Source organism: Microbacterium pullorum, from assembly GCF_014836535.1.
Taxonomy (GTDB): Bacteria; Actinomycetota; Actinomycetes; order Actinomycetales; family Microbacteriaceae; genus Microbacterium; species Microbacterium pullorum.
Genome location: NZ_JACSQP010000006.1, coordinates 115,344 through 173,014 on the forward strand (window position 1 = coordinate 115,344; position 57,671 = coordinate 173,014).

45 protein-coding genes (2 of these 45 cut by a window edge) are annotated in these 57,671 nt (G+C 71.0%); 25 read left to right on the forward strand and 20 right to left on the reverse strand.

Going from position 1 to position 57,671, the window contains the following annotated elements:
* Positions 1–1,504: the start of an ATP-dependent helicase gene (locus tag H9651_RS11230; protein WP_191719413.1), read on the reverse strand. Its footprint begins 3,311 nt before the window's first position; 1,504 of the gene's 4,815 nt are visible here — the first part of the coding sequence; the start codon lies at positions 1,502–1,504; its stop codon lies off the left edge, out of view.
* Positions 1,505–1,647: 143 nt separating this feature from the next.
* Here H9651_RS11230 and H9651_RS11235 point away from each other — a divergent pair, with 143 nt between their 5' ends.
* Positions 1,648–2,061 (forward strand): GreA/GreB family elongation factor, encoded by a 414-nt coding sequence (locus H9651_RS11235; protein ID WP_191719414.1) that lies wholly within the window; start codon positions 1,648–1,650, stop codon positions 2,059–2,061.
* On the opposite strand, the gene H9651_RS11240 is transcribed toward H9651_RS11235, so the two are convergent.
* Together H9651_RS11240 and H9651_RS11245 are read right to left on the reverse strand one after the other, a co-directional pair.
* Positions 2,030–3,751, reverse strand: coding sequence for an ABC-F family ATP-binding cassette domain-containing protein (locus tag H9651_RS11240; protein ID WP_191719415.1), 1,722 nt, complete (start codon positions 3,749–3,751; stop codon positions 2,030–2,032). The two genes, H9651_RS11235 and H9651_RS11240, sit on opposite strands and share 32 nt — an antisense overlap.
* 249 nt (positions 3,752–4,000) lie before the next feature.
* A complete protein-coding gene (locus tag H9651_RS11245; protein ID WP_191719416.1) occupies positions 4,001–4,672 on the reverse strand; it encodes an alpha/beta hydrolase in 672 nt (223 codons plus the stop codon).
* Between the two features lie 50 nt (positions 4,673–4,722).
* Here H9651_RS11245 and H9651_RS11250 point away from each other — a divergent pair, with 50 nt between their 5' ends.
* The 11 genes from H9651_RS11250 (at position 4,723) to H9651_RS11300 (ending at position 15,697) form a co-directional block, all read left to right on the forward strand.
* The gene (locus tag H9651_RS11250; RefSeq protein ID WP_191719417.1) at positions 4,723–5,340 is read left to right on the forward strand and encodes an NUDIX hydrolase family protein; all 618 of its coding nucleotides are present in this window, start codon (positions 4,723–4,725) and stop codon (positions 5,338–5,340) included.
* An 83-nt stretch (positions 5,341–5,423) separates the two neighbouring features.
* Positions 5,424–7,151, forward strand: a complete 1,728-nt coding sequence (locus tag H9651_RS11255; RefSeq protein WP_191719418.1) for a dihydroxyacetone kinase family protein — start codon at positions 5,424–5,426, stop codon at positions 7,149–7,151.
* A 1-nt stretch (position 7,152) separates the two neighbouring features.
* A complete protein-coding gene (locus tag H9651_RS11260) occupies positions 7,153–7,608 on the forward strand; it encodes a ribose-5-phosphate isomerase (RefSeq protein WP_191719419.1) in 456 nt (151 codons plus the stop codon).
* A 28-nt stretch (positions 7,609–7,636) separates the two neighbouring features.
* Entirely contained in the window at positions 7,637–8,407 is a 771-nt protein-coding gene (locus H9651_RS11265; RefSeq protein WP_191719420.1) for a triose-phosphate isomerase family protein, read from the forward strand.
* Complete coding sequence (locus H9651_RS11270) at positions 8,404–9,132, forward strand: GntR family transcriptional regulator (RefSeq protein ID WP_225216673.1); 729 nt, start codon at positions 8,404–8,406, stop codon at positions 9,130–9,132. The genes H9651_RS11265 and H9651_RS11270 overlap by 4 nt, the downstream gene beginning before the upstream one ends.
* Positions 9,133–9,215: 83 nt before the next feature.
* On the forward strand, positions 9,216–10,169 hold the full coding sequence (locus tag H9651_RS11275; protein ID WP_191719421.1) for a sugar phosphate isomerase/epimerase family protein: 954 nt from the start codon (positions 9,216–9,218) through the stop codon (positions 10,167–10,169).
* A gap of 51 nt (positions 10,170–10,220) precedes the next feature.
* Positions 10,221–11,201, forward strand: a complete 981-nt coding sequence (locus H9651_RS11280; RefSeq protein WP_191719422.1) for a 3-hydroxyacyl-CoA dehydrogenase family protein — start codon at positions 10,221–10,223, stop codon at positions 11,199–11,201.
* 10 nt (positions 11,202–11,211) lie between these two features.
* Positions 11,212–11,982, forward strand: coding sequence for an SDR family NAD(P)-dependent oxidoreductase (locus H9651_RS11285; protein WP_191719423.1), 771 nt, complete (start codon positions 11,212–11,214; stop codon positions 11,980–11,982).
* 148 nt (positions 11,983–12,130) lie between these two features.
* Positions 12,131–13,513, forward strand: coding sequence for an MFS transporter (locus tag H9651_RS11290; protein WP_318244853.1), 1,383 nt, complete (start codon positions 12,131–12,133; stop codon positions 13,511–13,513).
* Between the two features lie 61 nt (positions 13,514–13,574).
* Positions 13,575–14,459: an NAD(P)-dependent oxidoreductase gene (locus tag H9651_RS11295; protein WP_191719424.1), complete on the forward strand. Its 885-nt coding sequence runs from the start codon at positions 13,575–13,577 to the stop codon at positions 14,457–14,459.
* Positions 14,456–15,697 carry a four-carbon acid sugar kinase family protein gene (locus H9651_RS11300; RefSeq protein ID WP_191719425.1) on the forward strand — a complete coding sequence of 414 codons (1,242 nt, stop codon included), beginning with the start codon at positions 14,456–14,458 and terminating at the stop codon, positions 15,695–15,697. The genes H9651_RS11295 and H9651_RS11300 overlap by 4 nt, the downstream gene beginning before the upstream one ends.
* A gap of 202 nt (positions 15,698–15,899) precedes the next feature.
* Here H9651_RS11300 and H9651_RS11305 read toward each other — a convergent pair whose 3' ends face one another.
* Positions 15,900–16,967, reverse strand: a complete 1,068-nt coding sequence (locus tag H9651_RS11305; RefSeq protein ID WP_191719426.1) for a threonine aldolase family protein — start codon at positions 16,965–16,967, stop codon at positions 15,900–15,902.
* A gap of 303 nt (positions 16,968–17,270) precedes the next feature.
* Here H9651_RS11305 and H9651_RS11310 point away from each other — a divergent pair, with 303 nt between their 5' ends.
* Complete coding sequence (locus tag H9651_RS11310; protein ID WP_191719491.1) at positions 17,271–18,617, forward strand: MFS transporter; 1,347 nt, start codon at positions 17,271–17,273, stop codon at positions 18,615–18,617.
* A gap of 106 nt (positions 18,618–18,723) precedes the next feature.
* Here the strand turns inward: H9651_RS11310 and H9651_RS11315 are convergent, their stop codons facing one another.
* A complete protein-coding gene (locus tag H9651_RS11315; RefSeq protein WP_191719427.1) occupies positions 18,724–20,157 on the reverse strand; it encodes a DUF6421 family protein in 1,434 nt (477 codons plus the stop codon).
* A 125-nt stretch (positions 20,158–20,282) separates the two neighbouring features.
* Between H9651_RS11315 and H9651_RS11320 the strand changes: the two genes are divergently transcribed.
* Positions 20,283–21,233 carry a diacylglycerol/lipid kinase family protein gene (locus tag H9651_RS11320; protein WP_191719428.1) on the forward strand — a complete coding sequence of 317 codons (951 nt, stop codon included), beginning with the start codon at positions 20,283–20,285 and terminating at the stop codon, positions 21,231–21,233.
* Between the two features lie 94 nt (positions 21,234–21,327).
* Here H9651_RS11320 and H9651_RS11325 read toward each other — a convergent pair whose 3' ends face one another.
* Genes H9651_RS11325 through H9651_RS11365 form a run of 9 tightly spaced genes read right to left on the reverse strand, consistent with a single transcriptional unit; the run spans position 21,328 to position 31,354 of the window.
* The gene (locus H9651_RS11325) at positions 21,328–22,860 is read right to left on the reverse strand and encodes a CoA-acylating methylmalonate-semialdehyde dehydrogenase (RefSeq protein WP_191719429.1); all 1,533 of its coding nucleotides are present in this window, start codon (positions 22,858–22,860) and stop codon (positions 21,328–21,330) included.
* A 14-nt stretch (positions 22,861–22,874) separates the two neighbouring features.
* Entirely contained in the window at positions 22,875–24,179 is a 1,305-nt protein-coding gene (locus H9651_RS11330; RefSeq protein ID WP_191719430.1) for an aspartate aminotransferase family protein, read from the reverse strand.
* Between the two features lie 58 nt (positions 24,180–24,237).
* The gene (locus H9651_RS11335) at positions 24,238–25,416 is read right to left on the reverse strand and encodes an ABC transporter substrate-binding protein (RefSeq protein WP_191719431.1); all 1,179 of its coding nucleotides are present in this window, start codon (positions 25,414–25,416) and stop codon (positions 24,238–24,240) included.
* 35 nt (positions 25,417–25,451) lie between these two features.
* A complete protein-coding gene (locus H9651_RS11340) occupies positions 25,452–26,303 on the reverse strand; it encodes an ABC transporter permease (protein WP_225216674.1) in 852 nt (283 codons plus the stop codon).
* Positions 26,300–27,133 (reverse strand): ABC transporter ATP-binding protein, encoded by an 834-nt coding sequence (locus tag H9651_RS11345; RefSeq protein WP_191719432.1) that lies wholly within the window; start codon positions 27,131–27,133, stop codon positions 26,300–26,302. Before H9651_RS11345 ends, H9651_RS11340 begins: the two co-directional genes overlap by 4 nt.
* Positions 27,130–28,023 carry an ABC transporter permease gene (locus H9651_RS11350; protein ID WP_191719433.1) on the reverse strand — a complete coding sequence of 298 codons (894 nt, stop codon included), beginning with the start codon at positions 28,021–28,023 and terminating at the stop codon, positions 27,130–27,132. Before H9651_RS11350 ends, H9651_RS11345 begins: the two co-directional genes overlap by 4 nt.
* A complete protein-coding gene (locus H9651_RS11355) occupies positions 28,020–29,036 on the reverse strand; it encodes a TIGR03842 family LLM class F420-dependent oxidoreductase (RefSeq protein WP_191719434.1) in 1,017 nt (338 codons plus the stop codon). Before H9651_RS11355 ends, H9651_RS11350 begins: the two co-directional genes overlap by 4 nt.
* Positions 29,037–29,044: 8 nt before the next feature.
* Entirely contained in the window at positions 29,045–30,481 is a 1,437-nt protein-coding gene (gene hydA / locus H9651_RS11360; RefSeq protein ID WP_191719435.1) for a dihydropyrimidinase, read from the reverse strand.
* A gap of 24 nt (positions 30,482–30,505) precedes the next feature.
* Positions 30,506–31,354, reverse strand: coding sequence for a nitrilase-related carbon-nitrogen hydrolase (locus H9651_RS11365; RefSeq protein WP_191719436.1), 849 nt, complete (start codon positions 31,352–31,354; stop codon positions 30,506–30,508).
* Positions 31,355–31,519: 165 nt separating this feature from the next.
* Between H9651_RS11365 and H9651_RS11370 the strand changes: the two genes are divergently transcribed.
* The 5 genes from H9651_RS11370 to H9651_RS11390 all read left to right on the forward strand — a co-directional run bounded on the left by H9651_RS11370 (position 31,520) and on the right by H9651_RS11390 (position 37,622).
* The gene (locus H9651_RS11370) at positions 31,520–32,851 is read left to right on the forward strand and encodes an aminotransferase class I/II-fold pyridoxal phosphate-dependent enzyme (protein WP_191719437.1); all 1,332 of its coding nucleotides are present in this window, start codon (positions 31,520–31,522) and stop codon (positions 32,849–32,851) included.
* Positions 32,852–33,430: 579 nt separating this feature from the next.
* Positions 33,431–34,585 (forward strand): sensor histidine kinase, encoded by a 1,155-nt coding sequence (locus H9651_RS11375; RefSeq protein ID WP_191719438.1) that lies wholly within the window; start codon positions 33,431–33,433, stop codon positions 34,583–34,585.
* Positions 34,582–35,238 (forward strand): response regulator, encoded by a 657-nt coding sequence (locus H9651_RS11380; protein ID WP_191719439.1) that lies wholly within the window; start codon positions 34,582–34,584, stop codon positions 35,236–35,238. Before H9651_RS11375 ends, H9651_RS11380 begins: the two co-directional genes overlap by 4 nt.
* 102 nt (positions 35,239–35,340) lie before the next feature.
* The gene (locus H9651_RS11385) at positions 35,341–36,153 is read left to right on the forward strand and encodes an ABC transporter ATP-binding protein (protein ID WP_191719440.1); all 813 of its coding nucleotides are present in this window, start codon (positions 35,341–35,343) and stop codon (positions 36,151–36,153) included.
* Positions 36,150–37,622, forward strand: a complete 1,473-nt coding sequence (locus H9651_RS11390; protein ID WP_404803015.1) for an ABC transporter permease — start codon at positions 36,150–36,152, stop codon at positions 37,620–37,622. The genes H9651_RS11385 and H9651_RS11390 overlap by 4 nt, the downstream gene beginning before the upstream one ends.
* 3 nt (positions 37,623–37,625) lie before the next feature.
* Here H9651_RS11390 and H9651_RS11395 read toward each other — a convergent pair whose 3' ends face one another.
* The gene (locus H9651_RS11395; RefSeq protein ID WP_191719441.1) at positions 37,626–38,171 is read right to left on the reverse strand and encodes a hypothetical protein; all 546 of its coding nucleotides are present in this window, start codon (positions 38,169–38,171) and stop codon (positions 37,626–37,628) included.
* 38 nt (positions 38,172–38,209) lie between these two features.
* Between H9651_RS11395 and H9651_RS11400 the strand changes: the two genes are divergently transcribed.
* The gene (locus tag H9651_RS11400; protein ID WP_191719442.1) at positions 38,210–38,848 is read left to right on the forward strand and encodes a 2-phosphosulfolactate phosphatase; all 639 of its coding nucleotides are present in this window, start codon (positions 38,210–38,212) and stop codon (positions 38,846–38,848) included.
* A gap of 17 nt (positions 38,849–38,865) precedes the next feature.
* Here the strand turns inward: H9651_RS11400 and H9651_RS11405 are convergent, their stop codons facing one another.
* From H9651_RS11405 to H9651_RS11415, 3 genes are all read right to left on the reverse strand, one after another.
* Positions 38,866–39,354 carry a SprT-like domain-containing protein gene (locus H9651_RS11405; RefSeq protein ID WP_191719443.1) on the reverse strand — a complete coding sequence of 163 codons (489 nt, stop codon included), beginning with the start codon at positions 39,352–39,354 and terminating at the stop codon, positions 38,866–38,868.
* Positions 39,355–39,383: 29 nt separating this feature from the next.
* A complete protein-coding gene (locus H9651_RS11410) occupies positions 39,384–39,908 on the reverse strand; it encodes a hypothetical protein (protein ID WP_191719444.1) in 525 nt (174 codons plus the stop codon).
* A 619-nt stretch (positions 39,909–40,527) separates the two neighbouring features.
* The gene (locus H9651_RS11415) at positions 40,528–41,391 is read right to left on the reverse strand and encodes a spermidine synthase (protein ID WP_191719445.1); all 864 of its coding nucleotides are present in this window, start codon (positions 41,389–41,391) and stop codon (positions 40,528–40,530) included.
* A 151-nt stretch (positions 41,392–41,542) separates the two neighbouring features.
* Between H9651_RS11415 and H9651_RS11420 the strand changes: the two genes are divergently transcribed.
* The 3 genes from H9651_RS11420 to H9651_RS11430 all read left to right on the forward strand — a co-directional run bounded on the left by H9651_RS11420 (position 41,543) and on the right by H9651_RS11430 (position 45,272).
* Positions 41,543–43,219, forward strand: coding sequence for an ABC transporter substrate-binding protein (locus tag H9651_RS11420; protein ID WP_191719446.1), 1,677 nt, complete (start codon positions 41,543–41,545; stop codon positions 43,217–43,219).
* Positions 43,220–43,311: 92 nt separating this feature from the next.
* Complete coding sequence (locus tag H9651_RS11425) at positions 43,312–44,316, forward strand: ABC transporter permease (RefSeq protein WP_191719447.1); 1,005 nt, start codon at positions 43,312–43,314, stop codon at positions 44,314–44,316.
* A complete protein-coding gene (locus H9651_RS11430) occupies positions 44,313–45,272 on the forward strand; it encodes an ABC transporter permease (RefSeq protein WP_191719448.1) in 960 nt (319 codons plus the stop codon). Before H9651_RS11425 ends, H9651_RS11430 begins: the two co-directional genes overlap by 4 nt.
* A gap of 39 nt (positions 45,273–45,311) precedes the next feature.
* Here the strand turns inward: H9651_RS11430 and H9651_RS11435 are convergent, their stop codons facing one another.
* Positions 45,312–47,060 (reverse strand): dipeptide ABC transporter ATP-binding protein, encoded by a 1,749-nt coding sequence (locus tag H9651_RS11435; RefSeq protein ID WP_225216675.1) that lies wholly within the window; start codon positions 47,058–47,060, stop codon positions 45,312–45,314.
* A 344-nt stretch (positions 47,061–47,404) separates the two neighbouring features.
* Complete coding sequence (locus H9651_RS11440; protein WP_191719450.1) at positions 47,405–50,011, reverse strand: DUF4062 domain-containing protein; 2,607 nt, start codon at positions 50,009–50,011, stop codon at positions 47,405–47,407.
* 297 nt (positions 50,012–50,308) lie between these two features.
* Between H9651_RS11440 and rpoB the strand changes: the two genes are divergently transcribed.
* Entirely contained in the window at positions 50,309–53,815 is a 3,507-nt protein-coding gene (rpoB, locus tag H9651_RS11445; RefSeq protein ID WP_191719451.1) for a DNA-directed RNA polymerase subunit beta, read from the forward strand.
* Between the two features lie 47 nt (positions 53,816–53,862).
* Positions 53,863–57,671, forward strand: the 5' portion of a protein-coding gene (locus tag H9651_RS11450; protein WP_191719452.1) for a DNA-directed RNA polymerase subunit beta'. It continues 67 nt past the right edge of the window; the window shows 3,809 of its 3,876 coding nt (coding positions 1–3,809); the start codon lies at positions 53,863–53,865; its stop codon lies off the right edge, out of view.

Below are 57,671 nucleotides of genomic sequence, written 5' to 3' on the forward strand. Positions count from 1 at the left end.
TCTGCGGCACCGCGATCGCCTCGATCTGACCCGCCAGCATGCGCTCGGTCACGACCGCGGTGTGCAGCACATCGCCGCGGTGCTTCGGGAACAGCGCCGCGCGGCTCACCTCGCCCACCTGGTGTCCGGCACGGCCGACGCGCTGCAGGCCGGAGGCCGCCGACGGCGGGGCCTCGACCTGGATGACGAGGTCGACCGCGCCCATGTCGATGCCGAGCTCGAGCGAGCTGGTCGCCACGACGCAGCGCAGCGCCCCCGACTTCAGCTCGTCTTCGACGAGCGCCCGCTGCTCCTTCGACACCGATCCGTGGTGCGCCTTCGCGAGCACGGGTTCGGCGCCCGCGGTGGCGCCGGCCTGCGCCATCATCGCGGCGGGGATCGCCGGGTCGGGAAGATCGAGCCCGAGCCGCTCGGCGTAGATCTCGTTGAGCCGACCGGTCAGGCGCTCCGCCAGGCGGCGGGAGTTGGAGAAGACGATCGTGGAACGGTGCGCGAGGATGCGATCGACGATCGCCTCCTCCACGTGCGGCCACACCGAGCCGGTCGCCTCGGGTGAGGAGTCGGCACCGCGCCGGCCACCGCCGGCCGGTGCGAACCAGTCGCCGTCGTCGCCGCCGCCGCCGTCGGACGCGGCGTCGGACTCGGCGTCGGACTCGTCGGCATCGGCCTCGGCCTCGGGCGTACCCGGGGGCGGCGGCGGGTTGAGCATGTCGTCGACGGGGACCACGACCGACAGGTCGAACGCCTTCGTCGCCCGCGGCGCGACGATCTCCACGGGGGCCGACCCGCCGAGGAAGCGGGCCACCTCGTCGATGGGACGGACGGTGGCCGACAGGCCGATGCGCTGCGCGGGAGCGAGGGCCGCGGCATCGTCGGCGTGCTCCTGCCGCAGCGCCTCGAGCCGTTCGAGACTCACGGCCAGGTGCGCGCCGCGCTTGGTGGCGGCGACCGCGTGCACCTCGTCGACGATCACGGTGTGCACATTGCGCAGAGTCTCGCCGGCCTGGCTCGTGAGCATGAGGTACAGCGACTCGGGGGTCGTGATGAGGATGTCGGGCGGGTCGGCGACCAGCTTGCGGCGGTCGGCGGAGGGGGTGTCTCCCGAGCGCACGCCCACCGTGACCTCGGGGACGGCGATGCCCAGACGCCGCGCCGACTGGCCGATGCCCACGAGCGGCGAGCGGAGGTTGCGCTCCACGTCGACGCCCAGCGCCTTCAGCGGCGACACGTAGAGCACGCTCGTGCCCGGGTTCGGTTCGCGACGGCGGCGACCGCGGGCCGGCGGGGGCGCGGCATCCGCCGGGCGCTTCTCGTGGAAGATGCGGTCGATGGCCCAGAGGAACGCCGAGAGCGTCTTGCCGGAGCCGGTCGGGGCCACCACGAGGGCGTGCTTGCCGTGGGAGATGGCATCCCATGCGCCGACCTGCGCGGTCGTGGGGGCGGGGAAGGCGCCACGGAACCAGTCCTGCGTGGCAGGACCGAAACGTTCGAGCACGTCGGCCATCCCTTCATCTTCGTCCCCACCGCCGACAATCGGGTGGCTCTTGACCTGCCGGGCGCGCGACGTCGGGTGCGTGCGGCGGCTCGCACTGGCCTTCCTGCCCGGGGAGGGATAGCCTGGGAGATCGTCTGCCAAGTGAGGGAATCATGTCGAACCAGAGGGACACCGTGTGGATGACGGCGGGCGCGCTCGCCGCACTGCAGGCCGAGCTCGATGAGCTGAACGCTCGAGCCGAGGGCGACGTCCCGCAGGGACGCCAGGTGGAGCTGCGGGATCTGATCCGCCGCGCCGAGGTGGGCACCAAGCCCGACGACGGTCTCGTCGAACCCGGCATGACCGTGACCGTGCGCTTCACCCGCGACGGCTCCGAAGAGACCTTCCTGCTCGGCAGCCGCGAACTCGTGCGCCAGGGCACCGAGGTCGAGCTCGACGTGTACTCGCCGTCGTCGCCGCTGGGCGTGGCGATCACGGGCCGCTCGGTGGGCGACACCGTGACCTATGACGCCCCCAACGGCGCGACGATCGAGGTCACCGTGGTCGCGGCGGTGCCGTTCGGCTGAGCCCGCGCTCGGCCAGTGCGCCCCCACCCGACAGCTCGAGCACGAGGTCGGGCTCGAGACGCTGCAGGAACACATCATCGTGGCTGACCACGAGCACGGCGCCGCGGTAGGCGGCGATCGCGTCGACCAGTTCGTCGACCGTGTCGAGGTCGAGGTTGTTGGTCGGCTCGTCGAGGATGAGCAGCTGCGGCGGCGGGTCCGCCAGCAGCAGCCGCGCCAGCGCGACGCGGAACCGCTCGCCGCCTGACAGGCTCGCCACCGGGCGGTCGACCGTCGCACCCCGGATGAGGAAGCGCGCGAGCCGGTTGCGCAGCTCGGCGGGCGGCATGCCCGGCGCCGCGGTGCGCACGGTGTCGAACACCGACGCCGCCTCGTCGAGGCCGTCGATGCGCTGCGGCAGGTAGCCGACGCGGTCGGTGTGCGCCTCGGCCCGCGCACAACGTCGCTGATCCGCGCCGTCGCGGCCCGAATCGGCCTGTTCCGGGGAGATCCGCCCCGGATTGGCGACATTGTGCGCGCCGGCCCCGGCGCCGGAGTCGGCGGCGGACGCGACGAGCCGCTCGAGCAGCGTCGTCTTGCCCGCGCCGTTCACACCGACGAGGGCGACCCGCTCGGGTCCCTGCACGATCCACGAGCGCTCGCCGTCGCCGATCGTCGCGATGCGGCGGCCCGCCGGCACCCCGGGGTCGGGCAGGTCGATGTGCAGCCGGGCGTCGCCGCGGACGCGGCGGCCGGCGGCATCCCACGCCTCCCGTGCCGCCGACTCGCGGTCGGCGACCATGCCTCGCAGCTTTCCCGCCGACACCTGCGCCGCCCCTTTGCGGTTGCCGGCGATGATCCCGGGCACGCGCTTGTCGTGCTCGGCCTTGCGGCCCATCGCCGCGCGGGTGGCGAGCGTCGACTCCGCCGCGATGCGGTCGCGCTTCTCGCGGCGCACGACCTGGGCGGCCGTGCGCTCGGCCTGGCGTGCGGCATCCTGCTCGCGGGCCATCGCCTCCCGCCACGACGAGTACGGGCCGCCGAACGTCGACAGCGCGCTGCCGTACAGCTCGGCGGTCTCGTCCATGAGTTCCAGTAGCGCCACGTCGTGGCTCACCACGATGAGCGCGCCGGGCCAGTCGTGCACGAGATACGCGAGCCGCGCGCGGGCATCGCGGTCGAGGTTGTTGGTCGGTTCGTCCAGCAGCGTGACCTCGGCACGGCGCAGGCGGATGCCGGCGACGGCGGCCAGCACCGCCTCACCGCCCGACAGCTCGCCGACCCGGCGGTCGAGGGCGGCGGGTGGGAGCCCCGCGTCGGCGAGCGCCGCTGCGGCCCGCGCCTCGACGTCCCAGTCGTCGCCGACGGCATCGAAGCGGGCGGGGTCGACGTCACCCGCCTCGATGGCGCGCAGCGCCCGCAGCGTCTCGCCGACCCCGAGGAGGTCGGCGACGGGACGCTCCACCCCGAGGGTGAGGGTCTGCGGCAGCAGGGCGACCTCACCGGTGACCGAGAGGTGCCCCGACGCCGGGGCGAGCTGCCCCGCGATGAGGCGCAGCAGGGTCGATTTACCGGACCCGTTGCGGCCGACGAGGCCGGTGCGGGCGGCGGCGAACGCGCCCGTCACCTCGGCGAGGGCGGGCGTGCCGTCGGGCCACGCGAACGACACCCGGTCGAGCACGACGGCGGGGGAGGGGGAGAGGGTGGGCATGCGGTTCCTTCGTCGTCAGCCCCGAGATGCTCGGGGGCGCGCTGACACGAAGGGTCGCGGCGTCGGCCGACGTGAGGACGTCCGGGCCGGAAGGCGACGGGATCGACGGGTCAGCGCAGGGATGCGCTTCCGCGTCGAAGGATCGACGGTCAGCGCGCTTACTGCGCGGCCGCGACGATCTCCGTCATTTCATTCCTCACGTGGGGGTCAAGGACGCAGGTCACCATACCCGACGCCCCCGCGCTCTGGCTAGGGAGCCGGCGGGGTGGGTGCGGCGTCGTCGAGCCGCTTGCGCAGGAACACCACGACGTCGTCGAGTTCGGGCTGCGAGACGCTGTGGGTGAGGCCGGTGTAGACCCGGCCGCTGAGGTCGACGTGGTCGGGCAACCACTGCACCGTGTGGTCGACGAGCGCGGTGGGGATGACGTCGTCGTGCGTGCCGCGCCCCCAGAACACCGGCGGGCGGCGCTCGGCCAGGCGTTCATCGCCGGGCAGGATGCCCGGGGTGACGTAGCCGCTGAGGTTCACCGCGAACGCGAAGGCGTCGGGGCGCAGGCGCAGCGCCTGCAGCGCGACGGCCGCGCCCTGCGAGAAGCCGAGGAGACCGACTGATGCCGCCCCGCTCGCGGCATCCACCCACGCCACCAGCTGCGTCGCGGCGGCCGTGACGTCGTCGGGCCGGCGCTCGTCGAGTCCCTCGATCGGGTACCAGGAGTAGCCGGGGGTCGGCCACGGCGGCGACAGCGGCGCGCGGACGGCGGCGACCACGTACTCGGGCGGCAGCAGCGGCGCGAGGGCGAACAGGTCGTTCTCGTCCGATCCGTAGCCGTGCAGCACCACCAGCAGGGGGCGTCCGGCGCGTTCGGCCGGAGGCACCGACCAGCGCACGACGTCGGGATCGAGGGCGGGAACGGCGACCATGCCTCCATCCTGACAGGACGCACCGACGCCGGGTTGGTATACATAGGAGCATGGCCGTCCGCACCCCCGACCCCGACCCAGCAGACCGCGACGACGACGGCACGCCGCCTGACCCGCTGGGCTTCGGCTCACCCTCGGCCCGCTCGTCGCAGAACCCGGGCTGGCTCAGCGAGGTCGAACTCGCCGAGGCACGCCGGCGCCTGCCGATTCTGTACGTCGAGGCGATCCCGGTGCGCACCGACGGGGTGGGAGCGGTGACCGAGGTCGGTATTCTGCTGCGGGCGACGCCGCTGGGGGAGATGACCCGCACGATCGTGTCGGGCCGGGTGCGCTACGGCGAGACGGTGCGCGATGCGCTGTTCCGGCACGTCGAGAACGACCTCGGCCCCATGGCCTTCCCGCTGCTGCCGCCGCAGCCGGTGCCGTTCACCGTGGCGGAGTACTTCCCGATCCCGGGAGTGAGCGCCTTCCATGACGACCGGCAGCACGCCGTGTCGCTCGCGTTCGTGGTGCCGGTCACCGGCACGTGCGAACCGCGTCAGGACGCGCTGGAAGTGACATGGATGACGCCGGCGGAAGCAGCCACCGACGCCCTGTCGGCCGAGATGGAGGGCGGCCGGGGCACGCTCGTGCGACTCGCCCTGGCATCGGTGGGCGCCCTGCGCTGACCGTCGGGGGAAGTTCCGGTGGTCTCGCGATCCAATTTCCAATAGGATTATGAGACCACCCCTTCCTTCCAGAGGAGAACGCAATGACGCGGCTGTTCAACGACCCCGACGATTTCGCCGAGGAGATGATCGAAGGCTTCGCGGCAGCGTCCGCGCGCTGGGTGCGGCCGGTCACCGGGGGTGTCGTGCGCGCCACGCGTGGCGCTGAGCCCACCGTGGCCGTCGTCATCGGCGGCGGCAGCGGTCACTACCCCGCCTTCGGTGGACTGGTGGGGCCAGGGCTCGCCCACGGCGCCGCCATGGGGAATCTCTTCGCGTCGCCCTCCGCGCACCAGGTGCACACGGTCGCGACGGCCGCGCACGAAGGTCGCGGCGTGCTGCTGAGCTTCGGCAACTACGCCGGCGACGTGCTGCACTTCGGTCAGGCGCAGGAGCGCATGCGGGCCGCCGGCATCGACTGCCGCACGGTGCTGGTGACCGACGACGTCTGGAGCGCCCCGAAGGACGAGCTCGAGCGCCGTCGCGGCATCGCCGGCGACCTCGTCGTGTTCAAGATCGCCGGTGCCGCCGCCGAAGCCGGCCACGACCTCGACGACGTCGAGCGCCTCGCCCGCCTCGCCAATGACCGCACCCGCTCGTCCGGAGTCGCCTTCGGTGGCTGCACGCTCCCCGGCGCCGACGAGCCGCTGTTCGACGTACCCGCCGGCCGTATGGCGGTGGGGCTCGGCATCCACGGCGAGCCGGGTATCGACGAGGTCGACATCCCGACCGCCGCGGGCCTCGCAGAGATGTTCGTCACGAAGCTGCTCGACGAGCGCCCCGCGGGCGTGGACCTCGCCGGCGCGCGGGTCGTCCCCATCCTCAACGGCCTCGGAAACGTCAAATACGAGGAGCTGTTCGTCGTGTACCGCACGATCCACACCCTCCTCACGGACGCCGGCGTCGAGATCGTCTCGCCCGAGGTGGGCGAATTCTGCACGAGCTTCGACATGGCCGGCGCCTCGCTGACCCTCCTGTGGCTCGACGATGAGCTCGAGCAGCTGTGGCTCGCCCCCTGCGACACCCCGGCGTTCCGCCGCGGCGAGGTATCGGGGCGCCGTGCCGTGGAGGATGCCGAGCTCACCGCCCTGGACGACGCGCACGAGATCGGCGCCGCCTCCGATGCCTCCCGCGCGGCCGCCGCGGTGATCTCGCGGGCGTTCGCCGCGGTCGCGGCCATGCTCGATGCGCATGCCGACGAGCTCGGCCGCATCGACCGCATCGCCGGTGACGGCGACCACGGCATCGGGATGCAGCGCGGCAGCCGCGCCGCCGACCAGGCCGCCGCCGGTGCCGCCGGCTCCGCCGCCGGGGCGCAGACGACGCTGCAGCACGCCGGCGACGCGTGGGCCGACAAGGGCGGCGGCACGTCGGGCGCCATCTGGGGCGAGATGCTCGTCGCGCTCGGCGCGGCCGTGGGCGATGAAGACGCGGTGACCGCGGATGCCGTGGGCGCGGGGGTGGCGGCCATGAAGGACGCCGTCATGTCGTTCGGCAAGGCCAAGCCAGGCGACAAGACCATGATCGACGCGATCGTGCCGTTCTCGGACGACCTCACCGAGCGGCTCGCCGGCGGCGACACCCTGATCGATGCCTGGTCGCACGCCGCCGGCGTCGCCACCGCCGCGGCGGAGGCGACGTCGAATCTCACCGCCCGCCTCGGCCGCGCCCGGTCGCACGGCGACCGGAGTCTGGGCACCCCCGACCCGGGCGCGGTGTCGTTCGCGCTGGTCGCACATACCGTTCTGGACGTTCTGAAGAAGGAAGACTGACATGGCACTTCGACTGGTGATCGGCTCCGACGAGGCGGGCTTCGAGTACAAGGAACGCATCAAGGCCGACCTGCTCGCGAACGACCTCGTCGCCGACGTCGTGGATGTGGGCGTGGATGCCGATGGCAACACGAACTACCCGACGATTGCCATCGCGGCCGCCGAGCGGGTGGCCGCCGGCACCGCCGACCGGGCGATCCTCATCTGCGGCACGGGTCTCGGGGTCGCGATCGCGGCGAACAAGGTCAGCGGCATCCGCGCCGTCACCGCGCACGACTCGTTCAGCGTCGAGCGCTCGGTGCTCTCCAACGACGCCCAGGTGCTCTGCATGGGTCAGCGGGTCGTCGGCATCGAGCTCGCCCGCCGCCTCGCGCGCGAATGGTTGACCTACACGTTCGACCCGCAGAGCGCCTCGGCCGACAAGGTGCAGGAGATCTGCGCTTACGAAGGCTCTTGAGTCACCTGCCGACACGGAAGGGCGCGAGATGCTCATCGGCTCCAGCCTGAAGATGTATTTCTCGCACGCGCGCACCCTCGCGTGGACGCGGGAGGTCGCGGACATCCTGGCGACGCACTCCGCGCCCGCGGCGGGGGTGACGGCGTTCGTGATCCCGCAGTACCCCGCCATTCCGGCGTGCGTCGAAATCGGCTCGCCAGTCGGGCTCGCCGTCGGCGCGCAGGACCTCGCGACCCATGACGAAGGGCCCTACACGGGCGAAGTCAGCGGCGCCGTGCTGGCCGAACTCGGATGCCGCTTCGTCGAGGTGGGGCACGCCGAGCGTCGCCGCCTGTACGGCGAGACCGACGACGTCGTGGCGGCGAAGGTGTTCGCCGCAGAGCGCAACGGCCTCGTCCCCCTCGTGTGTGTCGGTGAGGCGGAGCGCGGCGACCGGGCAGCGGCCGTCGCCGAGTGCGTACGCCAGATCGAGTCGGCTTTGGCGGCGGCGCGGGCCGCGGGCAGGTACGGCGAGATCGTCGTCGCCTATGAACCGCTGTGGGCGATCGGGGCCCCCGAGCCCGCCGGCGTCGACCACATCGACGCGGTGTGCCGGGCGCTGCGCGCGCACCTGGCATCCGCACCCGAGCAGACCCGGGTGATCTACGGCGGCAGCGCCGGTCCGGGGCTGCTCACCGAGATCGCCGATGCCGTCGACGGCATCTTCCTCGGCCGGTTCGCCCACGACCCGCGCGCCTTCGGCGCCATTCTCGACGAAGCGGCCGAGATCCTCGCCGCACGCCAGGAGGAGACACGATGATGTCGGACGGCGAGACGCGGGGCCTCGGCGCTCTGCAGGGATCGATCGAGCGCCGCGGACTGCGAGATCACGTCTACGACCGCATTCTGCAGCTACTGCTGAGCGGCGAGGTCGCACCCGGCGCACGGCTGTCGATCGACACCATCGCCCGGCAGCTGGAGGTCTCGCCCACCCCGGTGCGCGAGGCGATGGTGCAGCTGGAGCGCACCGGCCTCGTCACCCGCGAAGCGTTGAAGGGCTACCGGGTGGCGCCGCCGCTGCGTCCCTCGCAGCTGGCGGAGCTGTTCGATGCGCGCCTCATGCTCGAATCCACCGCGACGCGGCTGGCGACCCCCGCCACGCCGGCGCTGCTGAGTGAGCTGCGGGCCGCTCAGGATCAGCACCGTATCGCCGGCGAGCGCGTCATCGCGACCCTCTCGGGCGGAACGCCCGACGTCGCCCTCACGACGGCGTACTTCGCGGCGGATGCCGCCTTCCACCGGGTCGTCTTCGATCACTGCGGCAACCGCTACCTCACCGACATGTCCGAGACACTCGGCGCGCAGCTTCACCGCATGCGCCAGGCGGCCTTGCATGGCATCACCGATGTGCGCGAGGCCATGGCCGAGCACGAGGCCATCGTCGAGGCGTTCGCGGCCGACGATGCGCGGGCTCCCGAGCAGGCGATGCGACGTCACATCGAACTCGTCCGGTCGCGGTCGCTCGACATCGAACGCGCCGGCTGACGCTCCGAGCGGGGACCACACTTCCCTGCTCATCGTCGATCCTGTAGGATCGACGAAACGCATCACACGCCAATGGAGCCGTCATGACCGATACGTCACTTGCCGCACCCCTCGACAGCCAGACCTGGCCGATCGCCGTCTGCATGCACGGGTTCCCGCCCGTCGGCCGTGACGGCACGGCTCTGCACGACGCGGCCCCCGAAGTCTGGGACGACGTCTTCGGTCAGGTCGCGCGCCTCGGGTTCACCGCGATCGAACTCGCCGACAGCCACATCCGTCCCGCCGACCTCGATGCCTCCCGTCGCGAGGAGCTGCTCAGCATCGCCCGCGCACACGGTGTGACTCCCATCTCGGTGCACGTGCAGCGGCAGAGCGTCATCCAGCCCGGCCGCGGCGAACAGAACCTCGCCTACGCCCACCGCACGATCGACGCCGCCGCGGAGCTCGGCCTGCAGGTCTTCTCCACGGGCCTGCACCAGCCGTTCTCCGACGCCCAGCGCCGCGCGCTGTGGTTCTGGACCGCGACCGGTGCGGTCGACCCCGACGACGCCGACACCCGTGCGCTCGCGGTCAAGCGCCTGCGCGAACTGGGCGAGCACGCGGCATCCGTGGGGCTGCCGATGTCGCTGGAGATGTACGAGGACACCTACCTCGGCACCGCTGACAGCGCCGTGCGCCTCATCGAGGAGATCGGCCTGGACAACGTCGGCCTCAACCCCGACATCGGCAACCTCGTGCGCCTGCACCGTCCCATCGAGGACTGGCGCGAGATGCACGAGAAGACCCTGCCGTACGCGAACTACTGGCACGTGAAGAACTACACCCGTGACGAAGCGCCGGACGGCACCTGGTACACCTCCACCCCCACGAGCATGGAGCTCGGTCTCATCAACTACCGCGCCATGGTCGCCCGCGCGATCGAGCTCGGATTCGCCGGGCCGTTCCTGATGGAGCAGTACGGCGGCGACAGCCTGGGGGTCTGCGCCACCAACCGCACCTACCTGCAGTCCCTGCTTCCCGAGCCCGCCGGGGCCTGAGCGGCCCGATCGATTCGACGCACCGCCGCGTCGAACCAGAAGGAGACGAACATGACCGACAACACCCGACCCGTCTACGCCGTCATCGGCAGCGGCTACATGGGCGGCGGCATCGCCCAGGTGCTGGCGCTTTCGGGCGCCGACGTCCGCATCGCCGACGTGGAGCTCGCCATCGCCGAGGGCAACCGCGAGCGCCTCATCACCGAGGCCGCGCAGTTCGCCGCCGACGGGCTCTTCCCCGCCGACGCAGCCCAGACCATCGCCGAGCGCATCACCGCCGCCACGATCGAGGATGCCGTGGCCGGCGCCACCTTCATCGAGGAGGCCGTCCCCGAGAAGATCGAGATCAAGCATGCGACGCTCCGCCGCATCAGCGAGGCGGCCGCGCCCGACGCGATCATCGGCAGCAACACCTCCACGATCCTCATCGGCCGCCTCGCGGAGGCGGTCGTGAACCCCGAGCGCTTCCTCGGTGTGCACTTCTCCAACCCGGCGCCCTTCATCCCGGGTGTCGAACTCATCCCGCACGCCACGACGGATGCCGCGATCCTCCCGACCGTCGAACAGATCGTCGCCGCCACCGGCAAGCAGACCGCACGGGTCAAGGACGCCACCGGGTTCGTACTCAACCGGCTCCAGTACGCGCTGTTCCACGAGGCGACCCAGCTGGTGGAAGAGGGCGTGGCGACGCCCGAGGACATCGACACGATCGTGCGCACCACGTTCGGGTTCCGCCTGCCGTTCTTCGGACCGTTCGCGATCGCCGACATGGCCGGGCTCGACGTCTACGCGTTCTGCTACGCGTCGCTGCAGACCGAGTTCCCCGAGCGCTTCGCGACGCCGCCGATCCTCGAGGACCTCGTCGCCGCAGGCAAGCTCGGCACGAAGTCCGGCGCGGGGTTCCTCGATGTCCCCGCCGAGCGCACCCCCGAGCTCATCGCTTACCGCAACAAGGCGTACGTCGCGATGCAGAAGCTCATCGACGAGCTCGGCCCCGCCCCGATCCACCCGGCCGCCGCCGACGAGAACTGAAGGAACCGATATGGCCACCGCATTCCCCACTGAGCGCACCGTCATCCTCACCGGAGCCGCGAGCCCCCGCGGCATCGGACGGGTCACCGCCTACCACCTGGCCGAACTCGGCTGGAACGTCGGCATCATCGACGTCGACGGCGAGGCCGCCGCCGCGACCGCCGCCGACGTCGCCCGCACGCACGGCGTCAAGGCCGTGGGCGTCGGGGCGAACCTCGCCGACCGCGAGCAGGCGATCGCCGCCGTCGACGCGATCGAGGCCGACCTGCCGCAGGTCGTCGCGCTCGTGAACTTCGCCGGTGTCTCCTCGCCCGTGCCCTACCTCGAGGTCACCCCCGAGGAATGGCACCGGGTGCTGGGCGTCAACCTCGAAGGCGTGCACTGGGTCACCCAGCGCGTCGCGGCATCCCTCGCCGACGCCGGCGTCGGACGCATCGTGGGGATCTCCTCGGTGTCGGCCCAGCGCGGCGGCGGGACGTTCTCGAAGACCCCGTACTCCGCATCCAAGGCCGGGGTCATCGGCCTCATGCGCTCCATCGCCCGCGAGCTCGGTCCGCGGGGCATCACGGCGAACGTGATCTCCCCCGGACCCATCGACACCGACATCATGGGCGGCACGCTCAGCGAGGAGCGGAAGCAGGCCATGGCCGCCGACGGCGTGCTGCCGCGCATCGGCACCCCCCGTGACATCGCAGCCGCGGTGGCGTATCTCATCAGCGAAGACGCCGGATTCGTGACGGGCCAGACCCTGAACGTCGACGGCGGCCTCTACATGCACTGAGGATCCTCATGTCCCGTTCCTGGTCCAAGGGCCGCATCGCCTACCTCGTCATCGGCGTGGTGTGCGTGGTGGTCGCCCTCATCCTGATCATCCCCAATCTCGGCGCCTGAGCCGAAAACCTGCAGTCACCCACTCGAAGGAGAGTTCCGTGTCCGTACCGACCCACACCGCCACAGCGCGCACACTGCTGGCGAATCCGCACCTGGAGAGCGGCATCAAGAAGGCGACGTATCGCCTCATGCCGATGCTGATCATCCTGTATTTCGTCGCGTTCCTCGACCGCACCAACGTGGGCTTCGCCGAAGAAGCCCTCTCGGTCGACCGCGGCATCACCGCCGGCGCCTACGCCCTCGGTGCCGGCATCTTCTTCATCGGCTACGCGATCTTCGAGATCCCCTCGAACCTGCTGCTGGACAAGTTCGGCGCCCGCTTCTGGCTGGCCCGCATCGCCATCACGTGGGGCATCGTGGCCTCGGCTTTCGCCTTCGTCACCAACGACACGATGTTCATCGTGCTGCGGTTCCTGCTCGGCGTCACCGAGGCGGGGCTCTTCCCCGGTGTCATCATGTTCCTGGCGCAGTGGTTCCCCAACAAGCGCCGCGTGCAGATGTTCGCGCTGTTCTACCTCGCCCAGCCGTTCTCGCAGATGCTCGGCGCCCCGCTGTCGGGTGGCCTCATCAGCTTCGGCGAGCAGTTCACGCCCTGGGCAGGCTGGCAGGTCATGTTCTTCGTCGAGGGCATGATGGCCGTCGCCGCCGGTATCGCCGCGTTCTTCTTCCTCGTCGACTCGCCGCAGAAGGCGAAGTTCCTCAGCGACGACGAGAAGGGCGCCCTCAAGGCGGTGATGGAGCACGAGAACTCCGTCAAGCACGAGGACGGTCCGAAGGGCATCGGCGCCGCGATGGTCAGCTGGAAGGTGTGGTACTTCACCATCATCTACTTCTGCCTGCAGATCGCCGTGTACGGCACCACCTTCTACCTGCCGCAGCAGGTGGCCGGCCTCATCGGCAAGGCCGTCGGCTGGGAGGTGGGACTGATCACCGCCATCCCGTGGGCCGTGGGTCTGTTCGCCTGCTACTACTTCGGCAAGCACGCCAACACGATCCGTCGCCGCCGCAACTGGGGCACGATCTTCTTCCTCCTCACCGGTGTCGCGATCCTCGTCTCGGCGTGGGCCGGAGCCAACGGGCAGCCGCTGCTGGGCATCGCCGCGATCACGGTCGCCGTGGCATCCTTCCTCTCCGCCGGTCCCATCACGTGGTCGTTCCCCACGGCGTTCCTCACCGGCGCCGCGGCGGCAGCGGGCATCGGCCTGATCAACTCGCTCGGCAACCTCGGCGGGTTCGTCGCGCCCATCATGCGCACCGGCATCAACGAGGCCGTCCCCACCGACAGCGGCGCCTGGGGTGTCGTCTCGCTCGGGGTGTTCGCCTTCCTCGCCGCGGTGATGATGGCCTGCACGCGCTTCTTCCGCTCGAAGGGTGACGAACTGCTCGACGAAGACGTTCCGGCCGCGGTGCCGGGCCACTGACACGACCCGCGGGGTGCGCACGCTCGTGCGCATCCCGCGGTGCTTTCCGAAAGGAACGATGATGAGCACATCCCCGCAGGTCGCCTTCGTCGGGCTCGGGGCCATCGGGCTCCCGATGGCCGCCGCCATCGCCCGTGGCGGCATCCCGGTGATCGGTGTCGAACCTGCCCCCGCCGGTCGGGAGCGCGCCGCCGAGGCCGGCATCGACTCCATCGCCGGCATCGACGGCATCGGCGACGCCGCGGTGGTCGTCGTGATGGTGGCCACCTCCGCCCAGCTGTCGGCGGTGGTCGATGCGGCCCTCGCCGCAGGCGTCGCCGATCGCGCCTGGCTCCTCTCGTCCACCGTCGGCCCCGACGCCGTGCGCGAGACCGCCCGGCGCCTCGAGACCGCCGGCGGCACCGTGGTCGACGCGCCCGTCAGCGGCGGCATCGCCCGGGCCTCGCGCGGCGACCTCGTCCTGTTCGTCTCCGGCGCGGATGCCGCGATCGCCGCTGTCCGCCCCGTGCTCGAGGCCCTGGGCACCGTGCGCATCGTCGGCGCGCACCCCGGCGACGGCCAGGCGGTGAAGGTGGTCAACCAGCATCTGTGCGCCGTGCACATCGTCGCCGCCGCCGAAGCGCTCGCCCTCGCGGAGCGCCTCGACCTCGATCCCGCCTTCGTGCTCGACGCCGTGGGTGGGGGAGCGGCGGCATCCTTCATGCTCGGCGACCGAGGCCCGCGCATGCTCGAAGCCGACGCCCCGGTGCTCAGCCAGATAGGCATCTTCGTCAAGGACACCGGTCTGGTCGCCGATGCGGCCGAGGCCGCGGGGATCGACCTTCCCGTCTTGCAGGCGGCGCGGGAGCGTTTCCTCGCCGCCGCCGACGCCGGACTCACCACCCGCGACGACTCGAGCGTGATCGAGACTTATCGCCGTGCCGCTCCGCCCCAGGGGGATCGATGAAGACCGTCGTGCTCGATGACGACCCCACCGGCACGCAGTCGGCGTCGGGGGTCGATGTGCTGCTGCAGGTGGATGCCGCCGGCATCCGCGATGCGCTGATCGCCGCCGACAGTGTGTATGTGCAGACCAACTCACGTGCGATCGACGAGGCCGCCGCGGTGGCGCTCGTGCGGGAGGTGCGCGACGCCGCGCGGCAGGCGGCCGCCGATCTGGGCGAAGAGGTGCAGTTCGTGCTGCGCGGGGACTCCACCCTCCGCGGCCACGTGTTCGCTGAGACCGACCAGTTCGTCGAGGACGATTCGGTCATCGTCTTCTGCCCGGCCTTCCCCGCCGGAGGACGCACCACCGTCGACGGCGTGCACCTCGTGCGCATCGGCGCCGAGCGGCATCCCGCCCATGAGACCGAGTACGCCGACGACCCGGTCTTCCCGTTCACCTCCGGCGTGCTGTCGGAGTATGTCGCCGAGAAGTCCGGCCGCGCGCATGTCGGTGTGCCGCTGGCCGACGTGCGTGCGGGAGGCGTCGGTGCAGCCATCCTGTCGGCGCCCGTGGGGGCCGTCGTCGTGCCCGACGCCGAGACGGATGCCGACATCGCCGCCGTCGCCGCCGGCATCGTCGCCGCACGCCGCGGTGGTCGCTCGGTGGTCGTGCGCAGCGCCGCGCCGCTGGCGGCCGCGCTGGCCGGCGTCGCCAGCGACGGCCTGCTGCCGCTGCCGCTCGTGTCGGGCCCGGTGCCGACGCTCGTCGCCTGCGGGTCGCACACCGCCGGGGCGACGGCCCAGCTGGATGCCCTCGAAGCCCGCCACGGCGCGGCGGTGGTCATCCCCACCGACGAGGCCTTCGCTGATCCCGTGGCCGCCGGGCTCGCCGCCGCCGATCGCGCGCGGGCGCAGTTGGCCGCCGGGGGACTGGCGATCCTCGCGACCGAGCGGCACCGCCGCGCCGAGCACAACACCCTGGAGCACGGCGAGCTGGTGATGCGGGCGCTGACGGTCGCCGTGCGCGCGCTCGTGCCCGAGGTCGCGGCCGTGGTCGCCAAGGGCGGAATCACGTCGGCCGAACTCGCCCGCACCGGCGTGGGCGCGACGCGCGCTCGCGTGCGCGGGCAGGTGCTGCCCGGGGTATCGGTGTGGGACCTCGCTTCCGCCGAGGGCGAGGACCGCCTGTACGTCGTGGTGCCCGGCAACGTCGGCGAGCCGTCGACGCTCCTGGACGTGGCCGCCGCGCTCGGCCGCTGACCCCGGCTGTCGCGGACCCGGGGCGGTCGCTGACCGCGCGCGGTCGCTGCCCCGAGCTGTCGCGGACCCGCCGGCCCACCCCCACCCCCGCCGAGAAACCACTTCTCGGGTGAGACACCACGCGGTGCGCGGTGTTTCACCCGGAATGTGGTTTCTCACCGACGGTGGGGGCGGCGGATGCCGGCGTGCCCCCGGGCCCGGGTCAGCCGCGGGTCAGGCGGGACAGCTCGGCGACGAACGCGTCGACGTCGTCGGGGTGGGTGTCGAACGAGCACATCCACCGCACCTCGCGCTTCGTGGCATCCCAGTCGTAGAACCGGAAGCTCTCGCGCAGCGCGTCGGCGACGCCCTCCGGCAGCGTCGCGAAGACGCCGTTGACCTGGGTGGGCTGGGTGAACTCCACGCCCCGGATCGACCCCGCGGCCATGCCCGCCTCCACCTCGGCGCGCAGGCGCTGGGCCATCGCGTTGGCGTGCCGGGCGTTGCGCAGCCACAGGTCGCCCTCGAGCAGCGCGATCAGCTGCGCCGAGACGAACCGCATCTTCGAGGCGAGCTGCATGTTGAGTTTGCGCAGGTACCGCAGCCCCTCGGATGCCGCGGGGTCGAGCACCACGATGGCCTCGCCCAGCATCGCGCCGTTCTTGGTGCCGCCGAAGCTCAGCACATCGACGCCGACGTCGCGGGTGAACGCCCGCAGCGGCAGGTCGAGGGCCGCGGCGGCGTTGGCGATGCGCGCGCCGTCGAGGTGCAGGCGCATGCCGTGACCGTGCGCATGATCTGCGAGGGCGCGGATCTCGTCGGGCGTGTACAGGGTGCCGAGCTCGGTGGACTGCGTGATCGACACGACCAGCGGCTGGGCGCGGTGCTCGTCGCCCCAGCCCCACGCTTCGCGATCGACCAGTTCGGGGGTGAGCTTGCCGTCGTCGGTCGGCACGGTGAGCAGCTTGATGCCGGCCACGCGCTCGGGGGCGCCGCCCTCGTCGACGTTGATGTGGGCGGTGGATGCCGCGATCACCGCGCCCCACCGGGGGAGCATCGACTGCAGGCCGGTGACGTTCGCGCCGGTGCCGTTGAACACCGGGAACGCCTCGACGCCCTCGCCGAAGTGGTGGGCGAACACCTCCTGCAGTCGCGCGGTGTAGGCATCCTCGCCGTAGGCGATCTGGTGGCCGTCGTTGGCCGCCGCGATCGCGGCGAGCACCTCGGGGTGCACGCCGGAATAGTTGTCACTGGCAAAGCCGCGCACCGCGGTGTCGTGGAGGGTCGTCACGGTGACTCAGCCTAGCCGCGCGGTGCTCCCGCCCGGCGGCGCGGCGCGGCAGGGTCGGGTGTGCCGGCGGCGGCGCGCACAATGTCGCCGATCCGGGCCGTCGAGGGCTGATTCGGGGCCCACCGCCGCTGTTCGGCGCCGGATCAGCGACGTTGTGCGCGGGGGCGGATACTGCGTCTCCGGGCGCAGCCTGCAGCGGAGGGGGTGGCCGGTGTCGGCGCCGGTGATTACCCTCGCTGCATGACCGACGGCACCACAGCCGACGACACCGCGGCATCCGACAACCTCGCCCCGCCCGCGGGCATGCGCGTATTCGTGCAGGTGCTGATCAACACCGCCGTCGCCAACCTCACCACCAGCTCGCTCTGGTTCGCGCTGACGTTCTGGGCCTACCTCGAGACGCAGTCGGTGCTGGCGACGGGCATCATCGGCGGCGCGTACATGCTGTTCGTGGCGCTGTTCGCGATCCCGTTCGGCACTCTGGTCGACCGACACCGCAAGCACCGTGTGATGGTGCTGTCGAGCCTCGCGACGCTCGCGGCGTTCATCGTGGCCGGCATCGTGTATCTGCTGTTCCCCGAAGCCACGCTGGTCGACCTCGGACAGCCGTGGTTCTGGGTGTTCGCCGCCATCGTGCTGCTCGGCGCCGTCGTGGAGAACATGCGCAACATCGCACTGTCGACCACCGTCACCCTGCTCGTCCCCACCGACCGGCACGCCAACGCCAACGGCCTCGTCGGCACCGTGCAGGGGCTCGCGTTCATCGTCACGAGTGTGTTCTCGGGGCTCGCGCTCGGGCTGTTGGGCATGGGGTGGACCATCCTCATCGCCGTCGTGCTGACGGCCGCCGCGCTCGTGCACCTGATGTTCCTGCGGGTCCCCGAGACCGAGCCCGCCCACGTCGAAGGTCACATCGCGAAGGTCGACATCCGCGGCAGCGTCGCCGCGATCGCCGCCGTGCCCGGCCTGTTCGCCCTCATCATCTTCTCCACGTTCAACAACCTCATCGGCGGCGTCTACATCGCCCTCATGGACCCGTACGGCCTGACCCTCTTCTCCGTCGAGATGTGGGGAATCGTCTTCGGCGTCGCCGCGACGGGCTTCATCATCGGCGGCCTCGTGATCGCCGCGAAGGGTCTCGGGCGCAACCCCGTGCGCACGCTGCTGCTCGCGGTGGTCGTGATGGGGCTGCTGGGGGCGACCTTCACGATCCGGGAGTGGTGGTGGCTGTACGCCGCCGGCATCTGGGTGTACATGGCGCTGATCCCCGCCGTCGAGGCATCCGAGCAGACGGTCATCCAGAAGGTGGTGCCGTTCCGCCGGCAGGGGCGCGTATTCGGCTTCGCGCAGGCGTTCGAGTCGGCGGCAGCGCCGGTGACGGCGTTCCTCATCGCGCCGATCGCGCAGTTCTGGATCATCCCGTACATGGCGACGGATGCCGGTGCCGACACCTGGAGCTGGCTCCTCGGCGAGGGCGAGGCGCGCGGCATCGCCCTGGTGTTCCTCATCTGCGGCCTCATCATGGTCGCCGCCGCCCTGCTCGCCTTCACGACCCGCTCCTACCGGCGCCTGTCTGCCTTCTACGCCGCCCCCGCCGCCGCCCCCGCCCCCGCGCCCACCCCATCCGCCGAGAAACCACTTTCCGGCTGAGGAACACCGCAACGCGTGGTGTCTCGGCCGAAAAGTGGTTTCTCAGGCGCCGGGCGGGCGCGGGCGGCGCGGGCGCGCGGGCGGGCGCGGGCGCCGCGCGCGGGCGTCAGTGCGTGCCGCGGATGCCGGCGGTCGAGGCGATCACGTCGCGCATCTTCTTCTCGAGCGCCTCGTAGAACATCGACAGCGGGAACTCGTCGTCCAGCACCGCGTCGGTGTACCCCTTGGGTGGTCCGGCGAGCACCTCCGCCGGCAGCCCCTGCGCCCACAGCGAAGCCGGGTGCGGCGTCACGACCGAGCGCACCAGCCCGTAGGCGGCGAGCCAGTGCGCGAGCTTCGGCCGGTCGATCGACTGCCAGTACAGCTCGTCGATCGCGTCGCCGAGCGCCACGACCGCCGCCGGCACCTCGTCCCAGTCGAACGCGAGCGCGGTGTCGGTCCAGTGCAGCACGCCGCGCTGATGCAGCCACGCGAACAGCAGCTGTCCGCCGAGTCCGTCGTAGTTGCGCACCCGCGTGCCGGTGATCGCGAACCGGAAGATCCGGTCGAAGATCACCGCGTACTGCACCAGCCCCGCGTGCTCGAGCATCTCGGCTTCGGTGGGCAGCAGCTGCTCACCGGCATCCACCCGTGCCTGCAGCTCGCGCTGGATCGCGACGCACTCGCGGAACGCCGTCAGATCGCAGCGCAGCTCCTCCAGTGTGTAGAGGAAGTACGGCATGCGCTGCTTGATCATGAACGGGTCGAACGGCAGGTCGCCGCGCATGTGCGTGCGGTCGTGGATGATGTCCCACATGACGAACGTCGCTTCCGCCAGCTGCTGATCCTCCAGCAGCCGCGCAGCCTCCGCAGGCAGTTCGAGTTTCGTGATCTCGGAGGCCGCACGCACGACCCGCCGGTAGCGCGCCGCCTCACGGTCCTGGAAGATCGCGCCCCACGTGAACGACGGGATCTCGCGCATCGCGACGGTCTCGGGGAACAGCACGGCCGAGTTCGTGTCGTATCCGGGCGTGAAATCCACGAGCCGCAGCGAGACGAACAGGCCGTTGGTGTACCGGGTCTCCAGCTCCGCGATGAACTCCGGCCAGATCACCTCCACCAGCACAGCCTCGACGAAGCGGTTGCGCGAGCCGTTCTGCGTGTACATCGGGAACACGATGAGGTGACGGATGCCGTCCACGCGCTGCCGCTGCGGCTGGAACGCCACGAGCGAATCGAGGAAGTCGGGCACCCCGAACCCGCCGTCGACCCAGCGCTCGAAGTCGTGCACCGACGCCGCGAGGTAGTCGGCATCGTGCGGGAACGCCGGCGCGAGCCCGCGGATCGCCTCGACGATCGCCTCGACGCACGCACGCGCGTCGCCGTGGTCGTCGGCGTCGGGCACCGAGCCGTCGGGGGCCTGCATGCCCTGCAGCGCCGTGGCGGCATCTTTCAATGACAGCCAGTGCGGCGACGTCTCGACGGTGCCGGCGTCCTCGACGACCTCGGGTTCGCCGACGATGGCCTTGCGCTCACGGGTGGTGACGGCCTTGATGGACATGGGAACCTCCGATCTTCGGGGTCGGCCGGCGCAGCGATGCACCGACGGCTGTCAGGTAGCGGCCAGCCTAGCCGGGCGCTGTCAAGCGATGCAGTCGATCCGCCGGCGCGGAGTAGCGTCGCGGCATGCCCGATGAGACTTCCCCCGCCCGCCCCGACGGTGAAGGGCTGCTGCTGCTCGTGAACAGCCGCGCCGGGGAGGCGGTGGTGCGTGCGGATCCGCTGCCCGAGATCCGTGCGCGCCTGCCGCGGGCGCGGGTGCGCGAGCTCGGCCCCGACGACGATCTCGACGACGTCGTGGCCGAGGCGATGGCAGGCGGCGACCCGCCGCGCGTGCTCGGCGTGCTGGGCGGCGACGGGTCGGTGTCGCGCATGGCGCACCTGGCGCGCGCGCACGACGTGCCGCTGTTCGTCGTCCCCGGCGGCACGTTCAACCACTTCGCCCGCTCGGCAGGACTGGACGACGTGGATGCCGCGCTCGCCGCGTTCGCGGCAGGCCGGCTGCGCGAGGTGACCGTCGCCGAGCTGTCCATCGACGACGGCGACCCGATCACGGTGCTCAACGCGGTGTCGCTCGGGAACTATCCGCAGTTCCTCGCCGAGCGCACCGAGCGGGCGAGCCTCGGCAAATGGCTGGGCGGGGTGGGCGCGATCTTCAGCGCGCTGCGCGAGGGCCGGCCGGTGCGGGTGAGCCGCGACGGTCGCACCGCCACGATCTGGTCGGCGTTCGTCGGGGTGGGGCGCAACGACCCGCAGCGCCACGCCATGATGCAGCGCGTGACGCTGGATGATCCGGTGCTCGATGTGCGGCTGCACCACGCCCGAGGCTCGCGGGTGCGGGCGATGGCCTCGCTCGCGTTCGGCCGTCGCACCCTGCAGGTGCTGCGGGCGCTGCGCGTGATGCCGCCCGCATCGGAGTTCGAACGCGAGGTCACCGACAGCTGGCGGGTGCGTGTGCAGCCCGGCGCCGCCCCGGCCGTGTACGTGCACGACGGTGAACTGGAGCAGGCGTCGCCGTCGGGTTTCGTCCTCGCCGTTCGGGCAGTGCCCGCAGGGCTGCGGGTGTACGCGCCCTGACCAGGCGCGACCACGCGCCCGCACCCGCCCGAGCGCGCGCCCGCGCCCGCACGCGCACCCGCGGCGGGGCGATGCGCGTGCGGGGTGGCGCCCCTCAGTCGTGCTGCGGGAACCCCAGGTTCAGCCCGCCGTGCGACGGGTCGAGCCAGCGGCTCGTGACGGCCTTCTCGGCGGTGAAGAAGTCGAACCCGTGCGGGCCGTACGCCTTGGCGTCGCCGAACAGCGACGCCTTCCAGCCGCCGAACGAGTGGTAGGCCACCGGCACCGGGATGGGCACGTTGATGCCGATCATGCCGACCTGCGCCTCGCGCTGGAAGCGGCGGGCGGCGCCCCCGTCGTTGGTGAAGATGGCGGTGCCGTTGCCGTACGGGCTGGCGTTGATGATCTCCAGCCCTTCCTCGTAGCCGTCCACTCGCACGACCGACAGCACCGGCCCGAAGATCTCGTCCTGGTACGCCGCCGACGTGGTCGGCACCCGGTCGAGCAGGGTGGGCCCCAGCCAGAAACCGTCGGCCGCGCCGTCGGGTTGCACGTCGCGTCCGTCGACGATGACGGCGGCCCCGTCGGCTGCGGCCACATCGATGTACGAGGCGACCTTGTCGCGGTGGGCGCCGGTGATGAGCGGACCCATGTCGCAGCCACGCCGCCCGTCGCCGGTGCGCAGCGTCGCCACCCGCTCGCGGATGAGGTCGACGAGCACGTCGGCGACGGCGTCGACGGCGAGCACGACCGAGATCGCCATGCAGCGCTCACCGGCCGAGCCGAATCCGGCGTTGACGGCAGCGTCCGCGGCGAGGTCGAGGTCGGCGTCGGGGAGCACGAGCATGTGGTTCTTCGCGCCGCCCAGCGCCTGCACGCGCTTGCCGTGACCCGTCGCGGTCTCGTAGACGTAGCGGGCGATGGGGGTGGAGCCCACGAACGAGATCGCGCGCACATCCGGGTGCGCCAGCAGCGCGTCGACGGCCTCCTTGTCGCCGTGCACGACGTTGAACACCCCGTCGGGCAGCCCCGCCTCGCGCAGCAGGGCGGCCAGCCAGTTCGCCGCCGACGGATCCTTCTCGCTGGGCTTGAGCACCACGGCGTTGCCGGCGGCCAGGGCGATGGAGAAGAACCACAGCGGCACCATCGCGGGGAAGTTGAACGGGCTGATGATGCCGACGACGCCGAGGGGCTGGCGCAGCGTATACACGTCCACGCCGCTGGAGGCGTTCTCGGAGTAGGCGCCCTTGGTGAGGTGCCCGAGCCCGCACGCGAACTCCACCACCTCCATGCCGCGGGCGATCTCGCCCAGCGCGTCGGAGAGCACCTTGCCGTGCTCGGAGGTGAGGATGTGGGCCAGTTCTTCCTTGCGGGCGTGCAGCAGCTCGCGGAAGGCGAACATCACCGCGGTGCGCTTGGCGATCGAGGTGTCACGCCACTGAAGCCAGGCGTCGGATGCCGCGGCGACGACCGCGCCCACGTCGGCCTGGGTGGCCAGGCGCACCTCCTTCTGCACGGTGCCGAGAGCGGGGTCGTACACCGGGGCGGTGCGCGTCGATGCGCCCGCCCACGAACTTCCGCGGACCCAGTGGTCGAGGATGTCGTTCACGTTGATCGTCCTTTCCTGCGGATGCCGCGGCTGCGGCATCCGTGTCGTGTCCGTCAGAGCAGGGAGCCGAAGACGGTGTCGTAGATGTCGATCGCCTCGGCGACCTCGGTGTCGGTGACGACGCAGGGCGGCACGACGTGGATGCGGTTCTCCGCCGTGAACGGCAGCAGTCCCGCCGCGATCAGTCCCTGCTTGAGCGCGCCGATCGTCGCCGCCGGCAGCGGCTCACGCGTGTCGCGGTCGGCGACGAGCTCGAGCGCCCAGAACACCCCTTCGCCGCGCACCTCGCCGATGGCGGGGTGACGCTCGGCGAGGCCCGCCAGCGCGGGCCCCAGCACCTCGTCGCCGATGCGCCGGGCGTTGTCGATGATCCCCTCGGATTCCATCGCGTCCAGCGCCGCCACGATCGAGGCGGCCGCCAGCGGATGCCCCGAGTAGGTGAGCCCGCCCGGGAACACCCGGTCATCGAAGGTCGCTGCGATCTCGTCGGAGATGATGACCCCGCCCACGGGCACGTAGCCGGAGTTGACCCCCTTCGCGAAGGCGATGAGGTCGGGGCGCATGTCGTGTCCCTCGAACGCGAACCACTTGCCGGTGCGGCCGAACCCCGACATCACCTCGTCGAGGATGAGGAGTATGCCGTAACGGTCGCAGATCTCCCGCACGCCCGCGAGGTAGCCGGGAGGCTGCACCAGGATGCCGGCGGTGCCGGGGAGGGATTCGAGCAGGATCGCGGCGATACCGCTGGGGCCCTCGGCCTGCACGACCCGCTCGAGGTGGTGCAGCGCCCGTTCGGTCTCCTGCTCGGGCGTCGTCGCCCAGAACTCCGACCGGTACAGATACGGGCCGAAGAAGTGCACGTGCCCCCGGGCGAACTCGTTCGGGATGCGCCGCCAGTCGCCGGTCGCCGCGATGGCCGCCCCCGTGTTGCCGTGGTACGAGCGGTAGCGCGAGAGCACCTTGTCGCGGCCGGTGTGCAGGCGCGCGAGACGGATGGCGTTCTCGACGGCGTCGGCGCCGCCGTTGGTGAAGAACACCTTCTCGAACCCGTCGGGCGCCTTCGCGGCGATGCGGGCGGCCGCTTCGCCGCGCGTGAGGTTGGCGGTGGAGGGGGCGATGGTGGCCAGCTGGGCGGCCTGCTGCTGGATCGCCGCGACGACGGCCGGATGCTGGTGGCCGATGTTGACGTTGACCATCTGGCTGGAGAAGTCGAGGTAGGTGCGGCCGGAATGGTCCCACACCCGCGTGCCGAGGCCCCCGGCCACGACAATGGGGGAGAGGGAGTGCTGCGCCGACCAGGAGTGGAACACGTGGGTGCGGTCCAGCTCCAGCGCGCGGGCGTCTGTGCTGTCGGTCATCGTCGGCCTTTCTCGAGGGGGTGCTGCCGGCCGGGCGCCCGGCCGGCAGCAGGAGGTGCTACTGGCCACCCTCGGTGAGGGTGACCTCGATCGGGGTGTAGTCCCCATCGACGACGAGCCCATCCTCCACGAGCTGGTCCAGGGCGTCCTGGATGTAGTCGTTGGAGTAGGCCGTGTCGGCGGGTTCGGTGGTGATGAGGTTGAGGCCGTCCTGGTTGGTCGCCGCGAGGGCGCCGGCGACGGTCCGGTCCCACGCCGTCTGGTCGACGACGCCGAAGTCGCCGCCGCCCCAGATGAGCTTGTTGACCTCGTTCATCTGCCAGAGCTGGTGCACCGGCCCGACCGGGAACGCGGCTTCCGCGTTGATCGCGGCGTCGTAGGTGATCTCCGCCGCCTCCTCGGGGTTGTCGCGCGCGAAGATCCAGCCCTTGGTCACGGCCTTGAGGAAGCGCACGGCGGCGTCGGCGTAGGCCGGGTCGTCGGCGAGGCGCTGGGTGTCGGCCCACAGGGCGTCCTGCAGCATGGCGCCCTCGGTGTCCTCGTAGCTGATGACGTCGAAGTCCTCCGGCTGGTACAGCTCGCCGGTCTCGGGGTTCACGACCTCGAGGATCTGCGCCCACTCGTTGTAGGTCATCGCCTGTGCGGCATCCACGTCACGGTCCAGCAGCGCGTTCATGCTGAAGTCCTGCGTCGTCACCGACACGGTCGTGGAGTCCAGACCCTCGTCGGCCATGGCCGCGAAGATCTCCCACTCGTTGCCGAAGCCCCACGAGCCGATGCGCTTGCCCTCGAAGTCGGCGACCGACTCGATGCCGTCGCCCGCCCACGACACCTGCATCGTGCCGGACTTCTGGAACACCTGCGCGATGTCGGTGAGTTCCACGCCGGTGGCCTCGAGCGTGCCGAGCACCTTCGGCACCCACGCCACGGCGAAGTCGACGTCGCCGGCGACGAGGGCGTCCTGCGGCACGATGTCGCCGCCGGAGGGGATGATCTCGACCTCGTCGAAGCCCTCCTCCTCGAAGTAGCCCTGATCGAGGGCGACGTAGTAGCCGGCGAACTGCGCCTGCGGCAGCCACTGCAGCTGCAGCGAGACCGAGGTGAGCGGTTCGAAGTCGGCGTCGGAGCCGCCGTCGGTCTCGTCGGTGCCGCCTCCGCCGGAGCACCCGGCGAGCGCGAGGCCCGCGACGACGACGGCGGAGAGCGCGGCGACGCCGCGAGGGAAGCTGTGTCTCATGCTGTTCCTTTCATTCGAGTGGTGCAGGATGCCGGTCACCCCGGCGACCGCCTCGCCACGATCCGCTCGAGCAGCGCGGTGACGAGGAAGAACACGAGACCGATGAGGATGCCACCGGCGACATACGCCCACGCCAGCGCCGCACGGCCCGATTTGGCATAGGTGGCGATGGCCGTGCCGATGCCGTCGGCGGGTCCGCCGAAGTACTCCGCCACGAGGGCGGCGATGACGGCGAGCGAGCTGGCGATGCGGAGCCCGGTCATGAGGTAGGGGAGGGCCGTGGGCAGGGTCAGCGTGCGGAAGGTCTGCGCGCCGGTCGCCGCCGACGCCCGCAGCACGTCGCGGTGCACGGGTCGCGTCTGTCGCAGGCCCCGCAGCACGTTGACGAACACCGGCACGAACGCGGCTAGCCCGGCGACGGCCTGGCGGCCGAACTGGCTCGAGGCCCCGAACATCGTGTTGAGGATGGGGGTGAGGGCCACGATCGGCACGACCGCCACGGCGGCGACGAGCGGCGCGATCATGCCGTCGACGGGGCGGGAGGCGGCGGCGAGCCCGGCGAGCACGACGGCGAGCAGCGACCCGACGAGCAGACCCACGAGCGCGTTGCCTGCGGTGACCGCCATGTCCTCGGCGATGATCTCCCACCGCGCGACCAGTTCCGTCGCGATCGCGACGGGGCCGGGCAGCATGCGCGGCGCGGTGCCGAGCACGTCCACCCACAACACCCAGAGGGTCAGCCCCAGCAGACCGACGAGGATCGGCGCCCCCACCCGCAGCCACGCCGGTGGCATCCACGTGCCGTACTCGGGCACGCCGCGCGCGCGGCGTCGCGTCGAGGCGGGGGTCGGGGTCGGCGGCGCGGTCGGTGCCGGCGTCGCGGTCATCGTTCGTCCGCCCTCGTGCGCGGCATGCCGTGCAGGGCCTCGCGCACCGCGGTGACCCGTTCGAAATAGGCGGGGGATTCCCGCAGCGCCTCGTCGCGCACGCCGAGGGCGGTGGGTACGACCGTGGTGATGCGACCGGGACGCGGACTCATCACCACGACCCGGTCCGAGAGGAACACCGCCTCGGGAATGGAGTGGGTGACGAACACCACCGCGGCGCCGGTCTCGGCGGCGATGCGCACGAGCTCGGACTGCAGGTATTCGCGGGTCATCTCATCCAGCGCCCCGAACGGCTCATCCATGAGCAGTAGCCGCGGGCGTGCCGCCAGGGCCCGGGCGATCGCGACCCGCTGCTGCATTCCGCCGGAGAGCTGGTCGGGGTAGCGGTCGACGAACTCCGACAGGCCGACGAGCTCGGCAAGCTCGCTCACACGCGCCTGGCGCTCGCCGCGGGCGACGCGGTGCAGCTCGAGCGGCAGCGCGATGTTGGCCGCCACCGTGCGCCAGGGGAGCAGCCCCGCCTGCTGGAACGCGATGCCGTAGTCCTGGTCGACGCGGGCGCGCGCGGCCGGCTTGCCGAAGATCTCCAGCGTGCCGGTGGAGGCGGCATCCAGATCTGCGATGAGACGCAGCAGCGTGGACTTGCCGCAGCCGGAGGGACCGATGAGCGAGACGAACTCGCCCGCGGCGACGGCGAGGTCGACCCCGGTGAGGGCGATCACTTCCCCCGTGCGGGTGGCGAACGTCTTGCCGACGCCGGTGGCGCGCACCGCGGTCGCGGGGTCGGCGGCGGCCTGCCTGTCGGGTTCGTGAGCCTGTCGTAACGTCATGCCGTCGCCTCGCCTCTGCGGTAGTTCGTCAATCCGAGCCCCATGATCGCGATCGACCCTGCGGCGATCAGCCCCAGGGCGATCGCCCCGAACGTCGGGCCCCACGGGGCGGCGGGGTCGCTGGATGCCTGGCCCGCGAGCTGGATGAGCATGCGCCCGATGCCGCCGCGCATGCCGATGGACACCTCGGCGACCACGGCGCCGAGCACGGCGTTGGCAGCAGCGAGCCGCAGCGCCGGCAGCAGGTGGGGGACCGCCGCGGGAAGCCGCAGGCGCACCAGCGTCGGCCAGTACCCGGCGGCGTAGCTGCGCATCAGGTCGACGTGGGCGCGCTCGGGGGAGCGCAGGCCCTGCAGCGCGCCGATCGCGACGGGGAAGAAGGCCAGGTACGACGCGATGATCGCGACCGAGAACCACTGCGGCCAGGGGGTTCCCGACCGGTCGATCTGCGTGCCGATGCTGCTGATGACGGGGGCGAATGCGATGAGCGGCACCGTCTGGCTGAGCACGATCCAGGGGAGCAGGCCCCATTCGGCCAGGCGCCAGCGCTGCATCACGAGGCCCAGTGCCATCCCGACGATCACCCCGATCGCCCAACCGGCGGCGGCGATGCCGAGGGTCGTGAGCGCCGCGGTCAGCACCGGGACGACCAACGGCGGCGTCGACCCGCCGCTGGCCGACTGCCCGAGCCGGGCGAACATCTCCCAGATGTGCGGCATGGCGCGGTCGTGGGTGCGGGGGAGGATCATGACCCCCGACCCCGGCTCCCCCGCGACGGCGCCGACGACGAGCCCCTCGGCAGGCCCGGCGAACTTGTACAGCTCCCACAGTGCCGCCACGGCGAGCACGCCGACGACGCCCCAGAGCACCGCCCGCGTGCGCCGGGTCATCGCTTCGCCGTGATGGGTGCGGAAAGGGCCGGGATGACGGTCTCGCCGTAGACGCGCAGCGTCTCCTCCTTGTTGTCGTGCTGCAGGTACCCGGCGAACTGGGTGACGCCGATGGCGCGCAGCTGCTCGAGGCGGGCGATGTGGTCCTCGGCGGTGCCGAGGATGCAGAAGCGGTCGACGATCTCATCGGGCACGAAGTCGACGTGGTCGTTGCCGGCGCGGCCGTGGGAGTTGTAGTCGTAGCCGGCACGCCCGGCGATGTAGTCGGTGAGGGCTGCAGGCACGTCGCCGTGGTGACCGTACTTCGTCACGATGTCGGCGACGTGGTTGCCGACCATGCCGCCGAACCAGCGGCACTGGTCGCGCATGTGCGCGGCATCCTCGCCGATGTACATGGGTGCCGCGACGCAGAAGGCGATCGACTCGGGGTCGCGGCCCGCCGCCGCCGCGGCATCCTTCACGGTGCGGATCATCCACGCCGCGATGTCGACGTCGGCCAGCTGCAGGATGAACCCGTCGCCGACCTCGCCGGTGAGCTTCAGGGCGAGGGGGCCGTAGGCGGCGACCCAGACGTCCAGCTCGGAGCCGCGGCTCCAGGGGAACTGCAGCGTCGCACCGCGGTAGTCCACCGCGCGGGAGTTCGCCAGCTCCCGGATCACGTGGATCGACTCCCGCAGCTCCGCCATCGTGGTGGGCTTGCCGTTGGTCACCCGCACCGCGGAGTCGCCGCGGCCGATGCCGCAGATCGTGCGGTTGCCGTACATCTCGTTGAGGGTCGCGAACACCGATGCCGTCACCGTCCAGTCGCGGGTGGCGGGGTTGGTGACGAAGGGGCCGACCATCACGCGCCGGGTGGCGGCGAGGATCGCGGAGTGCACGACGTAGGGCTCTTCCCACAGCAGATGCGAGTCGAAGGTCCAGACGTGGCTGAAGCCGTGCGCCTCGGCCAGCTGGGCCAGTTGCACCGTGCGGGCGGCGGGTGGGTTGGTCTGCAGGACGACACCGAAGTCCATGGGTGCTCCTAGATGAGGTACTGGCTGAGGCCGCGGCGCACGAAGCGGCCGTCGCCCTTGCTGCCGAGGTATTGGCCGTCGTCGACGATGACCTTGCCGCGGGACAGCACGGTGTCGACGTGGCCGTCGATCTCGAAGCCCTCCCAGGCGGAGTGGTCCATGTTCATGTGGTGCGTCTTGCCGTAGCCGATGGAGGTGTGGCCGGCGGGGTCGTACACGACGATGTCGCCGTCGGCGCCGGGCTGGATGACCCCCTTGCGGCCGTACATGCCGAACATGCGCGCCGGGGTGGTGCTGGTCAGCTCCACCCAGCGCTCCAGTGAGATCTCGCCGGTGACGACCCCCTGGTACATGAGGTCCATCCGATGCTCGATCGACCCGATGCCGTTGGGGATCGCGCGGAAGTCGCCGCGCCCCAGTTCCTTCTGGTCGGTCATGCAGAACGGGCAGTGGTCGGTGGAGACCATCTGCAGGTCGTTGGTGCGCAGCGCCTGCCACATGTGGTGCTGGTGCCCCTCGGCGCGCGAGCGCAGCGGCGTGGAGCACACCCACTTGGCGCCTTCGAACGCGCCCCACTGCTCGCTCGACGCCCCCAGCTGCTCCTCGAGCGACAGGTAGAGGTACTGGGGGCAGGTCTCGCCGAAGACGTTCTGGCCGTTGTCGCGCGCCCACGCCAGCTGCTGCACCGCCTGCTTGGCGCTCACGTGCACGACGTACAGCGGGGCGCCGGTGAGGTTGGCGAGCATGATCGCGCGGTGCGTGGCCTCCTCCTCCGCCTGCCAGGCGCGGGCGACGCCGTGGAAGTACGGGTCGGTCTTGCCGCGGGCGACCAGCTGCTCGGCGAGCACGTCGATCACCGGGCCGTTCTCGGCGTGCATCATCGTGAGCATGCCGGTGGCGGCGGAGGACTGCATCGCCTTGAGGACCTGCGCGTCGTCGGAGTAGAACACCCCGGGGTACGCCATGAACAGCTTGAAGCTCGTGATGCCTTCGTCGACGAGCTTCGGCAGCGCCCGCAGCGACTGCTCGTCGACCCCGCCGACGATCTGGTGGAAGCCGTAGTCGACCGCGCACTGCCCGGCGGCGAGCTCGTGCCAGTGGGCGAGGCCGTCTTCGATGCGCTCGCCAGTGCGCTGCACCGCGAAGTCGACGATGGTCGTCGTCCCGCCCCACGCGGCGGCACGGGTGCCGGTCTCGAACGTGTCGCTGGCGGCGGTGCCGCCGAACGGCAGCTGCATGTGGGTGTGCGCATCGATGCCGCCGGGGATGACGTACTTTCCGGTGGCGTCGATGACGGTGTCGACGGATGCCGCGAGATCGGTGCCCAGCAGTGTGGAGCCCGGGGTCAGCACCGCGGCGATCGTCTCGCCGTCGATGAGCACGTCGGCGGGGGCGCGGCCGGTGGCCGAGACGACGGTGCCGCCGGTGATCAGTGTGGTCGCCATGTCAGCCTCTCTCTCGTCTGCCGTTCACGGCGCCGTCAGGTCGGTGTAGGTGTCGGGCCGGCGGTCCCGGTAGAACTGCCAGTCGTCGCGCATCTCCTGCACGAGGCCCAGGTCGAGGTCGCGCACCAGGACCTCCTCGTCGGTGGCCGAGCCGAGCGCCCCCACGTAGTTGCCGCGCGGGTCGACGACCTGGCTCTTGCCGTAGAAGCTGACCGCATCCTCGCCGTACTCGTTGTCCTCGCGGCCGACGCGGTTGGGGGCGAGCACGAAGTATCCGTTCGCGACGGCGGCGGCGGGCTGCTCGATCTCCCACAGCCGGTTCGACAGTCCGGGCTTGGTGGCGTTGGGGTTGAAGACCATGTGCGCGCCGTTGAGCCCCAGCGCCCGCCACCCCTCGGGGAAGTGCCGGTCGTAGCAGATGTACATGCCGATGCGTCCGACGGCGCTGTCGAACACGGGGTAGCCGAGGTTGCCCGGGCGGAAGTAGAACTTCTCCCAGAACTTCTCCACGTGCGGGATGTGGTTCTTGCGGTAGATGCCGCGGGTCGAGCCGTCGGCATCCACCAGCACCGAGGTGTTGTAGTAGACGCCGGTCTGCTGCTCCTCATAGATGGGCAGTACCATCACGACGCCCAGTTCCTTCGCCACCGCGGCGAAGCGCTGCACGACGGGCCCGTCGACGGGTTCGGCGTAGCGGTAGTACTTCTTGTCCTGCGTGATGCCGAAATAAGGGCCGTAGAACAGCTCCTGGAAGCAGAGCACCTGCGCGCCCTGCGCTGCGGCATCCCGGGCGAAGGCCTCGTGCTTGTCGAGCATCGAAGCCTTGTCGCCCGTCCACGTGGTCTGGGTGATCGCTGCGCGTACCGTCGTCATCTTCGCCTCCTGGCTGCACCGTCGGGTACGCCGGACCGCCGACGCCGGGAGGCTGTCAGCGGGTCGTCCCCGTTCTGTTATCTTTCGGGTTGAACATTTCTCTTCGGTTTCGTCCTGTGTCGCGAGCGTAAATGCTGGCCTGCGAATGTGGTAGAGGGAGAACGCATGCTGCTGCCGGTGGAGTTCCCCGACCGTTCGCCGCAGGGCATCGCGGGTGTCATCGCGCGGCTCGTGACCGACGGGGTGCTCACCCCCGGCGACCGGCTGCCCACGGTGCGGGAGGTCGCCGCCGAGCTGTCGGTGAGCCCGGCCACCGTGAGCGCCGCCTGGCAGGCGCTCGCCCGCACCGGCACGATCGTCTCGCGCGGGCGGGCGGGCACGTTCGTCCGCGGCGTGCGACGTGACTGGCTCACCCGCCGCGTGCAGGGACTGTCGTCGCGCGAGGGGGAGTGGCGGCTCGACCTCTCGCTCGGCACCCCCGACCCCGAGCTGCTCCCGTCGCTGGCCGCCGCGTTCTCGCACGTGACCCTGCGCGCCGACACCGGCCGCTACCACGATCTGCCGGTGCTGCCCGAGCTCGCCGAGGTGCTCGCCCGCGACTGGCCGTCGCGGGCGGAGACCGTCACCGTCGTCGACGGGGCGCTGGACGGCATCTCCCGCACGCTCGAGCAGGTGGTGCGCTTCGGCGACCGGGTGGCGGTGGAATCCCCCGGATTCCCGTACTTCTTCGACCTCGTCGACGCCCTCGGCGCCGAGGCGGTGCCGCTGTCGATCGACGACGAGGGGGTGCGGCCCGAATCGCTCGCCGACGCGCTGGTGCAGCGCCCCACCGCGGTCATCCTGCAGCCGCGCGCCCACAACCCGACGGGCGCGTCGATGTCGGCCGAGCGCGCGCGACGGCTGGCGGCGGTGATCGGCGCCGCCCGCGACGGGTCGCGGGTCACCGTGATCGAGGACGACCACTCCGGGCTCATCTCCATGGCGCCCGCCGTGTCGCTCGGCCGCTGGATCCCCGACCAGGTCGTGCATGTGCGCAGCTTCTCGAAGTCGCACGGTCCCGACCTGCGCATCGCGGCGCTGGGCGGGCCGGCGCGGCTGGTCGAACGGCTCGTCGCCCGGCGGATGCTGGGGCCCGGGTGGACCTCTCGCCTGCTGCAGACGGTGCTGCTGGACATGCTGACCGACCCCGAGGCGCTCGCCGCGGTGGGCGCGGCGCGGCATGTGTACCGTGATCGCGGCGAAGCGCTGGTCACGGCGCTGCGCCGCGAGGGCGTGGCCGTTCCCGGGCACGACGGACTGAACGTGTGGCTGCCGGTGGCCGACGAGCGGGCGGCCACCGTGCACCTGGCGGCGGCGGGCATCGCGGTGGCCGCCGGCGCCCCGTTCGTCATCGACGGCGGTCCCGCGCACGTGCGCGTGACCGCCGGGGTGGTCGCGGGTGACGTCGCCGCCGTCGCCCGCGACCTCGCCGCCGCCGCCCGCGCCGGCCGCGGGTGACGCGGGGCGCGGCGCGGGGGGCGCGGGGGCGGTCGGGGCTGCTCCGGTGTCACTTCCGCACGGTGTTCGCCGCGTGGCATCCGCCGTTCGTGACACCCGAACCGCGCGTGCCGGCTTGCGTCGGCCCGCGTCGGCCCCGCGCGCTGCTCCGGTGTCGCTTCCGCGCGGTCGCGGGGTGTGGCATCCGCCGTTCGTGACACCCGAGCGGCGCGCCACGGCGCCGCGACGCGCCGCGGCGTGGGTGGTCGCGGGTGCCGGTCTCCTCGCACGGCCCGGGCTGCTCCGGTGTCGCTTGCGCACAGTCCCTGCCCGCACCACCCACCACTCGTGACACCCGAGCCGCCTGGGCCGCCCGGGCCGCCTGGGCCGCCCGGGCCGCCCGGGCCGCCCGGGCCGCCCGGGGTCGACCGCGCGGGGCGTTCGGGTGTCGCTTGTGCACGGTCGGAACCCGCGGCACCCGCCATTCGTGACACTCGAGCAGCCCCCGGCCCCCGCCCGCCCGCACCCCACCCGGCGCCCCGCGAGCCAATACATCGCGCGATGGATGCCGCGGCCGCGGCCGTCCCGTAGCGTCGAAGGGTGTTCCGCGAGCTCAAGTCCTACCAGATCGTCGTCGACGTCGGCGGCGCGGGACTGTTCGGGCTCCTCGCGTTCTACCTGGAACTCGAGATGGGGCGGCAGCTGCCCTACAACGCGCTGTCGACGGCGCTGGTGGTCGTCGCGATGTCGGCCGCCCTCGCGGTGCGGCGGCTGTCGCCGGGCCTCGCCCTCGGCGTCGCGTGGGTGGGCGCGATCGTGCAGATGGCGTTCGGCCGCGACCCCAGCCCCACCGACGTCGTCGTCTTCGCCGTGCTGTACACCGCTGCCGCCTACGGGACGCGGCGGGTGTTCTGGGCCGGTTTCGCCTCGGTCATCATCGGCGCGATCGCCATCACGACCTACCTCTTCGCCCCGGCCGTGGACCCGCTCGGCCGCTCCGCGCTGACCACCAGCGTCGCCGTGCTCATCGCGGCGCTGTTCGGCCTGGGGCTGGCGTGGACCACGGGCGCGCTCGTGCGCACCGGCATCCGGGCGCGCGAGAACCGCCTCGCGCAGCAGGCCGCCGAGGCCGACACCGCCGCCGAGCACGAGCGCGTGCGCATCGCCCGCGACATGCACGACGTCGTGGCGCACTCGCTCGCCGTCGTCATCGCGCAGGCCGACGGCGCCCGCTACGCCGCCGCGGTCGACCCGCAGGCCGCCGCGACGGCACTCACGACCATCTCGACCACCGCGCGCTCGGCCCTCTCGGACGTGCGGCTGCTGCTCACCCAGCTGCGCCACAGCCAGGGCGAGGGTCCGCAGCCGACCATCGCCGACCTCGAGGAGCTCTACGCGCAGGTGCGCTCGGCGGGCGTGGATCTGCGCGTCGACGTCGATCCGATGCCGCCGGGGGTGCCCCCCGCGGCGATCCAGCTGGCGGTCTACCGCATCCTGCAGGAGGCCCTCACCAACGCGCTGCGCCACGGCGCGGGCGGCGCGGTGACGGTGGAGCTGGCGTGGCATCCTGACCGGGTGACGATCCTCGTGCACAATCCCTTCGCCGATGCCCCCGCCCCCGACGACCTCGCCCGCGGACACGGGCTCATCGGCATGCGCGAGCGGGCGCTGCTGGCCGGCGGCACCCTCGACGCCGGGCGCGAGGGCGGCGCGTTCGTCGTGCGGGCGTCGCTGCCGATCGGCGGGGCGGCATGAGCGCACCCATCCGCGTCGTCCTCGTCGACGACCAGGCGCTGTTCCGTGCCGGCATCCGCATGCTCGTCGATTCCCAGCCCGACCTCGAGGTGGTGGGCGAGGCCTCCGACGGGCGCGAGGCGATCGGCGTGGTGCGCGCCACCCGCCCCGACGTCGTGCTGATGGACATCCGGATGCCGGTGATGGACGGCCTCACCGCCACCGCCGAGCTGCTGACCGATCCGGTGCTCGACGGCGCCGTGCCGCGCATCGTCATGCTCACCACCTTCGACCTCGACGAGGCGGCGGCCCGGGCGATCCGCCAGGGCGCGAGCGGATTCCTGCTGAAGGATGCCGAGCCCGAGTTCCTCCTCGCCGCCGTCCGCACGGTGCACGCCGGCTCCGCCGTCATCGCCGCCGCCGCCACGCGGGCCCTGTTCGCGGAGTTCGCCGAGCCCACACGCGCCGTGCCGCCGCAGTTCGGCGCGCTCACCGACCGCGAGAAGGAGATCTTCGCCCTCGCCGCGCGGGGCCTCAGCAACGCCGAGATCGCGGCGCGCGAGTTCTTGTCGGAGGCGACGGTGAAGACCCACATCAGCCGCATCCTCACGAAGCTGGCGCTGCGCGACCGGGTGCAGCTGGTGGTGTTCGCCTTCGAGCACGGGCTGGCCTGACGCGACGGGGGGAGCGGGTCGGTCGGGATCATCCTTGCGATGTACGCCGATGCCCCCGCAGGCCGACGCGGCCACCCGGGCCCCGTCCGTAGCGTCGGGGTCATGGAGATCACGACGACCGAGCTGGGCCTGGCCGCCCGCGTGCAGGGCCTCACCAAAACCTTCGGCCTCGGCGACAACGCCGTGCGCGCCCTCGACGGGGTGAGCGTCGGCATCCGCCGCGGCGAGTTCACCGCCATCATGGGGCCGAGCGGGTCGGGCAAATCGACCCTCATGCACATCATGGCCGGGTTGGATGCCGCGACCAGCGGCCGCACCTGGATCGGCGACACCGAGATCACGGGGCTGAGCGACCTCGAGCTCACCCTGCTGCGCCGCCGCCGCGTCGGCTTCGTGTTCCAGGCGTTCAACCTGGTGCCGACCCTCGATGCGATGGCCAACATCCTGCTGCCGTTCGACCTCGACGCCCGCCGCCCGAGCGCCATCGAGCGGGCTCGCATCGACGGGCTCGTCGAGACGCTCGGGCTCGGCGCCCGTCTCGGGCACCGCCCGCACGAACTCTCCGGCGGGCAGCAGCAGCGCGTCGCGATCGCCCGGGCACTGGCCACGGGCCCCGACCTGGTGTTCGCCGACGAGCCGACCGGAAACCTCGATTCCCGCAGCAGCCGCGAGGTGCTGGCGCTCCTCGCCTCGGCATCGCACGACCGCGGGCAGTCCATCGCCATGGTCACCCACGATCCGGTGGCCGCCGCCCACGCCGACCGGGTCATCTACCTCGCCGACGGCCGCATCATCGCAGACAAGCCGCGGCAGAACGCCGAGCAGATCTCGGCGTTCATGCTGGCCGCCGAGATCGGCGTCGTCGCGGCGGCGCCGGCGGCGGCTGCCACGACGGATGCCGGGGTGTCGGCGTGAGCGTCGTCGCGGCGACCGCCGCACCCCGCCAGCCCGGGGCATCGCGCCCCGTGGCATCGGCCCGGGTCGCGTGGCTGCGGGAGCGGGGGATGGGCGCGACCGTGCTGGTGTCGGCGATCTCCGCCGCGTTCGGGGTGGCGCTGCTGACGGCCACCGGGTACATCGCGACGCTGCTGCGCGCCGACCCGTACTACGGCGACAGTGAGACGCTCACGGTCGTCATCGGCATCCTCAGCGTGCTGCTGGTGGCTGTCGCGGTGTACGTCGGGGCGATCGTGACCGCCAACACGTTCGCCACGATCGTCGCCGGGCGCACGCGCCACATCGCGCTCATGCGGCTGATCGGCGCGTCCGCGCGGTCGCAGCGCGCCGAGGTGGCGCGGCAGGGGCTTGTCGTCGGTGCGCTCGGCGCGTTCACCGGGCTCGTCGCCGGCACCCTGCTGTGCATCGCGGCGGTCCCGCTGCTGGACCGGGTCGTGGGAGTGAACACCCACTACGTCGTGGCGGGGCCCGCGCTGCTTCTGCCCGCGACCGCGGTCGCGCTCACGACGTGGGTGGCGGCGTGGGCCGGATCCCGACGGGTGCTGTCGGTGACGCCGCTGCAGGCGATCGGCGGCGCGGTCGAGTCGTCGCGTGAAGAGGTCGCCGATCGCCCCGGGCGCAACGGGGTGTCCTTCGCGCTGCTGGGCGTCGGAGTGCTGCTCCTGGCCGGCGGTGTCGTGGTCGGATTCATCACGCCCCTCGGTGTCGTGGTCGCCTTCTTCGGGGGCCTGCTGTCGTTCACGGGGCTGACGCTGGCGGCTCCACTGGTCATGCCGCGGCTGCTGAAGCTGACCGGGCGGGCCTTCGGCGGCTCCGCCCCGGCGCGACTGGCGGCCGAGAATGCGCTGCGCTACCCGGAGCGCTCCAGCCGCATGGCGATCGGCGTGGTGATGGGGGTCGCGCTCGTGACGATGTTCGCCGTCGCCGCGGAATCGACGAAGGCGCTCGTGACCGCCTCGGGCGGTGGCGAGATCGACGACACCTTCGCCGGCATGATGGACTCCTTCGCCGCGGTCATGATGGCGCTGGTCGCCGTGAGCGCCGTGATCGCCGCAGTGGGCCTGGTGAACCTGCTGACGATCGGTGTGGTGCAGCGCCGCCGGGAACTCGGGCTGCTGCGGGCCCTCGGGCTGACCGGCTCGCAGGTGCGGCGCCTGGTGCTGCTCGAGGCGACGCACGTCACCGTCACGGCACTGGTCTTCGGACTCGTACTCGGGGTCGGCTACGGCTGGGTCGGCGCGCAGTCCCTGCTCGGGGCGGTGCAGATTCCGCCGGCGTGGCTCACGCCCACGTTCGTCGTGCCCGCCGTGCCGTGGCCGGCGGTGCTCGTGGTGATCGCGGCCACCGCCGTGCTCACCCTCGTCGCCGCCGTCGTGCCGACGCGCCTCGCCACCCGCGTGGTGCCGGTCGCCGCGCTCGCCGAATAACCGTCAGGCGGCGTCGGTGGGGGCGGCGTCGGTGTCGGTGTCGGCGGTGTCGCCCCTCGGCTCCGGGTCGTACGCCCAGGTGCGGGCGAGGGCGCGCAGCCGCGCCGCCCGCCACTGCCAGACGATCCACAGCCCGGGCCACAGCGCCGGTGCCGCCGTACCGCCGATCACGAGCCGCTCCCGCCACAGGGTGCGGCCGGGGTCGCCCGGCGCCGGCGACACGGCCATCTGGTGGTCCCAGACATCGAGCGCGGCGAGCGGTCCGGTGAGTGGGATGCCGCTGTCGCGCAGCACCCGCACCTCGCCGTCGGTCTGGGCCACCCGTCGGTCGCTGATGTGGATGAGCTGCTGCCCGAAGGACACTCCCGCCGCGCGCAGCTGCACCGGCACGTCGGCTCCCGGCTCGAGCCGCGACGGCAGCCCCGCGGCATCCATCGGGGTCATCTCCAGCAGCGGGCCGTAGAGCTCGGCGACGGCGCGCGGGGAGTGCAGTGCGCGCCAGGCGGCGTCGGCGTCGCAGTCCAGCACGATCTTCAGATGGATGCGCATCACCCCAGTGTGGCACCGGTCGCCTTTAGGCTGGCAGGATGCCTTCGCCGTTCGACCAGTCCCGCTACCAGGTGCGTTTCGAGCGCGGCGTCGACGGGCTCGACCGCCTCGCGCCGGCGGATGTCGTGGTCGTCGTCGACGTGCTGCGGTTCTCGACGACCGTGACGGATGCCGTGGCATCCGGTGCCCCGTTCCCCCTCGACGACGCGGCGCACGCGGCGTCGATCAACGGTGCGGCGGTCGCTGCGCGGGCCGCGGCAGGCGGGGCGGTGGTGCTCCTCGGATGCCTCCGCAACGCCGCGGCGGTCGCCGACGCCGTGCTCGCCGAGCAGCACCGTCGCGGCGCCCGCACGAGCATCGCGGTCATCTCCGCGGGCGAGCTCGAGGGGCGCGAGCCCGGTGCGCGCCTGCGCGTCGCGGTGGAGGACGACCTCGGCGCCGGTGCCGTGATCGACGCGCTCGCCGCCCGCGGCATCGACCACTCCTCACCCGAGGCGGCCGCGGTCTGCGAGTCGCTGCGCGGCCTGCGTCCGGCGGTTCGCCATCTGCTGACCGCCGCCGGGTCGGGGCAGGAGCTCATCGAGCGGGGGCTTGCGGCGGAGGTGCGCGCCGCCGCCGAGATCGATGCCGTCGACGCCGTGCCGGTGCTGCGCGGGGATGCATTCGAGCGCTTCTGAACGAGGACCGATGCTGCTCAGCGCGGTGACTGCGCCGCGAGACGGGTCGCCGGGGTGATCTCCCGACGGTGCCAGCGGAACAGGAACCGTTCGTCGAACATCGGCGCACACCTCGCGCACGACGTGGCCCGCGTCACGCGGCGGTGCCGGTAGGCCACGTGACCCGCGGGACACTCGCCGACCCACGGTGCCAGGTCGTTCGCGGGCTCGCCGTGGTGGGTCACGCCGCCGGTGTAGCCGATCTGCCGCGCGGTGCGCCGCCACGCCGCGCCGTGCCCGGCCGCGGCGCCGGCGAGCGCGTGGGCGACCTCGTGCAGCAGCGTCTGCCGGTTGGTCTCATCGTCGTAGCGGGCCGCGAGGTAGCGCGACACGCTGATGCGTTTGTCGCGGTAGTTGCACAGGCCGGCACGCCGCTTGGCGTGGTCGAAGGCGAACGACCACGAATCGTCGAGGTGCTCGGCGAGGAGTTGCTGCGCCATGAGGCGTACGTCTTGCGGGTCCGACATGACCGAAGAGTAGAACGTACCTACGACACTCAGGCCGTGAGCACTCGGCCGCGGCGGCGCTCGGCGGCATCGATGGCCAAAAGCGTCGACTCGAGCTGGTCTTCCGGGGCGCCAGCTTCTTGGCGCAGGAACAGTGCCCGCTTGAAGTCGGCGCGCGCCGACACGAAGTCGCCCGCGTCGAAGTGAACCTTGCCGCGGTGCTGGTAGGCGAACGCCCCCACCCCCGCCCATCCCTGGCCGTCGGCCTCTTCCGCGCAGGTCGTCAGCTCCTGCTCGGCGGCGGCGTAGGCGCCGCGGAACTGCAGGATCGTCGCGTGCAGCACGCGGGCGCGCAGCAGGTCCTTGCGGGTGCCGGCCATGCGGGCCAGGCGCACCGACTGCTCCGAGATCACGAGGGCGTCATCGAGGCGATCGAGCACCTTCAGCAGCCACACGCGTTCGAGCAGGGCCGCGAGGCTGCGCTGCTCGCCGATCTCGTCCAGACGCGCCTGACAGGCATCGATGTCGACCTGCTCGCGCAGGGTGTTCTGGTCGTATCCGAGGATGAAACTCACGATCGACTCCCTTCGTACGCGGCTCGCCGGTCCAGTCTCACCCGGTCTGCCGCCGCACGCCCGAGGGCACGCCGCATCGTCGCAACCCCGCGCCCCGGCATCCCGTCCCGCCCCGTCCCGCCCCGTCCCGCCCCGTCCCGCCCCGCCCCGTCCCGCCGCGCCCGCGACGCGCCGCGCCGCGCCGCGCTGCACGCCGGCATCCGCCCAGCATCTGCCCGGCATCCGCTCCGGCATCCGCCCCACCCCTGTGAGAAACCACATTCCGGCTCGGAAACCGCGCACCGCGTGGTGTCTCGCCCGGAAAGTGGTTTCTCAGCGGGGATGACGGCCGGCGACGGGATGCCGCAAGCGGCCCGACCCTGCCGCCACAGGCGCACCCGGCATCCGCCCCGCCCGGCATCCGCCCCGCCCCGCCCGGCATCCGCCCCGCCCCGCCCGGCATCCGCCCCGCCCCGCGCCCCGGCATCCGCCCGGCATCCGCCTCACCCGCGAGAAACCAGATTCCGGGTCGGAAACCATGCACCGCGTTGTGTCTCAACCGGGAAGTGGCTTCTCGACCTGGCTCCCGGCGCCCGGCGCCCGGCGGCCAGCGGCCCGCGCGCGCCCCCACGCCCCCGGGTCAGCGGTCGAAGACCGACTGCGACGGCTTCGGCGAGGGCGTCGAGTCGGCGTCGGTGGCCACCCGCGCGCCGCGGACGAAGTCGTCCAGCTCCGCGCCCTGCGCGACCTTCGCGGGGTGCGGCCCCGCAGCCATGAGGCGCGGCAGCCACTGCGTCGGCAGCGGCGAGGCGGATGCCACGACGACCAGGTTGCCGAAGCGGCGGCCCTTGAACAACTGCACCTCGGCGAGCACGATGACGTGCGCGAACACCTCCCGCACGGTCGCGACCTGACGCCGTGCGAACGCGAGCCCCGAGCCGTCGGCGACGTTCACCAGCAGCACCCCATCGGATGCCAGCACGCGCGCCGTGGCCCGGTAGAACTCCACCGTCGTGAGGTGGGCGGGGGTCTGCGCGCCGGCGAACACGTCGGAGACGAGCAGGTCGGCGTGGCCGATGAGTGCCGGCGGCAAGCGGTGAAGGCCCGCCCGTGCGTCGCCGATGCGCATGCGCACCTGTGCGCCGCGCGGCAGCGGCAGATGTTCGCGCACGAGGTCGACGAGGGGCTGTTCCAGCTCGATCACCTGCTGGCGCGAGCCGGGCCGGGTGGCCTCGATGTACCGGGGGAGGGTCAGCGCGCCCGCACCCAGGTGCACCGCCGACAGCGGCTGCCCCGGCATCCGGAGGCGATCGATCACCGCGCCCATCCGGGCCACGTACTCGAAGTGCAGGTGCGTGGGGTCTTCCAGATCGACGTGCGACTGCGGGGTGCCGGCGACATCGAGCTCGAACCCCGAGACGTAGCGCGACGGAACGATCCGTGCGAGCGTTCCGTCCGACAGGCGCGCCTGCGGGGGCGGTTCTTCGATGCTCGCTCGCGCCATGGCCTCCACGCTACCGGCCGAGCCGAAACAGGATCGAGACAAAGGTGTAATCAACCAGCTCGTCGGGCACCGGTAGCGTCGGGAAGCAACACGTGCCGCCGGCGGTCTGACGGGCCGGGCGGCTGTCCTCTCATCGGAAGGTGCACGATCCATGCTCCATACACGTAAACGACGCGGAGCCCTGCTGGCCGCCGCGGGCGTGGCCATGGCCGCGCTCGTGCTGTCGGGCTGTTCGAGCCAGCGCGACGCCGGCACCGACGACGCGACCGGCGACGCCGATGTCGACGGCACCTTCGTCTTCGGTGCCTCCGCCGACCCCGCGAGCCTCGACCCGGCGTTCGCCCAGGACGGCGAGACGTTCCGCGTCGCGCGCCAGATCTTCGAGGGCCTCGTGGGCACCGAGCCCGGCACCGCCGACCCGGCGCCGCTGCTGGCGGAGTCGTGGGAGTCCTCCGAGGACGGCCTGACCCACACGTTCGCGCTCAAGGAGGGCGTGACCTTCCACGACGGCACGGAGTTCAACGCCGAAGCGGTGTGCGCCAACTTCGACCGCTGGTACAACTGGGAGGGCCTGGCCGCCAGCGAGGCGCTGGGCTATTACTACAACAAGCTCTTCCGCGGCTACGCCTCCGACCCCTCGACGGCGGTCTACGCCTCGTGCTCGGCCGACGACGACACCACGGCCACCGTCACGCTGAACCAGCCGTTCGCCGGCTTCATCCCGGCGCTGTCGCTGCCGGCGTTCTCGATGCAGAGCCCCGCCGCGATGGCGGAGTTCGCCGCCGCCGAGGTCGGCGGCACGGCCGAGGCCCCGACGCTGTCGGAGTACGCCATGGGGCACCCCTCGGGCACCGGCCCGTACGCCTTCTCGGAGTGGGCACCGGGTGAGCAGGTCACCCTCGTCGCCAATGAGGACTACTGGGGCGACGCCGGTCAGATCGACGAGATCATCTTCCGCACGATCGATGACCCGACCGCACGCCGCCAGGCGCTGGAGTCCGGCTCGATCGACGGCTACGACCTGGTCGGCCCCGCCGACACCGCCGCCCTCGAGGACAAGGGCTTCACGATGGTGTCGCGCCCGCCGTTCACCGTCCTCTACCTCGCGTTCAACCAGGCCGTGCCCGAGCTGCAGGACCCGCTCGTGCGCGAAGCGCTGTCGTACGCGATCGACAAGGACGCCCTCATCACGCAGGTGCTCCCTGAGGGTACCGAGAAGGCGACGCAGTTCATCCCCGACACCGTCAACGGGTACAACGACGACGTCACCACCTACGAGTACGACCCCGCCAAGGCGCACGAGCTGCTCGCCGAGGCCGGCTACACCGAGGCCAACCCGCTGACGCTGACGTTCAACTACCCCGTCAACGTGTCGCGCCCCTACATGCCCGACCCGGAGCAGATCTTCACCGTGCTCTCGGCTCAGCTGGGTGAAGTCGGCGTCGTCACCAACCCGGTCTCCAACGAGTGGGGCGACTACCTCGACCTCATCACCGGCGGCACCGAGCACGGCATCCACCTGCTTGGCTGGACGGGCGACTACAACGACACCGACAACTTCGTCGGTGTGTTCTTCGGCGGTCAGTCGGCCGAGTGGGGCTTCGACAACCCGGCACTGTTCCAGGCGCTGGCGGAAGCCCGCGGCATCCCGAACCTCGAGGAGCAGTCGGCTCTCTACGAGGACATCAACGAGATGGTCGCGACCTTCATCCCGGGTGTGCCGCTGGCCCACCCGGCGCCGACCCTCGCGTTCGATCCGCGTGTGGAGAGCTACCCGGCGAGCCCTGTCAACGACGAGGTCTTCAACCAGATCGTCCTGACCGAGTAAGCGCGGCCTGTGCCGCAATGTGCGGTGCGGGATGAGGCCCGTCCTCCTCCCGCACCGCACTCCGACGCCGACGACGACGAGAGACTCCCGCATTGCTGCGCACCATCGGTAAGAGGCTGCTGCTTCTGATCCCCACCCTGTTCGGGTTGAGCCTGCTGCTGTTCTTCTGGGTCCGGGCGCTGCCCGGTGGACCGGCCGTCGCCCTGCTGGGCGAACGTGCCACCCCTGAAGCGGTGGCGCGCATCAACGAGCTGTACGGCTTCAACGAGCCGATCGTGCAGCAGTACTTCACGTGGATAGGCAAGCTGCTCTCGGGAGACTTCGGCGTCTCGCTGCAGACCGGGCGCCCGGTGACCGAGGAGTTCCTCCGCCGGTTCCCCGCCACCATCGAGCTGTCGCTGCTGGCGCTCATCCTCGCGGTGGGCATCGGCATTCCGCTGGGATACTGGGCCGCCCGTCGCCACGGCAAGTTCACCGATCACGCGTCGGTCGTGCTCAGCCTCGTCGGCATCACGATCCCGGTGTTCTTCCTGGCGTTCATCCTCAAGTACATCTTCGCCGTGCAGCTGGGCTGGCTCCCCAGCGACGGCAGGCAGAACCCCCGCATCGACGCGACGCACTACACCGGGTTCTATGTGCTCGACGGCATCCTCACGGGCGAGTGGGATGCCGCGTGGGACGCGTTCCTGCATCTGCTCCTGCCCGCCATCGCGCTCGGGACGATCCCGCTCGCGATCATCGTGCGCATCACGCGCGCCTCGGTGCTCGAGGTGCAGAACGCCGACTACGTGCGCACCGGCAACGCCAAGGGCATCTCGCGCGCCACGCTGCGCGACCGCTTCATCCTGCGCAACGCCATGTTGCCGGTGATCACCACGGTGGGCCTGCAGGCGGGCCTGCTGCTGTCGGGGGCGATCCTCACCGAGACGGTGTTCGCCTTCCCGGGCATCGGCTCGTTCCTGGCCGGTGCGATCTTCAACCGCGACTTCCCGGTGCTGCAGGGCTTCATCATCTTCATCGCCATCGTCTACGCGCTCATCAACCTGCTGGTGGATGTGTCGTACAGCGTCATCGACCCGAGAGTGAGGGTCTCGTGAGTTCCAGCATCCTGCCGCCCGCCCCGAGCGGAGGCCCGGTCGACGACACCGCGGTCGTCGACCGCGAACTCCTGGCCGCGCAGTCGCCGGGCGGATTCTGGCGCGACGTGTTCCGGCGGCTCCGCCGCAACCCCGCGGCGTGGGCCGGCGCCGTGATCGTGGCGGTCTTCGTGCTCATCGCGGTGTTCGCGCCGTGGCTCGCGCCCTACCCCGAGATGGCGCTGCCCGGGGCGAAGTACATCACCCCCACCTACATCCCCGGTCCCGGTGAGCTGCCGCAGTTCCCGCTCGGGCTCGACCGCTTCGGCGGCGACGTGCTGTCCAAGCTCATCTGGGGTGCGCAGGCGTCGCTCATGATCGGTGTGGTCTCCACGATCTTCGGACTCGCCGGCGGTGCTGTGCTGGGTCTTCTGGCCGGTACGTTCGGTGGCTGGGTCGACAACGCGGTGATGCGCGTCGTCGACATCCTGCTGTCGGTGCCGAGCCTGCTGCTGGCCGTGTCGATCGCCGCCGTGCTCGGCCAGTCGCAGCTGTCGGTCATGATCGCCGTCGGAGCCTCCCAGGTGCCGATCTTCGCCCGCCTGCTGCGCGCCTCCATGCTGCAGCAGCGGTCGGCCGACTACGTGCTGTCGGCGCAGACCCTCGGCCTCGGCCGCGGCCGCATCACGATGAGCCACGTGCTGCCCAACAGCATCGGACCCGTCATCGTGCAGGGCACCCTGACGCTTGCGACGGCGGTCATCGACGCCGCGGCGCTGTCGTTCCTCGGTCTCGGCGGCGGTCGCCCCGAGACGGCGGAATGGGGCCGCATGCTCACCTACGCGCAGGCGGAGCTCGCCATCGCGCCGTGGCTGGCGTTCCTCCCCGGCATCTGCATCGCCGTCACCGCGCTCGGCTTCACCCTGCTGGGCGAGGCGCTGCGCGAGGCGATGGACCCCCGCACGCGCGGGCGCTGAGCGCGGGCCGGTCCATCCCGGCGGTGGTCGAGCGCCGTCTCAGACGGCGATGTCGAGCTCGTTGCCCGGGATGGATGCCAGCAGCGCGCGGGTGTACGGGTCGCGGGCGTTGGTGAAGATCTCCTCGGAGGTCGCCGCCTCCACCAGTTCCCCGTTCTTCATGACGCAGACGTAATCGCTGATGAGACGCACCACGGCCAGGTCGTGCGAGATGAAGAGGTAGCTCTGGCCGTACTCGCGCTGCAGGTCTCCCAGGAGCCGCAGGATCTGCGCCTGCACGAGCACGTCCAGTGCAGACACCGGCTCGTCGCACACGATGAGATCGGGAGACAGGGCGAGCGCCCGTGCGATGGCCACGCGCTGCCGCTGGCCGCCGGAGAGCTCCGCGGGGTAGCGGCGCAGCATCGTCTGCGGCAGGGCCACGTCGTCCATGAGCTGCCGCACGCGGGCGGCGCGCTGCTTCGCCGAGCCCCGGCGGTAGAACACCAACGGCTCCTCGATGATCCGCTCGATCGTGAACATCGGGTTCAGTGACGAATACGGGTCCTGGAAGATCGGCTGCACCTTCTGGCGGAAGCTGCGCAGGTCCCGCCCGTTCAGCGACGCGACGTCCTGCCCGTCGAAGCGGATGGCCCCGGCCGTGGGATCGACGGCCTTGAGGATCATGCGCGCCGTCGTGGTCTTGCCCGACCCCGACTCGCCGACGATCGCCACCGTCTCCCCGCGCGGGATCGCGAACGACACGTCCTTGACCGCCGCGAAGTCCTCCTTGCTGCCGCGCACCTTGTAGACCTTGGTGAGCCCGTCCACCTCGAGGATGTTGGCGACGTCGGCTGCCGCGCCGGGAGCCTGCGATATGCGCGGGGTCGCGGTGGCCGGCGGGGTCGCCGTGGCGGGTGCCGACTCGGCGGGGGCGAGGGGAGTGGGCGAGGCGGAATCCGTCGTCTTGGTCGCGGTGCCGCGGAACACCTCCGGCCGCAGCCGGACGGCGGCCACCGAGGGTGCGGCGGCGACGAGCGCCTTGGTGTATTCGGCCTGCGGGTCCTCGAGGATCTGGCGTGCGGGGCCCTGCTCGACGATCCGGCCGCGGTGCATCACGATCACCCGTGAGGCGCGCTCGGCGGCCAGTCCCAGGTCGTGGGTGATGAGCATGACGGCGGTGCCGAGCTCGCCGGTCATGCGGCCGAGCTGGTCGAGGATGGTCTTCTGCACCGTGACGTCGAGGGCGCTGGTGGGCTCGTCGGCGATGAGCAGGCGCGGGTTGCAGGCCAGGCCTATGGCGATGAGGGCGCGCTGGCGCATGCCGCCCGAGAACTCGTGCGGGTACTGTTTGGCACGCTTCTCGGCATCGGGGAGGCCCGCGGCCGCGAGGGTCTCGACGACCTTCTTGGCGACGTTGGAGCGGGTGGCCATGCCGTGGGCGAGCAGGGTCTCGGCGATCTGCGTGCCGATGCGCGAGACCGGGTTGAGGTTGGACATGGGGTCCTGCGGCACGAGCCCGATCGACCGACCGCGGATCTTGCGCATCACCGATTCGGGGGCGCCGACGAGTTCCTGCCCGTCGAGGGTGATGCTGCCCTCGGCGATGCGGCCGTTGCCGGAGAGCAGGCCGATCACGGCCATCGCGGTCGTCGACTTGCCCGACCCCGATTCCCCGACGATGGCGAGGGTCTCTCCGGCGGCGAGATCGAAGCCGATGTTCTCGACGGCGCGCACGGAGCCGTCCATCGTTGCGAACTCGACGGCGAGATCGCGGACCTGCAGCAGCGGCGCGGCATCCTGTGGCATGCGCTCCATCCTGCCGTGCCGCCGCGTCGCGCGCACGAATCGGGCGACAGCCTTTACTCGTTCGTAACGCGGGCCGCCTGTCGGAATTCAGGCGGAGCGGTGCCGGCAGCGGTTTCGGCGGCCGAAACCGCGCCCACGGCCTGAATTCCGACGGCATTCGCGCGCGGCGGGCACCGGCACCCCGCCCCCTGCACGCCGTCCCGGCACGCCCGCCCCGGCCCCGCCGCCATCCCCGGAACAGGAGATCTCCCCAGAACAGGCTGTTTCCGGTGCGGATCGTCCTGTCCCGGTGCGTTCTCCTGTCTTCGGGATGCCGCGCCCGGCCACCGCGAGCACCGGCCCAGTCACCAGCGCGCGAGCACCTCGGCGGCACGTGTGCGTTCCGGCTCCGGGAGGGCCAGCGCCACGGCCTCGGCGAGGGTGAGACCCTCGCCGAGCGCCTCACCCTCGGCGACCAGCTGCGGCGCGGTGGCCCGCGCCGCATCCAGCGACAGCGAATGCACCGTGAACGCCTCCACGTCGAACACGCCGACCCGGTGGCGGATGGCCGTCGCCGCGGCCGACAGTGCCCCGGCCAGCCGCGGCTCCCCGCGGGCGGCGGCCACCGCGCACAGGCCCTCGAGCCCGTAGGCCGCGCCCTCCTCGTGGCGCAGCCGCAGCGAATCCAGCAGGGTGCGCACGAACACCCGCTCGGCCTCGTCGACCGACCCCCGCACGATCAGCAGCCGCCCCTTCTGGTTGTCGGCGATCGACCGGGTGAACAGGTCGCCGCCCTCTTCGGCGATGGCGGTGGCCCGTTCCAGGTGTGCGAGCGCATCATCGATCGAGCCGCGCAGCCACGCCACCCGGCCGAGCGACACCCGCGTGATCGCCTCGCCCCACGGGTTGCCGATCGTGTGCAGCCGCGCGACCGCCTCGTTCAGTTCGCTCTCGGCCCGGTCGACGTCGGGATCGGGCAGCTGCACCCGCGCGGTCGCCCGCGCGGCGAACGCCATCGCCGCGGCATCCTCGTCGCCACTCTCGGAGAACAGCCGCGTCACTTCCCCGAGTCCCGCGACCACCTCCTGCGCGGGGCGCTGCCACAGCTGCCCCCACAGTGAGAAGAACCAGGCCACCGCCCGGGTGTGCTGTGTGATGGGCTGGTCCTTGGCGAGCAGCTCCAGCATCCACACCCGCACGCCCGCGAACAGGCCCATGATCCACCAGTAGATGAGCAACGCCCACGCGAAGTCGCCGGCGTCGTCGAGCCGGTCGGTGTGGACGAGATGCCGCACGGCGGCGCGCAGGTTCGCCAGCTGCAGACCGAGCTCGGCCACCGCCTGCGCCCGGCCCCCCCCCCCCAGTTGCGGGGCCAGGCGCACGACGAGGCCGCGGTAGTAGTCGGCGTGCGCGGCCCGCACGAGATCGGCCTCGCCCCGCTCCTCCAGCCGCCCGACCGCGTACTCCCGCACGATCGCCAGCAGCGACAGCACGCTGCGTCCGTCGAAGTCGGTCTGCGTCACCAGCGAGCCGTCCACGAGGGCCGCGAGCCCCTCGATCGCCCCGCCCTCCCACGCCCGCCCCGGCTCGAGCGCCTCGACGGCCTCGAGCGTGAACCGCTCCGCGAACACGCCGAGGTCCTCCAGCAGCGCCCGCTGCGCGGCTGGGAGCAGGCTCACGCTCCACTCCAGCGTCGCGCGCATCGTGCGATGCCGCTCCGGCATGTCGCGCACCGCCGCCGTCAGCAGCGGCAGGCTGCGCTCCAGACGCTCGGCGATCGCGTGCGGGGACAGCATCCGCACCTTCGCCGCCGCCAGTTCGATCGCCAGCGGCAGCCCCTGCAGTCGGCGGCAGATGTCCATCACCGCGCCGGCGTTCGATTCGGCCAGTGCGAAGGCGGGCGCGGCGGCCTGCGCGCGGTCGACGAACAGTGCGCAGGCGCTCGAGCGCTCGGCCCGCTCGAGGGTGGCGGGCACGCCGTCGGCGGGGGTCGTCAGCGCCTGCACGTCGTACACGCGCTCGCCGCGGATGCGCAGCACCACCCGGCTCGTGACGAGGAAGCTCGCCAGCGGCGCCACGGTGTACAGCCGCACCAGCACGGGTGCGGCATCCATGATCTGTTCGAAGTTGTCGAGCGCGATCAGCACGTGCCGCCCCTCCAGGGCGCGGGAGATGCGCTCCTCGATGGCGGCTTCGCCGTTGTCGCGGATGCCGAGGCTGTAGGCGATCGTCGGCAGCAGCAGCGCTGGCTCCAGCACGTTCTCCAGCGCCACGAAGTACACCCCGTCGGGGAATTCGTGCGCAGCCGCGAGGCACACCTCGATCGCCAGTCGGCTCTTGCCGATGCCACCGGGGCCGATGAGGCTCACGAGGCGGTCCCCGCCGTGGGTGAGCATGTGCACGACCGCGGTGACGTCGTCGGCGCGGCCGATCGTGGTGGTGTACGGCACCGGCACACGCGAGACGAGCGCCCCGGCGTGGGGCCCGTCGTCGTCGCGGTCGGCGGAGCGGGACTGCTCGAACCGCTCGGCCATGAGCGTCGCCAGATCATCGCCCAAGCGCGCCTCCAGTTCGTCCGCGGTGTGGAACGGGAGGTACGCCGCGGTGTCGTCGGACTGGATGCGAGCGATGAGCGCGGTGAGCCGCTCATCGCGGGCGGCGCCGGCTTTGACATAGATGAGCTTGGGCATGGATGCCGGGGCGAGGTTGTACTCGTCCTCGAGCCCCGACACCTCCTCTTCCGGTGCCACCCAGCCGTAGCTGTCGGCGTAGATCCCGACGAACACGTCGCTCTGCTGCAGGTAGGACCGGTAGAGCGCCCGCGGCGGGTGGGGCCTGGCACCCAACTCGAACAGCACCGGGGCGAGTCGCAGCGCTTCGATCGCACGCCGGGCCGCCGCGCGCTCCTCGGCGAGCTCGCGGAGGGTGGAACTGACGAAAACACGGATCCGCTGGTCGGGCGTGCGGATCACGGGTGTCCCCCCGATCATGTGCACATCATGGCCCGCCGAGGGAGGTCGCACCAGATGCCGCGGGCGCATATACCCCAGCATCTGCACGTCGTCAAGAATCCGGCTGGACATGGCGAGTCGCAAGACATATAGTTGTTCTTTGCGCTCCCTTCCCCTTGCCCTCATATGGTGGTCGGCGGTGCCTGCGTTCCCCCGCTTCACAGCGGCGTGCGGTCGTCAGGCTTCGGGGATGAAAGGGAGCACTCCACCTGACGACAAGGAAAACGAGCCCTGCCCGGGCCCACGGAGGTAATCCCCTTGGCTGCTGCGCGCAACGCATCCAACCCCACCACCACCACCAACCTCAAGAACGGACGCGGAGCTTCCCGTCTTTCGTTCGCGAAGGTCTCGGACACCCTGGAGGTCCCTGACCTCCTGGCGCTGCAGACCGAGTCCTTCGACTGGCTCGTCGGCAACGACGCCTGGAAGGCCCGTGTCGCCGAGGCACAGGCCGTCGGCCGCACCGACGTTCCCGAGATCAGCGGCCTCGAGGAGATCTTCGAGGAGATCTCCCCGATCGAGGACCTCGGCGAGACGATGCAGCTCTCGTTCACGAACCCCTACCTCGAGCCGGAGAAGTACTCGATCGAGGAGTGCAAGGAGCGCGGCAAGACGTACGCCGCCCCGCTGTACGTCGAGGCCGAGTTCATGAACCACCTCACCGGTGAGATCAAGACCCAGACCGTCTTCATGGGCGACTTCCCCCTGCAGACCGGCAAGGGCACGTTCATCATCAACGGCACCGAGCGCGTCGTCGTCTCGCAGCTGGTGCGTTCGCCCGGCGTGTACTTCGACCGCACGCCCGACAAGACCAGCGACAAGGACATCGTCTCCGCCCGCGTCATCCCCAGCCGCGGCGCCTGGCTCGAGTTCGAGATCGACAAGCGCGACCAGGTGGGCGTGCGCATCGACCGCAAGCGCAAGCAGTCGGTCACCGTGTTCCTCAAGGCCCTGGGTCTTTCGAGCGAAGACATCATGGCGGAGTTCGCCGGCTTCGACTCCATCGAGGAGACGCTGGCCAAGGACACCATCCTCACCAAGGAAGACGCCCTCCGCGACATCTACCGCAAGCTCCGTCCGGGCGAGCAGGTCGCCGCTGAGGCCGCCCGCGCGCTGCTGGACAACTTCTACTTCAACTCCAAGCGCTACGACCTGGCGAAGGTGGGTCGTTACAAGATCAACCAGAAGCTGGGCCTGGACAAGCCGCTGAGCGACTCGGTGCTGACGGTCGAGGACATCGTCGCCACCATCAAGTACCTCGTGCGCCTGCACCGCGGTGACACCTCGTTCGAGGGCATCCGCAACGGCCAGCCCGCCGAGATCCGCCTGGACATCGACGACATCGACAACTTCGGCAACCGTCGCATCCGCGCGGTGGGCGAGCTCATCCAGAACCAGGTCCGCACCGGTCTGTCGCGCATGGAGCGCGTCGTCCGCGAGCGCATGACCACGCAGGACATCGAAGCGATCACCCCGCAGACCCTGATCAACGTGCGCCCCGTCGTGGCCGCGATCAAGGAGTTCTTCGGCACGTCGCAGCTGTCGCAGTTCATGGACCAGAACAACCCGCTCGCGGGTCTGACCCACAAGCGTCGCCTCTCGGCGCTGGGCCCCGGCGGTCTGTCGCGTGAGCGCGCCGGCGTCGAGGTGCGAGACGTGCACCCCTCGCACTACGGCCGCATGTGCCCGATCGAGACGCCGGAAGGCCCGAACATCGGTCTGATCGGCTCGCTCGCATCGTTCGCCCGCATCAACTCGTTCGGCTTCATCGAGACCCCGTACCGCAAGGTCGTCGACGGCCGCGTGACCGACCAGATCGACTACCTCACCGCCAGTGAAGAGAGCGACTACATCGTCGCTCAGGCCGGTGTCGAGCTGAAGGCCGACGGCACGTTCGTCAGCGACCGCGTGCTGGCCCGTCGCGGCCAGGGCGGCGAGGTCGACCTGTTCCCCGCCGAGGAGATCGGCTACATGGACGTCTCCCCGCGCCAGATGGTGTCGGTGGCGACCTCGCTCATCCCGTTCCTCGAGCACGACGACGCGAACCGCGCCCTCATGGGTGCGAACATGCAGCGTCAGGCCGTCCCACTGCTGCGCAGCGAGTCGCCCGTGGTCGGTACCGGTATGGAGGGCTACGCCGCGATCGACGCCGGTGACGTCGTCACCGCCGAGAAGGCCGGCGTCGTGCTGGAGGTCTCGGCCGACGTCGTGACCGTGCAGCTCGATGAGGGCGGCACGCAGGACTACTTCCTGCGCAAGTTCGACCGCTCCAACCAGGGCACCAGCTACAACCAGCGCGTCATCGTCTCGGCAGGCGACCGCGTCGAGGTCGGCGAGGTCATCGCCGACGGTCCCGCCACGGAGAACGGCGAGCTCGCACTCGGCAAGAACCTCCTCGTCGCCTTCATGACGTGGGAGGGTCACAACTTCGAGGACGCCATCATCCTCAGCCAGAACCTCGTGAAGGACGACACCCTCTCCTCGATCCACATCGAGGAGTACGAGGTGGATGCCCGTGACACGAAGCTGGGCAAGGAGGAGATCACCCGTGATCTCCCCAACGTCAGCCCCGAGCTGCTGAAGGACCTCGACGAGCGCGGCATCATCCGCATCGGCGCCGAGGTGCGCCCCGGTGACATCCTCGTCGGCAAGGTCACGCCCAAGGGCGAGACCGAGCTTTCGGCCGAGGAGCGCCTGCTCCGCGCGATCTTCAACGAGAAGAGCCGCGAGGTGCGCGACACGTCGCTGAAGGTGCCCCACGGTGAGCAGGGCACGATCATCGCGGTCAAGGAGTTCAACGCCGAGGACGGCGACGACGAGCTCGGCTCGGGCGTCAACCGCCGGGTCGTGGTCTACATCGCCCAGAAGCGCAAGATCACCGAGGGCGACAAGCTCGCCGGCCGCCACGGCAACAAGGGTGTCATCGCCAAGATCCTCCCGATCGAGGACATGCCCTTCCTCGCCGACGGCACGCCGGTCGACGTCATCCTCAACCCGCTCGGCATCCCGGGTCGAATGAACTTCGGCCAGGTGCTGGAGCTGCACCTCGGATGGATCGCACAGCGCGGCTGGAAGGTCGAAGGCAACCCGGAGTGGGCGGCGAACCTGCCCGCCGAGGCTCTCGAGGCTGCTCCCGGCACCAAGGTCGCCACCCCGGTGTTCGACGGTGCGTTCGAGGAGGAGATCGCGGGTCTGCTGGATTCGACCCTGGTCAACCGTGACGGCGAGCGTCTGATCGACTCCACCGGAAAGACGCTGCTGTACGACGGCCGCTCCGGCGAGCCGTTCCCCGCTCCGATCTCGGTCGGTTACATGTACATCCTGAAGCTGCACCACCTCGTGGACGACAAGATCCACGCGCGCTCCACGGGTCCGTACTCGATGATCACGCAGCAGCCGCTGGGTGGTAAGGCGCAGTTCGGTGGTCAGCGTTTCGGTGAGATGGAGGTGTGGGCCCTCGAGGCCTACGGCGCCGCTTACGCCCTGCAGGAGCTCCTCACGATCAAGTCCGACGACATCGTGGGCCGCGTGAAGGTCTACGAGGCGATCGTCAAGGGCGAGAACATCCAGGAGCCCGGCATCCCTGAGTCCTTCAAGGTGCTGATGAAGGAGATGCAGTCGCTCTGCCTGAACGTCGAGGTGCTCTCGGCAGACGGTACGACGGTCAATCTCCGCGACGGCGAGGACGAGGCGTTCCGCGCCGCGGAAGAGCTCGGAATCAACATCTCCACCCGGTTCGAGTCGACGTCGATCGACGAGATCTGATCCGGCCAGGCAACGACAGATATCCGACACAGGAGAACTGAGAAATAGTGCTCGAATCAACAACTTTCGATCAGCTTCGCATCGGCCTGGCCACCGCCGACGACATTCGTCGTTGGTCCTTCGGTGAGGTCAAGAAGCCCGAAACCATCAACTACCGCACGCTCAAGCCCGAGAAGGACGGCCTCTTCGGCGAGCAGATCTTCGGACCCTCCCGCGACTGGGAGTGCGCGTGTGGCAAGTACAAGCGCGTCCGCTTCAAGGGCATCGTCTGCGAGCGCTGCGGCGTGGAGGTCACCAAGAGCTCCGTGCGTCGTGAGCGCATGGGCCACATCGAGCTCGCCGCTCCGGTGACCCACATCTGGTACTTCAAGGGCGTGCCCTCGCGCCTCGGGTACCTGCTGGACATGGCGCCGAAGGACCTCGAGAAGGTCATCTACTTCGCCGCCTACATGGTGATCTCGGTCGACGACGAGGCGCGTCATCGCGACCTCCCGACGCACGAGTCCAACCTCCGGCTCGAGATGAAGAACCTCGGCGACCGCCGCGACGCCCGCGTCGCCGCCCGCCTGGCGAAGCTGGAAGAAGAGCTCGCCGCGCTCGAAGAGGAAGGCGCCAAGGCCGACCAGAAGAAGAAGGTCAAGGACGCCGCCGAGAAGGACATGGCGTCGATCCGCAAGAACTTCGACGAGCAGATCTCCAAGCTCGAGCGCGTGTGGGAAGAGTTCCGCACCCTCGAGGTCGGCAACCTGAAGCAGGAGGACGACGTCTTCCACGAGCTGCAGGACCGCTTCGGTCAGTACTTCGAGGCCTACATGGGCGCGGAGTCGATCCAGCGTCGGCTGCAGGCGTTCGACCTGGCCGCCGAGGCGGAGAACCTGCACCTGCAGATCTCCGAGGGCAAGGGCCAGCGCAAGATCCGTGCGATCAAGCGCCTGAAGGTCGTCAACTCGTTCCTATCGACGGGCATGAGCCCGGCGGCCATGGTGCTCGACGTCGTTCCGGTGATCCCGCCGGAGCTGCGCCCGATGGTCCAGCTCGACGGTGGCCGCTTCGCCACCAGCGACCTGAACGACCTGTACCGCCGCGTGATCAACCGCAACAATCGCCTCCGGCGTCTGCTGGACCTCGGTGCGCCCGAGATCATCGTGAACAACGAGAAGCGCATGCTGCAGGAGGCCGTCGACGCACTGTTCGACAACGGCCGCCGCGGTCGTCCCGTCACCGGTACCGGCAACCGTGCGCTCAAGTCGCTGTCCGACATGCTCAAGGGCAAGCAGGGCCGGTTCCGTCAGAACCTGCTCGGCAAGCGCGTGGACTACTCGGGCCGCTCGGTCATCATCGTCGGACCCCAGCTGAAGCTGCACCAGTGTGGCCTCCCCAAGCAGATGGCGCTGGAGCTGTTCAAGCCGTTCGTCATCAAGCGCCTGATCGACCTCGGTCACTCGCAGAACATCAAGGCCGCCAAGCGTGCGGTCGAGCGCACCCGTCCCGAGGTCTGGGACGTGCTCGAGGAGATCATCCGCGAGCGTCCCGTGCTGCTCAACCGTGCGCCCACGCTTCACCGCCTCGGCATCCAGGCGTTCGAGCCGCAGCTCGTGGAGGGCAAGGCCATCCAGCTGCACCCGCTCGTGTGTGCCGCGTTCAACGCCGACTTCGACGGTGACCAGATGGCTGTGCACCTGCCGCTGTCGGTCGAGGCGCAGGCCGAGGCCCGCGTGCTCATGCTGGCGTCGAACAACATCCTCAAGCCCTCGGACGGCCGTCCGGTCACCCTGCCTTCGCAGGACATGATCATCGGCCTCCACCACCTGACCACGGTCAAGGCGGGCGCCAAGGGTGAGGGCCGCGTGTTCGGTTCGGTCGGCGAGGCGATCCTGGCGAAGGACGAGGGCACCCTCGACCTGCAGGCCAAGGTCCGCATCCGCATCCCGGGTCTGTCCTTCCTCGAGGGCGAAGCCCCCGAGGGCTACGAGCGCCACGGTCTCGTGGATGCCTCGCTCGGTCAGGCGATCTTCAACGACACCCTCCCCAAGGGCTACCCGTTCGTGCGCGAGCAGGCGGACAAGGGCAAGCTGTCGCAGATCGTCAACAAGCTGGCCGAGGAGTACCCCAAGGTCGAGGTCGCAGCGTCGCTGGACCGCATCAAGGATGCCGGCTTCTACTGGGCCACCCGTTCGGGTGTGACCGTCGCGCTCAGCGACGTGCTCACGCCGCCGAACAAGGCCGAGATCGTCGCCGGCTACGAGAAGCAGGCCGCCAAGGTGCAGGGCCAGTTCGAGAAGGGCCTCACGACCGACGCCGAGCGTCGTCAGGAGCTCATCAAGATCTGGACCGAGGCCACGGACGAGGTCCAGAAGGCCATGCGGGACAACTTCCCCGAGGACAACACCATCAACCGCATGGTGTCGTCGGGTGCGCGTGGTAACTGGCTGCAGATCCGCAACATCGCCGGTATGCGAGGCCTGGTGAACAACCCGAAGGGTGAGATCATCCCTCGCCCCATCATCTCCTCGTACCGCGAGGGGCTGAGCGTCGCCGAGTACTTCATCGCGACGCACGGTGCACGTAAGGGTCTGGCCGACACCGCTCTGCGCACCGCCGACTCGGGTTACCTGACCCGACGCCTGGTCGATGTCTCGCAGGATGTCATCATCCGCGAGGAGGACTGCGGCACCGGCAAGGGCCTGGAGTTCACCATCGCCGCTCCCGGAGCCGACGGGGCGCTGCGCCGCGACGACAACGTGGAGAACTCGGTGTTCGCCCGTACCCTCGCCGCCGACGTCGTCGACGCGCAGGGCACCGTGGTGGCCGCCGCCGGCGACGACGTGGGCGACGTGCTCATCGACAAGCTGGTCGAGGCGGGTATCGAGACCATCAAGGTGCGCTCGGTCCTCACCTGCGACTCGGCCGTCGGCGTCTGCGCGAAGTGCTACGGCCGTTCGCTGGCCACCGGCAAGATCGTCGACATCGGCGAGGCCGTCGGCATCATCGCCGCCCAGTCGATCGGTGAGCCCGGCACGCAGCTGACGATGCGTACGTTCCACACCGGTGGTTCGGCATCGGCGGACGACATCACGCAGGGTCTGCCCCGTGTGCAGGAGCTGTTCGAGGCGCGCACCCCGAAGGGTGCCTCGCCGATCGCCGAGTCCGCTGGACGCATCACGATCGACGAGACGGACAAGGCCAAGAAGGTCATCCTGACGCCCGACAACGGCGACGAGCCGCACGTGTACCCGGTGCTCAAGCGCGCGACGCTGCTGGTCGAGGACGGCCAGCACGTCACGGTCGGCCAGCCCCTGCAGGTCGGCACGCTCGACCCCAAGGAGGTCATGCGTGTCATGGGTGCCCGCGAGGTGCAGAAGTACCTCGTCAACGGCGTCCAGGGCGTGTACCGCTCGCAGGGTGTGCCGATCCACGACAAGCACATCGAGGTCATCGTGCGCCAGATGCTGCGCAAGGTCACGGTCGTCGACCACGCCGACACGACGCTGCTCCCGGGTGAGCTGGTGGACTTCAAGCGCTACCAGAACATCAACCGCGAGGCGGTCGCCGAGGGCAAGCGTCCCGCGTCGGGTCGCCCCGAGCTGATGGGTATCACGAAGGCGTCGCTCGCGACCGAATCGTGGCTGTCGGCGGCGTCGTTCCAGGAGACCACGCGCGTGCTCACGCAGGCCGCGATGGAGGGTCGCAGCGACCCGCTGGTCGGCCTCAAGGAGAACGTCATCATCGGAAAGCTCATCCCCGCCGGAACCGGACTTGCGAAGTACCGCAACGTCGTGGTCGAGGCGACGGAAGAGGCCAAGAGCGAGCGGTACCCCAACCGCATCTTCGCCTCGGACGGCGGCTACAGCGACGC

Bases quoted from the DNA above. Each gene is read 5' to 3' on its own strand.
- hydA (WP_191719435.1), bottom strand. From the start codon at position 30,481: ATGGCGACCACACTGATCACCGGCGGCACCGTCGTCTCGGCCACCGGC.
- H9651_RS11265 (WP_191719420.1), top strand. From the start codon at position 7,637: ATGCTCATCGGCTCCAGCCTGAAGATGTATTTCTCGCACGCGCGCACC.
- H9651_RS11400 (WP_191719442.1), top strand. From the start codon at position 38,210: ATGCCTTCGCCGTTCGACCAGTCCCGCTACCAGGTGCGTTTCGAGCGC.
- H9651_RS11355 (WP_191719434.1), bottom strand. From the start codon at position 29,036: ATGGACTTCGGTGTCGTCCTGCAGACCAACCCACCCGCCGCCCGCACG.
- H9651_RS11315 (WP_191719427.1), bottom strand. From the start codon at position 20,157: ATGTCCATCAAGGCCGTCACCACCCGTGAGCGCAAGGCCATCGTCGGC.
- H9651_RS11330 (WP_191719430.1), bottom strand. From the start codon at position 24,179: ATGACCGACAGCACAGACGCCCGCGCGCTGGAGCTGGACCGCACCCAC.
- H9651_RS11295 (WP_191719424.1), top strand. From the start codon at position 13,575: ATGAGCACATCCCCGCAGGTCGCCTTCGTCGGGCTCGGGGCCATCGGG.
- H9651_RS11335 (WP_191719431.1), bottom strand. From the start codon at position 25,416: ATGAGACACAGCTTCCCTCGCGGCGTCGCCGCGCTCTCCGCCGTCGTC.
- H9651_RS11365 (WP_191719436.1), bottom strand. From the start codon at position 31,354: ATGACGACGGTACGCGCAGCGATCACCCAGACCACGTGGACGGGCGAC.
- H9651_RS11345 (WP_191719432.1), bottom strand. From the start codon at position 27,133: ATGACGTTACGACAGGCTCACGAACCCGACAGGCAGGCCGCCGCCGAC.
- H9651_RS11275 (WP_191719421.1), top strand. From the start codon at position 9,216: ATGACCGATACGTCACTTGCCGCACCCCTCGACAGCCAGACCTGGCCG.
- H9651_RS11350 (WP_191719433.1), bottom strand. From the start codon at position 28,023: ATGACCCGGCGCACGCGGGCGGTGCTCTGGGGCGTCGTCGGCGTGCTC.
- H9651_RS11320 (WP_191719428.1), top strand. From the start codon at position 20,283: ATGCCCGATGAGACTTCCCCCGCCCGCCCCGACGGTGAAGGGCTGCTG.
- H9651_RS11300 (WP_191719425.1), top strand. From the start codon at position 14,456: ATGAAGACCGTCGTGCTCGATGACGACCCCACCGGCACGCAGTCGGCG.
- H9651_RS11415 (WP_191719445.1), bottom strand. From the start codon at position 41,391: ATGGCGCGAGCGAGCATCGAAGAACCGCCCCCGCAGGCGCGCCTGTCG.
- H9651_RS11285 (WP_191719423.1), top strand. From the start codon at position 11,212: ATGGCCACCGCATTCCCCACTGAGCGCACCGTCATCCTCACCGGAGCC.
- H9651_RS11385 (WP_191719440.1), top strand. From the start codon at position 35,341: ATGGAGATCACGACGACCGAGCTGGGCCTGGCCGCCCGCGTGCAGGGC.
- H9651_RS11395 (WP_191719441.1), bottom strand. From the start codon at position 38,171: ATGCGCATCCATCTGAAGATCGTGCTGGACTGCGACGCCGACGCCGCC.
- H9651_RS11255 (WP_191719418.1), top strand. From the start codon at position 5,424: ATGACGCGGCTGTTCAACGACCCCGACGATTTCGCCGAGGAGATGATC.
- H9651_RS11420 (WP_191719446.1), top strand. From the start codon at position 41,543: ATGCTCCATACACGTAAACGACGCGGAGCCCTGCTGGCCGCCGCGGGC.
- H9651_RS11235 (WP_191719414.1), top strand. From the start codon at position 1,648: ATGTCGAACCAGAGGGACACCGTGTGGATGACGGCGGGCGCGCTCGCC.
- H9651_RS11250 (WP_191719417.1), top strand. From the start codon at position 4,723: ATGGCCGTCCGCACCCCCGACCCCGACCCAGCAGACCGCGACGACGAC.
- H9651_RS11240 (WP_191719415.1), bottom strand. From the start codon at position 3,751: ATGCCCACCCTCTCCCCCTCCCCCGCCGTCGTGCTCGACCGGGTGTCG.
- H9651_RS11325 (WP_191719429.1), bottom strand. From the start codon at position 22,860: ATGCCGCAGCCGCGGCATCCGCAGGAAAGGACGATCAACGTGAACGAC.
- H9651_RS11260 (WP_191719419.1), top strand. From the start codon at position 7,153: ATGGCACTTCGACTGGTGATCGGCTCCGACGAGGCGGGCTTCGAGTAC.
- H9651_RS11405 (WP_191719443.1), bottom strand. From the start codon at position 39,354: ATGTCGGACCCGCAAGACGTACGCCTCATGGCGCAGCAACTCCTCGCC.
- H9651_RS11310 (WP_191719491.1), top strand. From the start codon at position 17,271: ATGCGCGTATTCGTGCAGGTGCTGATCAACACCGCCGTCGCCAACCTC.
- H9651_RS11380 (WP_191719439.1), top strand. From the start codon at position 34,582: ATGAGCGCACCCATCCGCGTCGTCCTCGTCGACGACCAGGCGCTGTTC.
- H9651_RS11340 (WP_225216674.1), bottom strand. From the start codon at position 26,303: ATGACCGCGACGCCGGCACCGACCGCGCCGCCGACCCCGACCCCCGCC.
- H9651_RS11245 (WP_191719416.1), bottom strand. From the start codon at position 4,672: ATGGTCGCCGTTCCCGCCCTCGATCCCGACGTCGTGCGCTGGTCGGTG.
- H9651_RS11435 (WP_225216675.1), bottom strand. From the start codon at position 47,060: ATGCCACAGGATGCCGCGCCGCTGCTGCAGGTCCGCGATCTCGCCGTC.
- H9651_RS11370 (WP_191719437.1), top strand. From the start codon at position 31,520: ATGCTGCTGCCGGTGGAGTTCCCCGACCGTTCGCCGCAGGGCATCGCG.
- H9651_RS11280 (WP_191719422.1), top strand. From the start codon at position 10,221: ATGACCGACAACACCCGACCCGTCTACGCCGTCATCGGCAGCGGCTAC.
- H9651_RS11270 (WP_225216673.1), top strand. From the start codon at position 8,404: ATGATGTCGGACGGCGAGACGCGGGGCCTCGGCGCTCTGCAGGGATCG.